The organism is Glaciecola petra (assembly GCF_031846345.1).
Taxonomy (GTDB): Bacteria; Pseudomonadota; Gammaproteobacteria; order Enterobacterales; family Alteromonadaceae; genus Glaciecola; species Glaciecola petra.
The window spans coordinates 1-57,671 of the sequence record NZ_JAVRHX010000004.1 but is presented as its reverse complement, the minus strand read 5'-3'; the positions used below and the strand labels follow the sequence as shown (position 1 = coordinate 57,671).

The window sequence follows — 57,671 nt, the reverse complement described above, 5'->3', positions numbered from 1 at the left end:
TTACAGAAACAGAAAGAAGGTAAAAAACGTATGAAACAAGTAGGCAATGTTGAATTGCCACAAGATGCGTTTTTAGCCATCTTAAAGGTAGATAATTAATGGCCAATTATTTTTCAATATTTTTAGTCGTCATCAGTGCGGTCACGGGTTTAGTTTGGCTTGGATATGCGCTTTTTTTCGCACCCAAAAAACACGCTAGCGGGGCCGATGCTGCTGATAATGTAAGTAAATCAATTACAGTCACTGCAGAAGAAGCTAGATTACAGATGCCGGCTGCAGTCGATTTTTGTAAACAGATGTTCCCTATATTTTTTGGTGTAATGGTGTTCAGATCGTTCATATATGAACCATTCCAAATACCCTCGGGATCAATGTTTCCAACGCTACTGGTAGGAGACTTTCTATTAGTAGAAAAATTTTCATATAGTATAAAGGATCCCGTTGCGCGGAAAGAAATATTCAAAACTGGCGATATTGAACGTGGTGATGTAGTGGTATTTAAATATCCATTCGATACTAACGTTGATTATATTAAGCGTGTTGTGGGTTTGCCCGGCGATACGATTACTTATCGTAATAAAACTATTTATATCAAACCTGCTTGTTCCCAATCAGATGAATGTCCGGAAGCATTTATTGCTATACAAGAATTTGTCGGTAGAAGTGACGCTGAAATACATGGCGACGCTGTTAATATGTACACTGAGCAACTGGGTGATGTAGAGCATAAAATATTGAGGAACCCCAATCGAGGTTCTACATCTGGTCAATTCGTAGTGCCGCAAGGTGAATATTTTGTGATGGGTGATAATCGTGATAATTCTCAAGATGGGCGTGCCTGGGGGTATGTTCCTGAAGAAAATATGGTAGGAAAAGCCGTATTCATTTGGATGAGTTTTAAGTTTGAACGTAAAGAGGAAGACTTTTTACCTACCTTTATCCCAACGGGTGTGCGCTTTGACCGTATTGGTGGCATAGAGTAAATATTGAGGTAAACCTGATGGTGAAGCCGTTTTTGCATAAGTCGACCACAAAGCTTATCAAGCATATACAGTACGATTTTAAGAATGCTAGTTTGTTGGAGCAGGCCCTCACACATCGAAGTGCAGCAAAAATGCACAATGAGCGACTAGAATTTTTAGGTGACGCAGTACTCGGATTAGCAATTGCAGAGCGCGTTTATGCAAAATTTCCAGACTTGCCAGAGGGCAAACTAACGCGCATGCGAGCCAATTTGGTAAAAGGCGCGACCTTGGCCGAAATTGCGAGAGAATTGTCTTTAGGGGAGTTGATCAAACTAGGTCCTGGAGAGTTAAAAAGTGGTGGTCAACGACGCGATTCCATACTAGCGGATGCTGTTGAAGCTATTTTAGGTGCCGTTTATTTAGATGCAAACTTAGATGCTGTATATAAGGTTATTGATATCCTGTTTTCTGAACGTTTAAAGGCCCTTGATCCTAATCTACAAATTAAAGACAACAAAACACGTTTGCAAGAATACTTACAATCACGACAAATAGACTTACCTGAATATGAAGTGGTTAATATAAGCGGCAAAGACCATTCACAGACATTTACTGTCGAATGCAGAATAAAGAAACTCGCGCTCTTACAGAAAGGTGTGGGCAGAAGTCGACGCATCGCAGAACAGGAAGCGGCGAAACTAATCTTAGAGAATTTATAATATGAGTGAAAATTATTGCGGCATGGTAGCGATAGTAGGGCGTCCCAATGTCGGCAAATCCACTATTCTCAATCGTATTCTGGGCCAAAAGGTTAGCATTACTTCACGCAAACCACAGACTACACGCCATCGTATTATGGGCATTGATAGTATTGATAATAAACAAGCTATTTATGTTGATACACCGGGCTTACATGGTGATGAACAGCGCGCAATAAATCGTTTGATGAATAGAGCAGCATCAAGTTCTTTTGCTGACGTGTCTTTAGTGTTATTTGTCATTGAAGGTACGCGCTGGACAAGTGACGATGATCTTGTCTTAGCAAAAGTAAAACAGTCAGGCTTGCCTTGTTGGTTGGTGGTCAATAAAATCGATAAAGTACCTGATCAATCAGAACTCTTAGATACACTTAATGAACTAAGTAAGAAGCATGCTTTTGTGCATATTATGCCAATATCCGCAAAACAAGGTAAGCAGGTTGAATACTTAAGGCAGCGTGTTTTTGAACAACTTCCCAAAAGCGAGTTTTATTTTCCAGAAGATTATGTGACCGATCGTTCAAGCCGTTTTATGGCCGCTGAAATTATTCGGGAAAAATTAATGCGTTTTACTGGCGACGAATTGCCTTATTCAGTTACCGTTGAAATTGAACAGTTTACGACTACCGAATCGGGTGTTTTTCATATACATGGTTTGATTCTGGTAGAAAGAGCCAGCCAAAAGCCTATGATAATTGGCAAAAAAGGTGCTCATTTGAAAACAATGGGGGCTGAAGCAAGAAAAGACATGGAAAACCTTTTTGATAACAAAGTCTTTTTGGAGTTGTGGGTAAAAGTGAAATCGGGATGGGCTGACGATGAGAGAGCACTGCGGTCCTTAGGATACGAAGAAGATTATCGCGGGTAAAGCATATGAAACCACTACATGATTTGCGCAAAGAGTATAAAAAAGGCAATTTAAATCGTGAAGCCTTAACAGAAAACCCTTTGGATCTTTTTAAAATATGGATGCAAGAGGCGATAGATTCACAATTACCTGATCCAAATGCAATGACCGTTGCAACCGTTGATAAAAGTGGTCAACCAAGCCAGCGCATAGTGTTACTAAAAGACTTAAAAGATGAGGGGTTTATCTTTTATACCAATTTAGGTAGCCGTAAAGCGGCTGATATAGCTGAGAACCCTCGTATTAGTTTGCATTTCCCATGGTATTTTTTAGAGCGTCAAGTTCGCGTAAGTGGCGTTGCTGAACCGCTTTCCCGAAAAACAGTCGCCGCCTACTTTTTATCCAGACCTAAAGAAAGTCAATTGGGTGCGTGGGCTTCTCAACAAAGTACCCCTATTTCTACTAAACAGTTGTTGCTTACTCAATACCAACAAATGAAAGCCAAATTTTCCAGTGGGGAAATCCCTTTACCAGATTTTTGGGGGGGATATTTAGTAAAACCTCATCAGATAGAATTTTGGCAAGGAGGCGAACACCGTCTTCACGACCGCTTTGAATACAATAAGAATGACAGTAATTGGACGAGCACGCGCTTGATGCCCTAACGATAAACATTTGTATGACTCGGTCATTGTGTCAAGAAGATGTCAAACATGTATTAGGAGGAAGGTTTGATTGATAGTCACTGTCATATCGACTTGCCGGACTTTGATGCAGACCGAGCAGATGTATTACATGCTTGTAAAATCGCTAATATTGAAAAATTGTTAGTGCCAGGGTTATCAATAGAGCAGTTTTCTTTGTTAATTAAGTTATCATCAAACTACCCACAACAAATTGATATTGCTTTAGGTTGTCATCCTTATTTTTTAACAGCATTGAGTCATGAGAATGCTGAAGTCTTAAAAAGTAACTTGTTTGAATTGGGCCTCACATATAAGGATAAGATTGTGGCGGTCGGTGAATGCGGCTTAGACGGAAGTTTGGCGCTATCTATGGCATACCAAGAAAAAATATTGGCATGGCATATTGATCTAGCGTCAAATATTAAAAAGCCACTTGTTTTGCATCATCGCCAATCTCACAATCAATTAATTCGCCTGCTCAAACTAAAGCGTTATACTTTAGGTGGAGTAATACACGCTTTTAGTGGTAGTGAAAATATAGCCAAGACTTATGTAGATATGGGATTTAAACTCGGTGTTGGTGGTACTATCACTTATCCTCGCGCAGAAAAAACCATTGCGACAATTAAAAAGCTCTCTTTAGAACATTTATTAATTGAGACTGATTCACCAGACATGCCTATAAAAGGGTTCCAGGGCCAACGAAACAGCCCCTTGCAGACTATTGCCGTTGCCAAGGCATTGGCTCAGTTAAAAGGCATCAGTGTAGAAGAAGTAGAAAAACAAAGCACAGAAAATTACTATCGCCTTTTTTCAAAAACAACATAGGATTTACCTTAGCTTAAATTATCGCTTCGATTAGCGATCCGGAAGTTCTCGCGAGCTTTATAAAACAAACGAATAATTAAGCCTGACACAATAATGGTTAACACAATAATCAATAGACTTTGCTGTAACTGATTTTGGTTAAATAATTGATGATGTTCAGTGATGGCTTGTTTATCTAAGATCAATTTTATATAGCCAATAATTTCGCCATTGAACACAATGTCTTCGACAAATACTAGCGGTTCTACATCTTTTTGACGAACTAACTCAACAACCGAAAGCGGATCTTGTTGCTGGGCATACTTGATTCCCATTTGATCAAACATAACAGCACCTTTTACAAAATTACCTTGATTGATGAGTTCAATATATTCTGACAAAAGAGCTTGGTTGTTATTAGCAAGAGGTGCGGCAAGCAGCTTAGACGCTTGTACCGTCAGACTTCGTCCTAATTGCTCAGATTCCACTTGGTACCATTGCTGCGCATTGTTTACATGCATAAGGTACAAATTAATCGCGACCACAACAGACAAAACAATAAGGATTAAGGTTGAAATCCTTTTAAATATTGAATAATTGTGTGTCTGCTCCAAAATAATTCCATTTTGTTTAGTTGCTGATGGCTCCATGACATTAGAATAAAAAGCAGTTCTTGCCAAGTCTTAGTTTACAATGATTGATAAATGGAGAGGTTAAAGTATCATATTGATCGATTTTTCAATTGCTTATTTACTTTTTTACCGGAGTTGCTTTGACTATTGCTGCCTTATTCTCTGAACCTTCTGCCAGTGTATCTATTGATACTTGTAATCGAATTTTGACTGACACTGGGGGCATAATTTTTTATGGTCAAAACCTCAAGCAACGAGATACGCTTAATGCCATTCAAGATTTATCCAAAGAGGCAGTATCTGGCACTCAACATCAGCAAAAATTCAATAATCAATTTGTTATTGTTGGCCAAGCCATTAATTTATTTACTATTGAAAAAATAGTAAGTGTTTATTTTAGCTCGGCAACAAAAATTATAGTAAGCCCACACCCTTTGCATCAAAAGTTGGGGCGTCAGGCTTTCATAATTGAGCTCTTTGCAGATGATAAAACAAGTAAGTTACTGTTGAACAAAGATGTACTAGAGACTATCTCGCAGGCTTTCTATATTGATTGTTTTAAAGTCAGTGATGTATCGTTATTAACGCAAGGTCTGCTGGTCATGGATATGGATTCGACCATTATCAATATGGAATGTATTGACGAAATCGCGACTTTGGTTGGGGTAGGTGATAAAGTCGCAGCATTGACCGAACGTGCTATGCAAGGCGAATTAGATTTTAATCAAAGCCTGTTAGCTCGTGTATCCTGTCTTAAAGGCATTAGTGTTGAAGAGTTAGAAAAGCTGAAATCAAGACTGCCAATTAACCCTGGGTTTGCAATGACCATAGCCATTTTACAAGACCATGGCTGGAAGACATGTATTGCGTCAGGAGGCTTTACCTATTTTGCCAATTACCTAAAAAATACCTTTGCGTTGACTGCCGCATATAGCAATGAACTAGGCATTGATAAACAACACTTAAGTGGTGAAGTAGAGGGTGACATTCTAAATGCAGAAACAAAAAGAAATATTTTGTTGACTGAAAAAGACAAAGCACAAATTGCGGATACGCAAACAATCGCTATTGGTGACGGTGCGAATGATTTGGCGATGATGCAGGCTGCTAGCCTAGGCGTTGCATACAAAGCGAAGGCAAAAGTAAAGGAACAAGCTGATGCTAATATTAACTTCTGCGGCTTTGAAGGTTTGCTGTATTGTCTACAACAATGAAAAAGGCCGCCTTGTAAAGGGGTTATCGAGTGCTAATAAATTGCTTTACGTGACATTAAATGTTTTTATCGGTTATATTAAGTAACTTAAGTGTAAACTTGGAGTAATGACATGAAGCTCATTGCATCAGTAAAACAAGAGTTAGACGACATTATTCAAAATGTTGTTCATGCGTGCAATGTTGATGCTGCAGTTATTTATTTGTCAAAGAATGAAGGTTTCCATTTATTCGGTAGTATGGGCTTTGGGGACAGCATTGATCCTAAAAGTAACATTTCTGCCTTGGCTTTTTTTGAAGAGTTTTTTGATAAAGAACAAAGCATTTTTGTTGTAGAGGATGTAAAAAACCATCCTCAACTTTCTCCCTCTCCACTTTTTTTGCAACAACATGACGCAGGCTTTTTTGCAGGTATTTGCCTTCGTGCGGACACTGAAGATATGCTTGGTTTGCTATGTATTTTTAGCAAACAGCCTAAAACGCTTTCGGCTGTTGAACGCACCTTATTCGGTTATTTTGCAAAGAATGCTGAACAGGGACTACGTGTAGATAATTTATATAAAGCCCAAGAACATCTGTTATCTGCGGAATTAGTGTCTAAAAACGAAAGCAGTTTTAGAGTGTTGTGTGAAATGTTACCACTAGGTATTTTTTCTACCGATGGCGATGGTAAATGCACATATACCAATCCAAAATGGCGCGAAATATGCGGATTAACGCTTGAAGAAAGTTTGGGTGATGGTTGGCAAGAAAGCCTTCATCCGGAAGACAAGGAACACATATTTAATACATGGCAACGCCAGACAGACTCAAAGGAAGAGTTTGGCTATGAATTTAAAATGATACATAAAAATGGGATCATTCGAAACGTATATGCGTTTGCGAAACCTGTTGCGAATGAGCATGGCGAGATTATAGGTTACATGGGAACAGTTCAAGACATCACTGCCCAAAAAGCCCGACACCATGACGACAATATTCTATTAGATACGCTCAAAAACGAATTTATAGTATCGATTACTGATACTTCGGGCAACATTCTAGAAGTTAATGATGCTTTTTGCGACATTAGTCAGTATTCATCAGAAGAATTAATAGGCAGCAATCATCGAATTATTAATTCTGGCACCCATTCAAAAGCATTTTTTAAAGACCTATGGCAAACCCTTAAGAATAAAACTACTTGGCATGGTGAAATTTGTAATCGCGCCAAAGATGGCTCGCTTTATTGGGTAGACAGCGTAATTACTCCGCTAGTCGACACTAATGGAGAAATAAACCGATATGTCTCTATAAGAAGCGATATTTCGGAAAAGAAAAAGCAACAACTAGAGCTACGCAAAAGCCAGACCTTACTCGATAGGACAGGAAAATTGGCGGGTGTGGGCGGTTGGGAAGTCGACTTAAAAGATCAAACTGTTTATTGGTCTGATGAAACGAGGAAAATTCACGGTGTTGATGATACGTATCAACCCACACTTGAAGAAGCTATTAATTTCTATGCGCCAGAGGCAAGACCAATAATTGCGAAAGCGGTAGAGAACGCTGTGATAACTGGAGATAACTGGGACTTTGAGCTGCCTTTTATCCAAAAAGATGGCACGCACATATGGGTACGTGCAGCCGGTTCAGTAGTGCATGAAAATGGTGAAGCGATAAAACTAATTGGCGCATTCCAAAATGTTACCGAGCGGGTTTTACAAAATCGAGAAATCGATGTCGCACGCGCGAGATTTGAACTTGCCACTGATAGTGGCAAAATTGGTGTGTGGGAATTTGATATAAGTACAGGATCGCTTAAATGGGACAAGTGGATGTATCGACTATACGGCCTTGAATCAAGGGCGCAAAACGAGTCCTACGAGTTTTGGACGTCTTTTTTACATCCTGATGATAAGCAAAAAACCGAGACGCTAGTCGCAGATGCAATAGAGAATATAGCGCAATATGATACCGAATTTAGAATAGTCTGGAACGATAACAGCATTCATCATATTCGCGCGACGGCAAGAGTTACCCGCGATGAACATGGTAGGCCCTTAAAAATGATTGGGGCAAACTGGGATGTTACGGACTTAACGGAAATTACCCAGAAATTATCATTACAACGAGAATTACTAGAGGTCACGTTAGAGTCAATTGGCGATGCAGTCATAACAACTGACGCACAAGGCAACACAACTTGGCTCAATCCAATTGCCCAGCAGTTAACAGGGTGGTCTAATAAAGACGCAATCGGCAGGGACTTAGGGCATATTTTTCATATCGTCAACGAAGACACACGCTTGCGTACTGAAAATCCAGTAGAAACATGCTTAGAACAAGGACGAATAGTTGGCCTTGCCAATCACACTATCTTGATTTCTCGGGATGGAAAAGAATACGGTATTGAAGACTCAGCAGCCCCTATACGCAGTGCTAGTGGCGAAATATTAGGCGCAGTATTGGTGTTTCATGATGTCACTGAACAAAGACGGCTAAGCAATGAAATAAGTTATCAAGCAACTCATGATTCTTTGACCGGCTTGGTCAATCGCTTAGAATTTGAAACTAGGTTGCGGCGTTTGCTGCAGAAGCCCAAAAGCGATAATACTTCACATGCATTGTTATATATTGATTTAGACCAATTTAAAATAATCAACGATACCTGTGGACATTCAGTAGGCGATAAAGCGCTACAACAGATCAGTGATTTACTCAAACAGATAATTCGTGACCGCGATACGGTAGCGCGTTTAGGCGGAGACGAGTTTGGTGTGATTTTAGAGCATTGCTCTGTAAAACAAGCAATAAGAGTAAGCGAAGCAATATGTCAGCAAATGGATGAATTCAGATTTATTCATGATAATCGTCGGTTTCGTATCGGCACCAGTATAGGTTTGGTGTCAATTGATGAACGTTGGACGACCACTTCATCTATTTTACAAGCTGCAGATAAATCATGCTATGCGGCCAAAGAAGCTGGTCGCAATCGCGTACACATCTGGTCTGAATCAGATTTAGCCATGCGCACTCGTCAAGGGGAGATGCAATGGACCACACGTATTGAAAATGCCTTGGATGAAAACCGTTTTATACTATATGCACAACGTTTGACAAATTTAGACAGTGACTCAGAAGGTATCCATGCCGAAATATTGGTGAGACTACAAGGTGAGGATGGAAGTACAATCCTTCCTGGCGCATTTTTCCCTGCTGCTGAACGCTTTCATCTAGCAAGTAGGATAGACAGATGGGTATTAAAAAATGCGATAAAGTGGCTAGATGAAAGACCCACAGAGTTATTCCAACGTATTGACTTGTTATGCATAAATCTATCTGGACAGTCAGTAGGAGATCGAGCATTTCATAAGTATGCCTATGAAATCTTTAATGGGCTCAGCGCTCAAACATGCACTAAAATTTGTTTGGAGATTACTGAAACGGCAGCAATTACCAACCTCACTGATGCTTCATTATTTGTCGAACAAGTGAGCAATTTAGGGGTGAGAGTAGCCCTTGATGACTTTGGTGCAGGTGCTTCTTCTTTTGACTATTTGAAAAAGCTACCGGTGGATATTCTTAAAATCGATGGTCACTTTATTCAAGATTTAATCGATGACCCCCTAGATGAAGCGGCCGTGCGCTGTTTTGTTGAGGTTGCTAACATAATGAATTTAAAAACGGTGGCCGAATTTGTGGATTCACCGGAGATTTTAAATAGAGTTAAGCAACTGGGTATTGATTACGCGCAAGGGTTTTTATCGCATAAGCCAGAGCCAGTCGACTTGGCAATAAAACTTTGATGGTAAAAATTAGAAGCATCTTCTGATTGCTTGAGTGACCTATAGAATTAGCACATCACACCCGTTAATCAAGCCCAACGCCCAAGCTTACTTTGAGCGTATTTTGCAGCCAATCAAAGCGTAATAAAAGATAAACAAATAGCAAGGTAACATCATCCAATATGCAGACTGGCCGCCAAGCCAGCCAGATAATGCACCATACACTAATGGTAAAATAGCACCCCCGGCAATACCCATAATTAATATTGCCGAGCCTTTTGCAGTTAAATCTCCTAAACCTTTAAGGGCGAGGGGCCAAACCGCAGGCCATACGATTGCATTTGCAAAGCCCAGTAGCGCGATAAATGCAATAGTGTTTGGCACCTTTGCAAAACCAAGCCATCCCCACAATATTTCAGAAATAAAAGTGTTGCTCGTAGATGAATATACAATGGCAATAGACAGAATCATTCCTAAAATGGCTGAACCAAGCAGAGCGTTACGCTCAGTCATAATTCTGGGGATTAGTATGAGCCCAAGCACATAACCCAATACCATAAACGCCATCGTGAATGATGTTAAAGAGGTCGCATTGATTACGCCTAAATTTGAACCAAACAAACCAATAGTATCGCCGGCAATGACTTCTACGCCAACATAGACAAATAATGTAGCGGCACCCAACAACAAGTGCGGATAGTCTTTGATAGATTTACTAGAAGTAGAATTTACCGTATGGTTTTCTTCTAGTTGATAAGCGCTTAGTTCAGGAAGTTTTGACTTAAGCATACCAAGGGCAAGAACGGCTAAAGCAATCGCCATCCATAAATAAGGAAATATTAACCCATCTGCAAGCGCACTCACTTTAACTTCGCGTTCGGCTGTTGATAATAAATCAACAGATTTTGCGTTGACATCAGCAAAATCTCCGAGCACCAGTACAGTGAATATCATGGGGGCAAAAACACCTGCCATCTTGTTTAGTATACCCATAATAGAAATACGGACTGCGGCTGTTTCTTCTGGTCCAATTTTCACGATATAGGGATTAGAAGCGGTTTGTAGAAGAGTTAAACCAGTGCCCAGTACAAATTGAGCAAATAAAAACATAGCAAACGACTGCAATTGTGCGGCGGGAATAAACAATAAACATCCAAGCGATATCATACCAAGCCCTAATGCCATTGCCTTTTTGTAGCCAGTCTTATCAAGTAAACTCGCCATCGGCAAGGCCATTACAACATAAGCAAAATAAAACGTGGAGGCAATTAAAATCGCTTGCATCTCATTGAGGTCGCACACAATTTGTAAAAAGGGAACTAAAGCCCCATTTAACCAAGTAATAAAGCCAAATATAAAAAATAGACCACCAATAATTACCATAGGGAGTAGGCTACTTTGTGGCTTAATAGTGTTTTGCATTTATTGCTCCTCTCCAGCTATCCAAGTGCCTTGGTGGGCTAATTCTGCATTCAGTAACACAAAATCGGCTCTTTTACCGATAGATAGTGAGCCACGGTTTTTTAAGTTCATCAGCTCAGCAGGGTGTAAACTTGCCATATTAAGTATATTGGTTAACGCAGTATTATCTTGATTGTTAAGGCTGTTAAGGCTGTTATGGCCCAAAAATTTCGTCATGTTTTGCACAGAATTTGCCATACTAATGCACGAACCTGCAATACTGCCATCAGCCAAGCTTAAGCGATTATTTTGTTTGCTGATTACATTGTCTACCCAAGATATGCTTGTTATATCACTACCTACATGCGCCATTGCATCAGTGACTAAAATTAAACGTTTATCGCCCAAACATTTGTATGCTAATTGACAATTATATGGGTGAACATGATGGCCATCAGCAATCAATCCCGCATATACGTTAGTGTTGCCGAGCGCTGCCGCAATCATACCCGGTTCGCGAGCTTTTAAGCCACTCATTGCATTGAACAAATGTGTAAAGCATTTTGCCCCAGCTTCTATTGCTGCTAATACAGTATCTATATCAGCAGATGAATGCCCTAAAGAAACAGTAACGCCCTGATTAACAAGCTCTTTTATTACATCAAGTGGCACATTTTCTGGCGCTAGTGTAACTAGAACCTTGCCAATGTCTTTACGTGTAATCGTCGCTAAATCTGCGTCGCTGACCGGTCGAATATGTTTTTCACTATGAATGCCTTTTTTAATGATGCTCAAATGCGGCCCTTCAAAATGGATACCCACAATACCTTCAGCATTGTGTTGAATCGCCTGATAAATAGCCTCTGCAGCAGCGTGCATTTTCTTATGGTTATCGGTAATCAGCGTAGGTAACATTGCAGTAGTACCAAACTGTGCATGTGCTGCCATAATGGTATGCAGGGCTTTTGGAGTTTGTATGTCGTTAAACATAATACCGCCACCACCATTCACTTGAATGTCGATAAAACCACTAGTAACTAGTCCATTTAGCTTAACATCTGCATCTTCTGCTTTTCCTGCTTGTATGTCTACAATAATGCCATTGTCAACGCTCATCAAAACACTTTGTGTTATGTTATTACCATCAAAAAAATGGTCACTGTAGTAAGTTTGCATATTCTAACTTTTTTACCTTTTGTGCGCGTTTTTATCGCTTTTTGCGCGAAGATTATTGTAATTTTTGTATTCGACTACTGATATTGGTACTACCTATTCGTGCACGTATTTCAATGCCATGCGCGTGGTCAACGGGTACAGGCTTATCATAGCGCTGCCAGTCACTGTCTTCCAGCCTATACTCAAGTATTAAGCCTGTAAATGCAGATTGCATAATTAATGTGTTGTTTTGCATATTTGCACCTGGCAAGGGCACTCGCGGTATGACTCCATCGCGAACAAGTTGCGCAAGTGTTTTAGTTGTTAGCAATTGCGTAAACGCCTTCCAGTCAGACGCTATAGCAGTTTTTTGGTCCTTATCTATTTGGTTAGTATTTACCGAATAATCTTTATCGCCTTGGTATTTTTCAGCCCAAGTTGGCGTATGCCATGCGCGTTCTGCAAGTGCTAATAAACGAGGGTAAAGCATGTAATTTGCCTGTGCATCAGTTCGCACAGTTTCACCCCAAAGTTGACCTTGTATACCTGTAATGTCTCGTTTTTTAGTTACCTTAGCATTTGCTGAATACGGCCGTTCAAAATTATCTGACCAGAGCTCTGCATGTGCGGGTAAGTTAAATGGCATAAATTGAAAAACTTGATAAGTATCGGTATATCTTGAACCCCAATAGTATCCGGGCTCAATCGGATCAGCCTCATATGGAAAGTCAAAATACAACACATCAGGGGTAGATAATACTACTTGCCAGCCTCTGTTTAGCTTCTCGTGAGCCTTGGAGTGCCCGCCTGAATAGAGCGTCTCCCAGGCATTTGCCTGTATGTTGCTTGGCAAATTGTGTGGATTGGTCGACGATAAACCATCGCTCCATGCTGCGGGTGTTATGCCTAAATTGGATACTATATTTGTTACCCGTTCAATAAAATAAGGGCCTAATTCAGATACCTCACTCATATTTTTGTGCTTAGCAATAAAGCGAGCGCATGCGGGAGAATTTTGCCATGCTCCAGCGGTCTCATCAGCGCCCAAATGATAACGCTTTAGAGGCACGCCTGCTGTGTGGTGTATGGCGATAAGATTATTAAGTACTTCCTCAATAAATCGATATGTCGAAGGCAAGCATGGATTTAAGGTATTGTCGTTGTAATGTTGAATTGAACGATATCGACTCTGGTCTTCAAATTCAGTGAGCAAAAACTGCGTAGCTTGTTCAGGTTTGTTTTCTTGCATTAAGCGGTAATAACGAGCGCGCATTGAAACAATCGCCGCACGAGAATGCCCTGGCATGTCAAAGGATGGAATGATTTCAACTTGCCTAGCATGCGCATACTTTAAAATTGCTTGATAATCATCAACAGTATAAAACCCACTATTTTGAACGGTATCTTGTGAAACGCCGTCTCCACCAGCTAATTGCGGCAACAAACATTGTGTTTCTCGCTCGTCAAAGCATCTATATCCGCCTATTTCGGTCAGTTCGGGTAAGGACATTATTTGTAAACGCCAACCCTCATCATCCGCTAAATGCAGATGCAGTTTGTTGAGTTTGAAGTAAGACATTTGGTCAATGGTTTGCAAAATAAACGCTTTGCTCCTGAAGTTTCGAGAAACATCAATATGCAAGCCTCTAAATCCCAAGGAAGGACTATCGTTAATAGTACCAATAGGTAAGCTTTGTGAGTCTTTTGAATACAGTTGTGCGAGTGACATAAATGCATAATACAAACCAGCATTATCGGTAAACTTTACAATAATTGAATTGTCGGTAATGGATAAATGATATACCTCGCTTTGCGCATGGTTGATTTGTAAGTTCGCATCTTTCATATCTGGCTCATGTGAGCCTTTAGGTTTGCCAACTAATTGAACTTTTATTCCTTTGTCGTTTAAGGTAATACCATTATTTGATAGCCGCTGAGTGATCGCATGATACAAACTTGCGTTTTGTTTGATTGTGTCAGGCAACGCAATGCCTTCTTTTATATCCAAGCGTATATGCGTCCACGCACTATGTTTTACATTTGGAATAATACGGGGTGAATTGGGTGGTTTATCGTTTAGCGACAATGCGCTTCTGGATGAAAAACGCTCAAGGCGTTCTGTCGCAGTCGCAATAGCTACTGCGTCGTTTGCTCCTCGCTTTAGTTGCTCATTAAGAGTAAACGGTAACACATGCTGATGTTTTGGAATTTGCTGTCCTGGCATTTGTTGGCTTAAGGTGGACGCAATTACCCGAGCGTGAGAATCGTTAGATACTAATAAGTAATTAGGGAATAGAATAGATTCAGAAACAAGCGGGGTAAAGCCAAAAAAGCTTATTTGGTATTCTTTTAGTGGATCATAAGCTTGTTCTGCGGAATTATTTATGGGCCTTATTTCATGCAAATCACCATTAATGTGTCGTATTGTAAAATTCTCACTTTGCACTTTATTAATGGGAGATAGATGGCTAAACAAAATACGCCATTGCTTCGGCATTTGGGTAGCAAGTTTGAGATAGAGGGTGGCTTGATAGCAAGAAGCTGCGCTGTTTGGACAACCAGAGTCCAAATAGTTATGTTGCACGCTTATCTTTATTTGAATATTATTTGCGGCAGCCTCGAGTAATTCAATTCTAGCATCACCTTTCTCAGAATTTGAATATGCCTTTACACATATGCCACCCAAAAGACCGAGGAGTGCCATAGCCTTTATGAAAATAAAGAACAAAAAATAGCAGTGTTGAATACGTCCTTTCATTAACCCTTCCCGCTGATGCTGGGTATTAACATGTTTAATCGTTAATACCGATAGACGATATTTACATAAATAGACGCTTACTTTAAAGCTTAACGTAATTTATAACGGGTGAGTACTTCTTGAGTGATATCGGTTAAAAAGATATTGCCTGCAATATCCCAAAGACGTTCTTCAAAATAGGTCGCTTTGTGCACGGCATGCTGACTTAAGTACAGCAGTTCCTGTTCAATTTTTTCCAGATCGGGTTTAATAGCTTTGTTGATAGTTACGCTAAAAGCTAAAAACTCACCCGCATTTATTGCTTGTTTTATAAAACTTTGACGCGCGCGTTGATGTGGGAACTGATATTGCCATTTTGCTTTTCTTATCCCCATTGCAAACTGGCTTTGCGCGGGAGCGGCAACAAATATTTCAGATTTAATGGGCGTAGGGTCTATTCGCAGTAGCTTAAGCGTTTGATTGACGAAATCATTACCCTCATCAATATCTTGATACAACCACCCTAGATTGACTAAGGCAAGGCTTTTATCATGATGTAAAAATTCCATCCATTTTGTTCTTACCTGCGAAGCACTGGACATGGCCGGCAAGTATCCCTGTACCTTTTTTTCAACATAGGCACAAAATTGAGGACTATTTTTGGAGTGTATATTGCGTAAAGCAATGCTCAGTCCAGACACAGGCTCTTCGTTTTGAATAGCGGTTAATTTGTCTGAATTATGCTCAATTAAATGAGTGAAAAAGTTTTCAGCAACATTATTTTCATCTTCTGCGCTAGCCTGCAAATGCAATACATTTTTATCGATATTAATATGTACCACTTTATATCGCAGATTGTGTAAATCAAAACTATCAGTGATTTTTTGTAGTTTGCTAAAGCTGACATTAACCTTACTGTTTAACCTTTGTGTGATAGCTTCATCTAATTCAATTTTGAGTCCGCTTATTGAGACATCTTCCGTTACCCCTTTCACAAGTTGGTTGTTCGTTTTTATGGTAATGGGTGTGCGCAAAGTATATCGGGTTTGTCGTCTCAATTCTTTTTGCGTATGTCGATATGTTTCTACAAAATGCGGTAGTTTGTTGCGAGCATGGCCAAATTGACTTAATAGTCGTATTTTATGCTTATGTAGCAACTGTGTTTGGTAACAGGCTTGCCCAATGTCATTAGTGATGTCGGTTACACTAACCATGTTAGTAATAAGGTCTATTTTTGATTTCAAACGAGGGCTCAAGGCCTGATTCATGCGGTCAATTCTTTTGTTCACACCATCTGGAATTGAAGTCGGCGAGTAGCCTTGATTTGGCAATACATCACTTACAGTAAGATGATAAACACGCCAACTAACTTTGCGGGCGCCGTAACTTAAAAACGTTGATCTTAATTCACTGCTTTCTGCGAGCTCTTGTTCACTTGCGGAATAAAAATAAACCTTTTCATCTTTGATATGATTAAAGCAATATATCGTCATTTGAGGATAGGCATTGTTATCATTAATCAACCTGTGCAATCGATTTGGATTGAGTAAAAAACCAATCACTTGTTGGCCTTTCTCGTCTTCCCAAAAATCTAATATAGGTTTGTTACAAGTATTCATACTGGCATACTTTGCACAGAATATTTTTTCATCATCCCGGCAAATAAATACGGGTAAAGTAGGCGTGTTGTTGGCAAAACTTTGTTCGTATATTTTGCTGGCCAGGGCCATTTCGACATTATCGAGATTAACTTTATAACGATGTTTATGGACCCTTATTAAGTCTTGCACAAAGTCGTCAAACAAGGGGTTTTTGCTGCCATCTCGATATAAATGAATTTGCGTTTTATGGTGATCGCCACTGACATTCAGGGCTTGATATTCTATCGACTCGCGTGAAAGTCCCAAGTTTTTATCTAAGCCCCGTAAGACAATTTGAAGGGGTTCAAAGGTTTTAAATTTACTTAATTTGTCATTGTCTTTTAGTTTAACGCGTAAGCCATTGACTGAAATATCGAGGGTGCTTGCATGGATACTGCTTTTGTCAGCAAAGAAAATTTCTACCGCAACCACATAATTAAGGCGTTCTTGTTTCCTGACCGGAAAATTTAATAATTCTTGGCAAGGGGTAATATATTTCTCGTCGGGCAAATACATTTCAGTTTTGCTCAAGCCTTTTTTTTGTGATACCAAGTAAGATTGCTTTTCTTTTTCAGCTTCTTTGAGTACGTTTTCGTATACACCAAAGGTATACTCTTCGTATCGTTTGACCAGTTTCTCAAAATGTAAAATTCCGTTAACATTGAGATAATGGTCAATGCCGTGGTGGTGGAATAAGCGGCATTCATCCTTGACTATAGTCCGAAGATCGATTGAGCGGATACAAGGTTTGGCTAAGCGTTTAAGTTCCATTTTGATAAGAAAACGTGTGTCTTGTGGGATCGACTTAGTCCGCTGTTCAAATTCAACGTTGAAATTTGCTTTACTTACCAAAGGTGCTAATGCTTGGATAAGCGCTTCATAGCTTTCTAGTCTATCGGTCATTTGTACTTCTTAGAACAAGAATTAAGACATATGAAATCAAAAACATATTATACTTTCCCATCTTATCGTTATCGGATAAATTAGTCGGTAACTTTAGCGGTTTTGCAGACAAAACACGAACAGGAATTTATTAGCTAAATGGCAAAAACAAAAACAGCTTATGTGTGTAGTGATTGTGGTAGTGAACATCCAAGGTGGCAAGGGCAATGTAACGATTGCAAGGCTTGGAATACTATTTCGGAATTACGCTTGCCAAGCGCTAGTAGTATGCCTTCTGGAAGTCCAGCACGTAGCGGTTTTGCTGGTAACACACAGGCAAAAGTAGAAACGCTTAATGAAATCGATTTAAGTGAATTACCTCGTTTTACTTCGGGGTTTAAAGAACTTGATCGAGTCCTCGGTGGTGGTGTTGTGCCGGGCTCAGCCATTTTAATTGGTGGTTCACCAGGCGCTGGTAAAAGTACCCTTTTATTGCAAGTGATGTGCTATTTAGCGCAACAAAGTACAGCCTTGTACGTCACTGGTGAGGAGTCCTTACAACAGGTCGCTATGCGTGCTAATAGACTTGGTTTACCCAATGATAAACTAAAACTATTATCTGAGACTAACGTAGACACTATTTGCCAACTTGCTTTAACCAACAAACCAACCGTGATGGTAATTGATTCTATTCAGGTTATGCATTTAAGTGATATCCAATCGGCTCCGGGTGGGGTATCACAAGTACGCGAATGCGCTGCTGCGCTTACTCGCTTCGCCAAACAGCATCATATTGCAATGTTCATAGTTGGGCATGTGACTAAAGATGGGAGCTTGGCTGGACCAAAAGTACTTGAGCATTGTATTGATTGTTCGATGATGCTTGAGGGCGAGTCAGATGGGCGGTATCGCACCTTACGCGGCACTAAAAACCGCTTTGGTGCCATCAATGAGCTTGGTGTTTTCGGTATGACCGAAAAAGGCATGAAAGAAGTATCAAACCCTTCTGCAATTTTTTTGAACCGCGCCCAAGACCCTTCTCCTGGGAGCATTGTCATGTCTGTTTGGGAGGGCACAAGACCACTGTTAGTTGAAATACAAGCTTTGGTTGATCATTCACCACTTTCTAATCCTCGTCGCATAGCGGTAGGTTTGGATCACAATAGATTGGCAATGTTGTTGGCTGTTATGCATCGTCATGGCAATATACAGATGAATGATCAAGATGTGTTTGCCAATGTCGTTGGCGGTGTCAAAATAACAGAAACAGGTGCAGATTTAGCCTTGCTTTTAGCGATGCTGTCTAGTTTCAGAAATCTTATTTTACCGCAAGGTTTGTTAGCTTTTGGTGAGGTTGGTTTGTCGGGTGAAATTCGGCCTGTTCCAAATGGAACTGATCGATTAAGCGAAGCCGCTAAACACGGTTTTACACGTGCCATCGTCCCTCGTGCTAACGCGCCTAAGAAGCCTATTGACGGATTGGAGATTGTCCCTGTTGCGAGACTCAATGAGGCATTGGAAGCATTATGAGTATGCAAATAAATGCAGTAGGTATTAGTCATACTGGTAAAGTAAGGCCGAGTAACGAAGATTGTTTTCTTATTAACAAAACAATTGGCTTATGGATTATTGCTGACGGCATGGGGGGGCACGATAATGGCAAAATTGCGAGTAAAATGGCATGTGATATTATTTTGCAACATGTTGAACAAGGACGTGCGATTGAGCAAGCGATTTATGGTGCCCACGCGAGTATTTTGGAATATGCTATTCGCGTCGATACTAAACGGGGTATGGGCACAACGCTTGCGCTAGCAAAATTAGAGGAGACATATTTAGATGTTTGGTGGGTTGGTGATAGCCGAGTATATTTACAAGAAGGAGAAATCCTTAAACAACTCACGCACGATCATTCAAAAATTCAAGAATTGCTTGATCTTAACTTAATTAGCAAAGACCAAGCCATCACCCATCCCCACAGACATATTATAACGCGGTCTTTAGGGATGTCGTCGAGTAAGCCATTTGGCGCTGATCACAAACGTATCGAACTGACTAAACAGTCCAAGGTATTGTTATGCAGTGATGGCTTGAGTAACGAGCTAAATGAGTTAGATATCCAACAAATATTAACTAACCGAAAAAGCCTGCAAGAGCAAGCTGAGCAATTAATACATCTTTCCAATACTAAAGGCGGTAGAGACAATACTTCTGTTATTTTATTGGAACCATCAGGTTAATAACGATAATGCTTCTTTTGACTGAGTATTGTTTGTTCAATATTGTGCTTTCAAATTAATGCAACTAATATCCAAATAGAAGTCACCAAATAGACACCTAAAGTTCCAAACATCCCAATTGGGCGCCCAAAAAACGGGCCGATACCACTTAAGCCGATAAAGTGTAAAATTCTAGCAAGCACGAGTGTGATACCTAAACAGTGCAACAAAATTGCGCTCGCACCCATTAATTCCGCAGTAAGCAATAATATGACGGCCAAAGGCACTGTTTCAATAAAATTAGCATGGCTTCTTATGCGTCTAATCAGGTATTTGTCGGCATTATCGCCAATATCAACCTTATTTTTTATCCGGTACATGCCCACATACATTGTCATTGGCACCAAAATAAGGCCCAATATAGCAATATACATTGGGGTGACGGTTAATAATGTTGTGAAATTCATATCCATTTTTATGACCTTTTATTATTGTAAAATATTATTTCTTTCCTCGAAGCACTGAAAGAACACATGCAACTAAAACAAAACTAAGCGACATCATAAGCGCTAAGGAGATGGTTTGCATTAGCGCCGGGTTTTGTTCTGGTGTAAAGTTGGCGTCGCCAATATAGTATTGCATCATTAGATTCACTAAACTCATACCGACTAAATTACCAATTGTTCTAGACAAATTCATGGAAGCCGAGGCTGCGCCTACCTCATGTTTGTCTACTGCCCCCATAATGGCACTATTATTGGGTGTTGAAAACAAACCAAAGCCTATACCTATTAACAACAAAGCACCACCAATATAAAACGCGCTAGTCGACATATTTATTTGATTGAGTGCGATAAAACCAATTGCCACTATTGCGCAGCCGATGGTGGCAACAATGCGTGGTTCGTAACGGTCAGAGAGTCGACCTGCAAAAGGGGCAATAATAGCCATAGCCAAAGCTTGCATAAGCAAGACTTGTCCAGCCTGGGCAGGATTTAGTTCTCTAATATACTGCAAATAAAGGCTCAATAAGAATAAAATGGCGAAGTTACTACCATACATTAGAAACGACGTAGAAAGCGATAAACTAAAAACACGGCTTTCTTTGAATAGTTGTACCCGAATTAAAGGGTGCTGATGTCGACTTTGATGAAACACAAAGGCTGCTAAGCTGCTAAATGCCAGTAGCAAAAAAACAATACCGCTTGCGTCGGGTAATACACTCACACCATACACAAACGCCGTTGCAAAAGTGGCAAATAATAAAGAACCATTCCAATCAAAATTTGAATGGGCATCGTTTTTCCATTCACCTTTGAGTTGCCATTTGATGAAAAGAATCAAAAACACACCAAAAGGGATTTGGAAATAAAACACTGAGCGCCAACCAAAATATTGAGTTAGGATACCGCCAAGCGCTGGTGCTAGTGTTAAACCAATATATACGCAACTGGCAACAATACCCAAAGCGGCGCCTCTTTTTTTCGGGGTCGTTACAGAGGTAATAATGGCGATTCCTGTGCCAAAAATCATTGCTCCCGCCACTCCTTGGAAAAACCGCCAAAATAAAATCCAATCAATATTGCTTGCAATGCTGCTCATAAACGCTGCCACTATATTGACCGCGAGACCAATACTATATATTCGTTTTCGCCCAAAATTATCGGCAAGTTTAGTGCAAGGCAGCATAAACGCTACGCTGCTTAAGATATAAAGTGTCGGCAGCCAAGCAACTTTTATTGCGCTGGCATTAAGATCGGCAGCCAATGCCGGAATAGCAACATTAACTGATGCCATTCCCATTGGGGCGATAAGGTAACCGGCGCAAACAGCAATCAGTGCCGCAGTGATGGGAGGGATTTTAGGCAAAAACTAACTCTGCTCAATTTTAGATTTTTGTTCTAACAACGCTTTTACTCGTAATTCCCATTTTCGTTTTGACCACTGTAAACACCCGATAATCAGCGTCAAACTGACAACAGTTGGCTCTATTCGATATAGTTCAGGCGTAATGTACCATTGTGTTGCCGAATAACCTAAATAAGCGGCAATACCTATTTCAACGCCACTAATGAGGGCTACGTAGGCCATTAAATGAGTTCGACATAATGAGGGGAAAAAAGTAGTAATAAATGAGACAACAAATAAACACCCAGGTCCAAACACCATTAACACAACAAGAAACTCTGGATTTTCGCCTGCTATGAGATGCATAAATTGAAAATGGCAAAATAACACTATGATCAAACCTAACGCGAACAAAGGTATGCTCGTTGCGGGTAAATCCCGAAAAGGGACGCCCATTAATTTAGCCATTTTATTCTCACTTTTGATGTCTAAGGCCTTTACTCTATAAAAGGCCTTATGAGTTGATATGCGTATTAGACCCTAACTTATCTTTTTATATTTCAATCGATGAGGCTCAACGACATCTTGTCCATAGGTTGCTTTTAACCATGCAGCATAATCTGAGTAATTGCCTTCAAAGAAGTTGATTTTACCTTCATCTCGATAGTCCAGAATATGTGTTGCAACTCTATCTAAAAACCATCGGTCGTGAGAAATCACCATTACACAACCAGGAAATTCCAATATCGCATTTTCTAATGCTCTGAGTGTTTCGACATCCAGATCATTTGTCGGCTCATCTAGCAACAGCGTATTTCCGCCTGATTTAAGTAATTTTGCTAAGTGCACGCGATTCCGTTCGCCGCCAGATAGGTCTTTGATAAACTTTTGTTGGTCATTTCCCTTGAAATTAAACCGACTACAATACGCTCGACTATTTATTTCAAAGTTACCAATTTTAAGGATATCCTGGCCATCTGAAATCTCTTTAAAAACAGTGTTGTTTTCATTCATATGGTCGCGAAATTGATCAACACTAGCAAGTTGCACCGTTTCGCCAACCACTATAGCACCTGAGTCGGCTTCTTCAGCACCCGTCAACATCTTGAATAGCGTTGATTTACCAGCCCCGTTTGGACCTATGATGCCAACTATACCTCCTTTGGGAACATTGAAAGATAGCCCATCAATTAACAAACGGTCACCATATGATTTTGTTAAATCACTAATTTCAATGACCTTATCTCCTAATCGCTCACCAGGTGGGATGAATAACTCGTTGGTCTCGTTGCGTTTCTGATAATCGCCAGTATTGAGTTCTTCAAATCTAGCCATTCTTGCTTTACTTTTAGCTTGGCGGCCCTTGGGATTAGAACGTACCCATTCTAACTCTTGTTTAATGGATTTTTGTCGAGCATTTTCGCTGCGCTCTTCTTGTTGTAATCGAGCGTCTTTTTGTTCAAGCCACGAGGAGTAATTGCCTTCCCAAGGAATACCTTCACCACGGTCAAGTTCTAATATCCAACCGGCAACATTATCAAGAAAGTACCTATCATGGGTAATAGCAACAACAGTGCCCTCATAATCATGTAAAAACCGCTCTAACCAAGCCACTGATTCTGCATCAAGATGGTTAGTCGGTTCGTCGAGTAACAACATTTCGGGCTTTTCGAGCAACAGTTTGCAAAGCGCAACTCGGCGTTGCTCACCACCAGAAAGCTTAGTAACATCTGCGTCCCAAGGTGGCAAGCGTAATGCATTGGCTGCTCTTTCTAAGGCATTTTCTATGTTATGACCGTCTTTTGCTTGAATGATAGCTTCTAATTCCCCCTGCTCTTTTGCTAATGCATCAAAATCTGCATCAGGTGACGCATATTCAGCATAGACTTGGTCCAGTCTTGCTAGGGCATCTATTACATCCGATACCGCCAACTCGATGTTACCTCGTACATCTTTGCTTTCATCAAGTTTTGGTTCTTGAGGAAGATAACCAATTTTTAAACCTGGTTGAGGGCGTGCTTCTCCTTCAATCTCATTATCGATGCCGGCCATAATGCGAAGCAAGGTTGATTTACCTGCACCATTTAAACCGAGTACGCCAATTTTGGCACCGGGAAAAAAGCTTAAACTAATATTTTTTAAAATGTGTCGATTAGGAGGAACTATCTTGCCTACGCGATGCATGCTGTAAACGTATTGAGCCATGGGGGCTGATATCCTTAATTAATAATTAATTTTATTTGCTAGGGTCTGTTAACCTTTATATATTCTACACAATATTCCTGCTTTCTTCCGGTTTTTTGTGTGTTAACATTCTGTTTATTATCGTGATAATTCTTTTAGGAAGTTGCTAATGCCACCAGTAACAATTGCACAAATAGCCGAACATATTGGCGGTACAGTGCAGGGCAATGCCCAGCATTGCGTCACAGAAATGGGTAACCTAACCACAGCCCAATCTCATCAGTTATCTTTTTTGTCTAATCCTAAATATGCTAAGGACCTTAGTGACACAAAAGCAGGCGCTGTCATTATAAATGAACAAACGACTGAGGCATACTCTGGCAATGCAATAATTGTAAAAGATCCGTATGTCGGTTTCGCCAAAGCGGCACAATTTTTAGATACTACGCCAAAACAAGCAAATGGTATTTCTGCTCGCGCCAATATCGATCCTAGCGCAGTCATCGGCAACAATGTCGCTATAGGCTCCGGGGCAGTTATCGCTGCAGGTGCGATAGTGGGTGCAGACACTATCATTGGTCCAAATACCTATATTGGTGAAAGGGCAAAGTTAGGAGAAGGAGTGAACCTGCGTGCGAATGTGACTATTTATCATGAAGTGGTTTTGGGTGATAGAGTATCGGTTCATTCTGGATCTGTCATTGGATGTGATGGTTTTGGTTATGCAAACGACAAGGGTATTTGGGTTAAAATCCCACAAATGGGAACTGTTGTTGTCGGTCACGACACTGAAATTGGTGCCGGATGCACCATAGACAGAGGCGCAATTGACAACACGATTATTGGCAAGCATGTCATTATTGATAATCAAGTCCATATGGCACATAACGTTCAAGTAGGGGATTTTTCTTGTTTGTGTGGCGCTATTGGTATTGCTGGTAGCGCGATAATTGGAAAATATGTAGTTATTGCTGGGCAATGTGCCATTAATGGGCATATTAGTATTGCTGATAAAGTGCAAATTACCGGTAATTCAATGGTAACCAAATCTATTAAAGAAGCGGGAGTGTACTCTTCAGGCATGCCCGTATTACCAAATAGAGAATGGCAAAAAAATACCGTGCAACAACGTCAAATAGGAAAGTTATTTGATCGCGTCAAACAACTTGAATTAAGTTTAAAAAACCAAGATAAATAAAAGTACAATAAACGACTGAATTTATTACAAAAATGATCACAATATTTTGTGTGTTTGGGCGAAGGTAGCAATGCAGCTATTCTCTTGTCAAGATATCGTGCATTAGTGCTATTAGATATTCGATTTCATCTATATACAAAGCTGTCAAAAACGCTACAATATGCACGATTTTTTTGATGAGCTTCATACTTTGCTTATCAAACCTTCCCCAATTTTTGTGAACGAGGAGCCCGCATGCTGTCACGCAATACGTCCATCGCTGAATTTGATCCAGAATTATCTGCTGCGATGGAAGCAGAAAAACAACGCCAAGAACACCATATTGAACTAATTGCTTCTGAAAACTATTGTAGTCCTAGAGTGCTTGAAGCACAGGGTTCACAACTCACAAATAAATATGCTGAGGGCTATCCGGGGAAGCGATATTATGGTGGCTGTGAGCATGTGGATGTGGCAGAAGAGTTAGCCATTGAAAGAGCAAAGCAGTTATTTGATGCCGATTATGCCAACGTACAGCCGCATTCAGGTTCACAAGCGAATACTGCTGTTTTTATGGCCTTAATTAACGCAAATGACACCGTACTTGGCATGAGTTTGGCAGATGGCGGCCACTTAACCCATGGCTCTCATGTTAATTTTTCAGGTAAGACTTATAATGCGGTGCAATATGGTTTGCATCCAGAAACCGGCATTATTGATTATGACAATGTTGAGGCGCTTGCCCTTGAACATAAACCAAAACTTATAATCGGTGGTTTTTCAGCTTACTCAGGTATTGTAGATTGGGCGCGTTTTAGACAAATAGCAGATAAAGTAGGTGCTTATTTATTAGTCGATATGGCTCATGTTGCGGGTTTAGTGGCTGCTGGCATTTACCCCAGCCCAATTCCACACGCACATGTTGTAACTACCACCACGCATAAGACGCTCGCTGGTCCAAGAGGCGGATTAATACTATCGGCTTGTGGCGATGAAACGCTATACAAAAAATTCAACAGCTCAGTATTCCCTGGCAATCAAGGTGGGCCATTGTGCCATGTTATTGCGGCTAAAGCAGTAGCCTTTAAAGAAGCCTTGTCTGACGATTTCAAAACGTATCAACAACAAGTATTAATTAATGCAAAAGCGATGTGTTCGGTGTTGCAAAGCCGTGGCTATAAAGTTGTATCAAATGGCACTGAAAACCACCTGTTTTTATTAGACCTGATTGACAAAGACATCACTGGTAAAGATGCCGATGCAGCATTAGGTAATGCAAATATTACCGTAAATAAAAACTCGGTTCCTAACGACCCTCGGTCACCATTTGTGACAAGTGGTTTGCGTATTGGTACTCCTGCCATTACACGTCGCGGATTTAGCGAAACCGAAGCCAAACAAGTGGCGAATTGGATTTGTGATGTGCTTGATAATATCGATAACCAGGAGGTTATTGATAGTGTTAAGAGTCAAGTTGTTAGTTTGTGTGAAAAATTCCCTGTTTACAGCTAATATTATTGTTAGGTAAATAGTGTAAATCTATAGGTCCACTAAGCCGGTTTATGCCGGCTTCGTTGTTAAATAAAGGTATGTTTAATGTTTTGTCCTTTTTGTAGTGCACAAGAAACAAAAGTTATCGATTCTCGTTTAGTTGCTGGTGGAGAGCAGATTCGGCGCAGACGTCAGTGCTTAGAATGCACTGAACGTTATACTACATTCGAAATAGCAGAACTTGTCATGCCCAAAGTGATTAAGCGCGATGAAACCCGTGAACCTTTTGACGAAGATAAACTGGTTGCTGGTTTGACCCGAGCACTTGAAAAACGGCCTGTTAGCACAGAATCCATCCATCAGACCATTGCTAAAATCAAGTCGTCTTTACGAGCTGTAGGCGAGCGAGAAGTGAAATCTGAGTTTATAGGTGAACTAATCATGTCTGCATTAAAAGAGTTAGACAAAGTCGCCTACGTGCGATTCGCTTCAGTTTATCGTTCGTTTGAAGATGTGAAAGAATTTGGGGAAGAAATTGCCAAGCTATCAGATGATGTATAAATTTTCGCAAACCGAATTGACACTGCTGATAAAACAAAAGCCATTATGTCGAATTTAAAACCAAATTCTAAATTTAGCACTTTTGATGCCAATATGATGGCAAGAGCCTTAGCGCTAGCCACAGAAGGGCGGTTCTCAACGACACCAAACCCACACGTGGGCTGCGTAATAGTATCAGAACCACATGCAACAAAAGACCAATTTGACGAAGCACCAGTCATTATAGGCGAAGGCTACCATGAAAGAGCAGGTCTAGCCCATGCAGAAATTAATGCAATGGAACAAGCAGTAGCAAATGGGCATAGCTTAAAGGGTGCGAGTGTTTATGTGAGTTTAGAGCCCTGTGCTCATGTTGGCCGAACAGGTAGCTGCGCGCAAGCTCTGGTAGCGGCAAGAGTAAAAAAGGTTGTTGTTGCTTGCCTAGACCCTAATCCAATGGTGGCAGGGAAAGGTATTAACATCCTGAAAAATGCTGGTATTGATGTATCGATAGGATTAATGCAAAGTGAAGCACAAGAACTCAATAAAACCTTCTTTTTTAGAATTGAACATGGACGTCCATTTGTCAGTGTTAAATTGGCGTCGAGTTTAGACGCTAAAACGGCTTTAGCATCTGGTGAAAGCAAATGGATTACTACTGAGCAAGCGCGAGCCGACGTGCAAATAGAGCGAGCTAAGGCATGTGCAATTTTGACTGGATCTGGCACGGTACTGCACGACAACCCCCAACTGAACGTGCGAACTCATCAATTGCCAAGCGATATTGCTGTTCGTTTTTCTCGGCGGCAAAAACAACCTTTAAGGGTTATTATAGACAGCCAGAATCAATTGAGCAGTCAACAACATAACATCCTTAGTGATGGCGCTCCTACGCTGGTTTATAATATAAAACACAATTCTGCTATCGAACATGAAAATGTTGAACAAAGGCAGCTAAATAGTCGAGGTAACGGTCAGTCTAATATAGGACAAAAAATCGACCTGTTGGCAATGCTTAAAGATTTAGCCTGCCAAGAGATTAACCATGTATGGGTGGAAGCGGGCGCAAACCTATGTGGAGCTTTGTTTGAAAAGGGTTTGGTTGACGAATTGGTGGTATATCAAGCACCGATGATTTTAGGTAACAACGCGAAAGATTTACTGAAAGTTAACGCGCCCGAATTTTTAAAAGACGCAACTCGCTTCTCAATTAGCGAGCTCAAATTGGTAGGCGGCGACATCAAAATTAGAGCAAACTTATGAATTTCTTCCATTCACATATCATTACAACTAACACAATAGGAATATCATGTTTACAGGCATAATAGAATCTGTTGGCAACATTAGACGCTTAGATGACCTTGGCGATAATTTTCGTTTAGAAGTACATGTAGGTAAACTTGATATGCACGATGTGCATTTAGGTGACAGCATTGCAACAAGCGGTGTGTGTTTAACAGTGGTTGACAAAGGCGATGATTATTATGCCGCGGATGTGTCAGCTGAAACTATTAAATATACAGGCTTTGCTAATTATAAAATAGGCGATAAGGTCAACTTAGAAAAAGCGATGCGCGCAGATAGTCGATTTGGCGGGCATATTGTGAGTGGCCATGTTGATGGCGTTGGCAGCGTTAAGGCGATTAACAAGCACAGCAATTATGTCGAAGTTTGGGTAGAAGCGCCCACAGACATCGCTAAATATATTGCGCACAAAGGTTCAATTACAGTAGACGGTGTAAGTTTAACCGTTAACGAAGTGAATGGTGCTTCTTTTATGCTGTGGTTAATTCCACATACATTGCAAGAAACTGTATTTGGGGATTATGTCTTAGGCACTAAAGTTAATTTAGAAGTGGATGTGGTTGCGCGTTATCTAGAAAGACTACTGCAAGGCGATAAAGCGGCACATGCAAATAAAAAAGACATTAGCTTACGTTTTTTAGCTGAAAACGGTTATATAAAAAAATAAAGAGAACAATATGGCATTAAATAGCACGGCAGAAATTATAGCTGACATCAAAAAAGGTAAAATGGTTATTTTGATGGATGATGAAGATCGCGAAAACGAAGGCGATTTGATAATGGCAGCTGAACATATCACACCCGAGGCGATTAATTTTATGGTCAGTCATGCCAAGGGCTTAGTTTGTTTGCCTATGACCCAAACTCGCTGTGAGAAACTAAAACTGCCACTTATGGTTGATAATAATGGCGCGCAGTTTTCAACAAACTTCACGGTTTCTATAGAAGCAGCAAAAGGTGTAACCACAGGCATTTCGGCTGCTGATCGAGCTAAAACAGTTTTGGCAGCGGTTGCTACTGATGCTACCAGTGAAGATATCGTTCAACCCGGTCATATATTTCCATTAATTGCTAAAGAAGGTGGTGTGCTAAATAGAGCTGGACATACTGAAGCTGGGGTAGATTTAGCGCGTTTAGCGGGTTGCGAGCCTGCGTCGGTTATCGTAGAAATTCTTAATCCAGATGGCAGTATGGCAAGACGCCCTGAATTAGAAAAATTTGCGCAGGAACATGATTTAAAAATTGGCACCATAGCCGATTTAATCGAATATCGAAACCTCAATGAAACAACAATTGAAAAAGTTGCCAGTTGCAAATTACCAACTACTTACGGTGATTTTGATTTAATTACCTATAAGGATGTCATTGACGAACAAATTCATTTTGTTCTTCAAAAAGGCTCTATTGTTGCTGATAAACCAACATTAGTTAGAGTCCATTTGCATAATACATTGAGCGATTTATTAGGCTCAACTCGCGCCATAAATAGATCTATGCCACTAAATAAGGCAATGCAGCGAATAGCTGAGGAAGGCGGTGTGATTGTGGTTTTGGGCAAACAAGAAGACTTAATAGCCCAAGTTAAGCTATTTGAAGCCGAAGATAATAAGCAAATCGCTAAAAGTAAACCTTGGCAAGGCTCTTCTCGCACAGTGGGCGTAGGAAGTCAGATTTTAGCAAGTTTAGGTATACAAAAAATGCGTTTGTTAAGTAAACCCGTAAAATATTCAGCACTTTCAGGGTTTGGCCTGGAAGTAGTTGAGTACATTCATGATGAAGATTGATAGAAAAAGCCAGTTAAATATAGCGACTATTTTTCTAGCTTTATGCTATTATCACGCCCGTTTTTTATGAGGAGCAGCGATTTATGCAAGTAGTTGAAGGTAATATAAGAGCAACAGGCAAAAAATTTGCAGTGTTGGTTTCGCGTTTCAATAGTTTTGTTGTAGAGAGCTTATTAGAGGGAGCCTTAGATACCCTTGAGCGTCATGGCGAAGTTAACCCTGACGATATCACGTTAATTCGGGTCCCTGGCGCATACGAATTGCCGATTGTTGCCAAAAAAGCAGCAGCGAGCAATAAGTTTGATGGCATTATTGCGCTAGGTGCAGTGATACGTGGTGGTACGCCGCATTTTGATTTTGTTGCGGGTGAGTGTAATAAAGGTCTTGCACAGGTTTCTCTAGATGCAACAATTCCGCTAGCATTTGGTGTTATTACAACCGACAGCATTGAACAAGCAATTGAGCGTTCAGGCACAAAAGCAGGTAACAAAGGTGCTGAAGCTGCACTTAGTGCGCTAGAAATGGTGAATGTTATGGCAGCGTTAGATGAGGCACTTTAGTGAAACCAGCTCACCGCAAACAAGCTAGAGTGCTTGCTTTACAAGCACTTTATGGCTGGCTAATGAGTGGAAACGACATTAAACAAATCGAATTGTCGATGGTCACCACCAATGATATGAAGAAAGTCGATATGGAGTATTTTCAGGCTATTTTAGCTGGCGTCTCTAACGACGTTGTTAGCCTCGATAAAAAGTACAAGCCTTATTTAGGACGCCTTCCTGAAGAGCTAGACCCTATTGAAAAATCTATTATGCGTTTGGCCACTTACGAATTGCTAGAACGTTTTGATACGCCATTTAAAGTGATAATCAATGAGGCGATAGAATTAGCAAAATCTTTTGGTGCCGAAGAAAGTCATAAATTTATCAATGGTGCTTTGGATAAAGCGGTAAAAACCTTACGCAAAGACGAAAGAACCTAAATTTTGAATGAATTCAATTTGATACAACAATATTTTTCGGGAAAAAGTTTTCCCCGAAAGGATGTAATACTCGGTATTGGTGATGACGCAGCCATAACACAAGTACCTGAAAACCAATGTTTAGTCACTACTACAGATACGTTAATAGAGGACGTACATTTTCTGAAAGGGACCTCTGCAGCTGATATAGCGTATAAAACTATTGCCGTTAATTTAAGTGATTTAGCTGCAATGGGAGCAGAGCCAGCATGGTTGAATTTATCGTTGTCCATGCCAAGTGTGGATAAATTGTGGTTGACTGAGTTTAGCGACATGGTAGCTGAGCTTTGTGAATATTATTCAGTGCAACTGATAGGTGGAGATACTGTAAAAGGGCAACTATCTTTAACACTTACTGCACAAGGATTCGTGCCACAAGAGAGTATCTTAAAACGCAGCGGCGCCCAAAATGGTGATTGGATATATGTGACAGGCACCCTGGGAGACGCTGGCGCTGGTTTAGATATACTCAAGGGCAAATTGACAATAAACGACAAAGAAGCCCGAGAATATTTAGTAAATAGGCATTTAAGACCTGCACCGCGAGTTTTGGCAGGAACTTGTTTAAGACGAATTGCTAGTGCATGTATCGATTTATCTGATGGTCTATTACAAGATGTTGCACATATTTCAAATACCTCCGATACAGGTATATTGCTGCAACTAGATAAGTTACCTATTTCTCCGGCCCTCGGGAAAAACGTCGACAGTTTAGAAAAAGCCTTAGAGTACGCTACTACTTCCGGTGATGACTATGAGCTTTTGTTTACAGTGCCTGAAGAACAAAAAACAAGCATGCAAACAACCTTAGATAGTTACTCAATTCAATATACCTGTATCGGCCAGGTAACGGGTGCTGCAGGTAAGCTTGATTTACTCTTGAACAACCAAGCATATGATTTGTCTAGCGAGACACGTCACGGTTATCAGCACTTTTAGATAAATTATGGATAAACAATTACTTGGCAAAGTAAATATTATACATCCAGCACACTTTTTAGGATTTGGCTTCGGGTCAGGTTTAATCCCCTTTATGCCGGGTACTATGGGTTCACTTGCCGCTTTACCTCTGGTATATGGCGCTAGTTTTTTACCAATTATTTGGCAGATCGTCTTAGTTTCTTTTTCTTTGGCTATTGGGATTCTTATTTGTGACAAGGTGAGCAAAGACTTAGGTGTCCATGATCATGGCTCAATTGTATGGGATGAGATAGCGGGCATGCTGATTGTTTTTGTTGCGGTCCCTATTTCTTGGCAAACATTAGTACTTGGTTTTATTTTGTTTCGTGTGTTTGATATTTGGAAACCATGGCCCATCAGCTTTTTAGATAAGCATGTACATGGCGGCTTTGGTATTATGATAGATGACGTGATAGCGGCATTATTCGCCGCAGTTGGCTTACACTCTAGTCTATTTTTGATGCCAGCAGTTTTTAACTAGCTAAAAACTGCTCAATTTGTTGCTCTATACCCTGTGCATCAATCTTTAATTCTGCATACATTTCTTGTTGTGTGCCTTGCATAATGAACTCATCGGGGAGTCCTAAACATAATACGTGTACCAATACTTTTTCTGCTTGCAAGCATTCTATAACCGCACTACCTGCACCACCTTTTATAGCGCCATCTTCTAATGTAACGATTAAATCATACTGTTTTGCTGCTGAAATTACCGCATCATGATCAAGCGGTTTAACAAAACGCATATCAATCAGCGCAGCATCAATTGCGTCTGCGGCTTTGATCGCTTCAGGTAAAAGCGTACCAAAATTCAATATACACGTTTTTTTGCCTTCCTTAATCACTCTGCTTTGACCAAGGGGTATTGCTTGCATTTCTTGACTAATTTCTATCCCCATGCCTGCACCACGAGGATAACGAACTGCTGCTGGAGATTGCGCAAGATGCCCGGTATATAACATATTTCGACATTCAGCTTCGTCTGCTGGTGTCATAATAATCATGTTTGGTATACATCTTAAGAAGCTAATATCAAAAGCACCTTGATGGGTAGGGCCGTCAGCACCTACAAGACCGGCACGATCTATTGCAAAAAGGACGGGTAAGTTTTGTAAGGCAACATCATGTATAAGTTGATCGTATGCACGTTGTAAAAAAGTAGAATAAATTGCCACAACAGGGTGTTTTTTGGCGTATGCTAGTCCGGCTGCTAGGGTCACTGAATGCTGCTCTGCAATCGCAACATCAAAGTATTGTTCAGGAAATTTTTGGGAAAATTTCACCATCCCAGAACCCTCTCGCATTGCAGGGGTAATCGCAACCAATTCTGGGTCTTTTTCTGCCATGTCGCATAGCCATTCACCGAAAATCGCTGAGAAGGTCGGTTTACTTGGCTTACTTGCCGGGAATTGCTCAGTAGTGTGATCAAACCTTGGCACTGCATGCCATTTAATAGGATCTTCTTCAGCCTGTTGATAACCTTTGCCTTTTTTGGTTACCACATGCAATATTTTTGGACCAGGCATTTTTCGCATATTTGTTAAGGTATCCACCATACCATCTATATCGTGCCCATCAATTGGTCCAATATATTTAAAACCTAATTCTTCAAAAATAGTACCGGGGACTACCATGCCTTTGATATGTTCCTCAGCTTTACTCGCAAACTCTTTTATTGGTGGCATTGTTGACAGTATTTTTTTACCACCATCACGGATTGAATTGAAAAAATTACCCGTTAATAAGCGTGCTAAATGACTATTTAAGGCACCTACATTTTCTGAAATAGACATTTCGTTATCATTAAGGACCACGAGCATATCTTTATTAATATCACCACCATGGTTTAATGCTTCGAAAGCCATGCCTGCAGTTAGCGCACCATCTCCAATAACAGCAACCACTTTACGCCCTGCATTTTCTTTTTCGGCAGCAATCGCCATGCCCAAGGCAGCGCTAATTGATGTTGAAGAATGACCTACTGCAAAAGTATCAAATTCACTCTCGGGTGGCCAAGGAAAGGGATGCAAGCCTCCTTTTTGGCGAATAGTAGTCATTCTATCTCGGCGTCCTGTTAGGATTTTGTGCGGATATGCCTGATGACCAACGTCCCAAACTAGCTTGTCAAATGGTGTATTGTAAACATAATGCAAAGCAACTGTCAGTTCGACAGTACCCAAGCCTGAAGCAAAATGACCACTACTTGCGCTAACACTATTAAGCAAAAATTGTCGGAGTTCATTTGCTATGTTCCCTAAACTTGACTTAGGCTGACGTCTCAGATTTTCTGGCAGGTCAGCTTTTGCCAAATGGGGGTAGTCATTTAAATCAAGGCTCATACTTGTATTTTTCTTCTCAGTTGTTGGTGTTGCATAGGTCAGTAGAGTCTAATATGCTCGGGTAACCATAAAATCAGTAAACGATAACAGCTCATCAGTATTATACGGTAAATTGGCAAGGGCGTTTACTGCTTTTGAATGTTGTTTATCAAGTTCTTTTTTTGCGCCGTCCAAGCCTAATAGTGACACGAAGGTTGATTTGTTCGCTAGTTCGTCTGACCCTTGTGGTTTTCCTAGAGTATCAGTGTCGGCTGTAACATCCAAGATGTCATCTTGAATTTGAAACGCCAAACCAATATGCCGCGCAAATTGTCTGAACAACTCTGCATGTTCTATACTTATGTGCTCACTAATTGCACAAGGAAGGGCGCCGCAGACCTCAAGTAAAGCCCCCGTTTTGAGACGGTGTAACTCAGTTAACTGTTCGATGTTAATCTGTTTGTTTGTAGATACTAAATCAATGCTCTGTCCTGCAACCATGCCACATCCACCAGCGGCCTTACTCAGCAGAGCAATAAGTTCTACTCTTTGTTTGTCAGCAAAAATAGAAAAATGAGCAGAGGCTAAGACTTCAAAAGCCATACACTGTAAAGCATCACCGGCCAATATTGCAGTCGCCTCGTCATATACAATGTGACAAGTTGGCTTTCCTCTCCGTAAATCATCATCATCCATTGCTGGTAAATCGTCATGAACCAAGGAATAACAATGTATACACTCAACAGCAAGACCAATTGGAGTAAGATCTGTTTGACTTAATCCTAAAGATTTACCTATCAAATTGATTAACAATGGGCGGATGCGTTTACCGCCAGACAGCAGCGCATATTCGATAGCATTGGCGAGCTTTGGTTCTGGAATATTTTGTTGCGCAATAAAGTCAGCAAAACTCTCATGGATTTGTTGTTTAGTAGTTGCCAGTGTGGCATCAAGGGAAATAGAAAACGACATTATAAAATAAAGATTCTATTCTTCAGAAAAAGATTCTAATTTGTCTTCGCCATTATTCTGGGTCAGAATGTTAACCTTCTGCTCAGCTTCATGCAGGAGTTTTTGCGTGTGCCTTGCTAAAGTGACTCCTTTCTCAAAGTGCTTAAGAGAAGTCTCTAATGCGATTTCACCCCTTTCCATTTCAAGCACTATTGCGTCAAGTTCTGTCATTGCTTGCTCAAAAGACATTTCTTCAATATTCATTTGTACTACTTTCTTTTTTACTTTCTATTCTAATTGCTCAGCACATTAACTGAGAGCATAAATAAATTCAACTTATAGAGGATGTTTACTTGTCTTTTTTACGTAAAGGTTGCTTCAAATATGCCGTTAACCATATTTGAGAATTGGGCATAACGCAACTTATAAAGGTTTTAGAGGAGTTATACGTGGATTTAGCAACCATTATTGGTTTTATTGGCGCTTTAGGATTTGTCATCATGGCAATGGTCCTAGGTGGTGATATCAGTATATTCTTCAATGTACCCTCTGTACTTATTGTGTTTGGTGGCTCAACCTTTGTAGTGCTTATGCAATATCCTCTCGCGCAATTTCTGGGGGCAGGAAAAGTTGCCGCGAAAGCGTTTGCGTTTAAGCTTCAATCACCTGAAGAGTTAATCGAAAAAGTAGTAGAGATGGCGGATGCTGCCCGCAAAGGAGGCTTTTTAGCGTTAGAAGAAGCTGAAATAGAAAACACCTTTATGCAAAAAGGTGTAGATATGTTGGTTGATGGTCACGATGTTGAAGTAGTGCGGTCAACTATGGGTAAGGATATTTCTAATACTTCTGAAAGACATGAAGCGGGTTCAATAATATTTAAGTCGCTTGGCGATGTAGCGCCTGCGATGGGAATGATAGGAACACTCATTGGACTGGTGGCCATGCTGTCTGCTATGGATGATCCTAAGGCTATCGGCCCTGCAATGGCGGTTGCACTTCTAACGACCCTATACGGCGCAATGCTAGCCAATTTAGTCTGTCTGCCTATCGCATTTAAATTACAAGTGCGTGCTGGCGAAGAAAAACTTAATCAAGCCCTCATTCTAGACGGCATATTAGGCATTGCTGATGGACAAAATCCTCGCGTAATAGAAGGCGTGCTTAAGGGTTATATCGCTGAAAGTAAGCGAGAAACCAAAGAGGAAGCTGAATAGTGGAAGACGAATGCCCTAAATGCCCCCCCGAAGGTCTGCCTGCCTGGATGGGAACATTTGCTGACTTGATGTCGCTACTGATGTGCTTCTTTGTTTTGCTGCTGTCATTTTCTGAGATGGATGTAAAAAAGTTTAAACAAATTGCCGGCTCTATGAAATTTGCATTTGGTGTGCAAAACAAAATTGAATTAAAAGATATTCCCAAAGGAACCAGTGTTGTTGCGTTAGAGTTTCGACCGGGCAAACCTGATCCTACACCTATTGAAACAGTCCAACAGGTGACACAAGATATTACTAAGCCCATGTTGAATTTCCAAGAAGGCGAAGATGACTCTGCCGGTGGACGTCAAAAACAACAAGGTTCATTTAGGGGAGGTCAGTCACCGCAAACAGCCAATCAAACAGCAGCAGCGGCCGCAGCAGCAGCTAATCAAGAACAAATAGAAGAAAATAAGAAAAAAATTGAAGAGTTATTACAAAAAGAAATTAAAGACGGTGCTGTTGATGTCGAAAATTTAGGACAGCAAATTATTATAAGGGTGAGAGAAAACGGTTCATTTTCTGCTGGCTCTGCATTTTTACAACCTCAATTTGTTCCGCTTATACGTAAATTGGGCGAAATATTGAACGACATGCCAGGCAAAGTCGAAATTACCGGGCACAGTGATAATGTTCAAGTGTCGAACGAACTTTACCGATCAAACTGGGACTTATCCGCTCAACGCGCAGTCGCTGTAGCGGAAGAGCTACGCCGCGCCAGAGGATTTGACGAGACGCGGATGAGAGTCATAGGCAAGGCCGCTACTCAACCTATGACAGAAGAGGATACAGCCGCCGCGAGGGCAAAAAATCGCAGAGTGGAAATTGCTATCCTACAGGGTGAGGCCAAATTTTCTGATCCTATTTCTGTGTTAGAGCCATAAGCTTCAATTGGTATGGCTCAATTATCCCCGAGATAGGTCAGCTAAGTACCCCGGTTTGCGCATGACAAGTTGCACAGTACTAATCACTCGCTCTAAAAATCCACCTTCACAATAGTTAAGATAATATTGCCACATCCGCATAAAACGTTCATCATAACCATCTTTGGCTAAAGGCTGTTTTTGGGTCATAAAAGCTTCAAACCAATCTCTTAAGGTTTGCGCGTAATCCAACCCGATATCTTGTACATCAGCAATCGACATGTCAGAATATTTTTTCAAATGTTCGTTTATCACTAATTGCGATGGTAAAAAACCACCGGGGAAAATATATTTTTGAATAAAATCAACACTATTTGCATAACTTTCATAACGACGGTCATCTATGGTAATGGACTGCAGAAGCATTAAACCATCGGGTTTTAATAAACTGTTACATTTTTTGAAAAACTCCGATAGATAGCGTTTACCCACTGCTTCAATCATCTCAATAGACACAAGCTTGTCGTAGGTGCCCTCGAGTAATCGGTAGTCTCTTTTGAGTAAAGTGATTTTGTTTTCCAAGCCTTCTTTTTTAATCCATTCGCTAGCATAGGCGTGTTGTTCTTCAGATATTGTTGTTGTTGTCACTTTGCATCCATAGTGCTTCGCAGCATGCACCGCCAAACCGCCCCAACCGGTGCCAATTTCTACTAAATGATCAGATTCGTTTAGTTTAAGTTTTTCACAAATAGTGTGTAATTTATGTTGCTGTGCTTCAGCCAAACTAGCATTTGAATCAGGATAAATTGCTGCTGAGTACATCATTGAGCGGTCAAGAAATTTACTATAGAGTTTGTTTCCAAGGTCATAGTGGGCTGATATGTTTCGTTTTGCTTGTTCAGTAGAATTTCGATTAGCAAAGTGATTCAGCTTTAGTGCTGGCATAGTGACCCAATTAAACCTTTTTTCCCAATTGTCCAATAAAGGCAAATTTCGCGCGAAAATACGAATCACATTGGTTAGATTGGGCGATTCCCATAAATTGTCAGTGAAAGTTTCACCTGATGCAATGCTTCCACCAAACATGAGTTTAGGATAAACCGCCGGACTAAGAAAATTCACCTCGGCGTGCAAGTCGTGGTTAGTATCTCCAAATCGCCCAACCAAGTGTCCTTGTTCCTTCACCACAATATGGCCATGAGGCACATGCTTTAATATCCCAAGAAAAATGGACCGACAGGTTTTCTCCCAAAAAGAAAGACTGTTGTTATTCAGAAATGTTTGTTCAGCAGAAGACATAGATTAATTCCTATCATCATGAGTGTGTGTAAATCGGTACACGTTTGAAAAATAATTTTATTGCTTGCCAATAAATTCCAAATACGGTTTTAAGCGTCATACTTGGAATGGAAAATAAAGCCGACCTTAAACTTGCACTGGTTAAAGGTAAACGTTGCATATTAATGGCCGCCTCAAAGTGTTTTGTTTGCTTGTAACAACTTAAGTGTAGCTTAAGATTTTCAGTCGGTTGTGCAATTTGCCATTTGTATTGCATATCCATTGGATTAAATGGAGAAACGTGAAAGGCTTTTTGGCTATTACCTTGGGTTTTTAAGTCAACAAGATAGTGGTGTCTTTGGTTCCACGGAGTATTGCTTACTTCCGCTAACATATGACTAAATACCCCTTCGTCATTGCGCAAATAATAAAAGTTTACTGGGCTGAAATAGAGCCCAAAGGTGCGCACCTGACCAAGCAAAAAAACATCCCCTATTAGTTTTGCATCGGAATCTTCGTTCAGCTCATTCATGCGCGCCAACGCAGCATTTTGCAAAGATATATTTGGATCACCTAAGTAATCTTCCCGCTTAAAGTTTACCGCTGAGAACGTTTTCGAATTACAGCCGAAACCTTTAACGTTCGCCTCAATATCAGGCAGTTCTGATAGTTTTAACCAATATAAGAAAATTCGATAATCAAACTGATGAACTTTTGGCAGCGATCTTTTGTGATATACGATACCGTTATAAATACCGCTTTCTATTGTTTGATGATTAGCATTCATAATCACAATTCTGCACCAAATCGTGCAACCACATCTAAAGCACTTCTGACCCCATCTTCATGAAAGCCGTTGTACCAATATGCCCCACAAAAATGAATACCGTTTTTTCCGCATATGACATTTCGTTGGGACTGTGCTTCCACCATAGCAGGGCTAAATTGAGGGTGTGCATATTGGTATTTGCCCAGTATTTTACTAGGGTCAATATCTGCAGTGTTATTTAAGGTCACACAAAAAGTGGTATCGCTTTTGATGCGCTGTAATATATTCATGTTGTAGGTGACACTGGCTGGAGATGCGTGTTCGTTTGTGACACCTTTAATTAAATAATTCCAACTCGCCCAAGCAAGCGGTCTTTTGGGTAAAAGGCTGGTGTCAGTATGCAAAACCACCTCATTATTTGAATAAGGAATTGCTGCAAGAATGCGGGCATAGTCTTCTTTAGACTGTTCGTCAAAACTTTGTAAATTCAGCATTTTCAAGGCTTGATCACTATGACATGCAAAGATTATTTGATCAAATGAGTATGTGTCGTTATTGCTTACAACTTGATAACTATCTTCGTCGTTATGGTTAACTTTAGTAACACTCTCTACAGGGCTATTTAGTTTAATGTTATTTGCATAACTTTTAGTGAGAGGCGCAATGTATTCAGCGGAGCCACCAATTAAAGTGTGCCATTGAGGTCTATTCGTTATATTTAATAAACCATGATTGTTAAAAAATTTTAGGAAAAAAGACAATGGAAAATTAGCGGATGCTTCTAGACTTGTTGACCAAATTGCTGCGCACATTGGCAAGATATAGTTTTCGGTAAATGCATCGCTCAAACGATGTTGTTTAATAAATGCGATAAGCGTTAAGTTCTCTGTACTTTTATTCTCTGCCAAATGTGCTTTGCATAGTTTATTAAATTTCACTATGTCGAGTGCTAAACGATAAAAAGAAGGAGAAAACAAATTGCGACGTTGAGCGAATAAACTGTTTAAGGTATTGCCGTTATATTCCAACCCAGACATTTTATTTTTTACACTAAAGCTCATTTCAGTAGCTTGAGTAGCCACACCTAATTTACTCATTAACTTAATGAAATTAGGATATGTCCAATCGTTGTATACAATAAAACCTGTATCGATTGCATATTGTTTGCCGTCAACGCTGACATTTTTTGTTGCAGTATGACCCCCAATGTAGTCATTACTTTCAAAAACGGTAATATCAGCCTTATCATTTAATAAATAAGCAGTGGTCATTCCTCCAATGCCGGTGCCTATAATAGCGACTTTAGGTTTCATGCACCGCCTCTTGCTGAATCTGACTTGGGTTTTGTAGAACGACTTAACGACCCACGCATATTGATACAGATTTTACGCTGTACAAATTCTGGTAAAAAATTCAAGAAACGAATCATTGCGCCAAAGCGGCGTGGGAAGTAGACGCTCGAGGCTGAACTCAAAACACCTTTAAGCATATAAACTGCTGCTTGCTCTGCCGTAATCGACATAGGCATTGGAAAATCATTTTTATCGGTTAAAGGCGTTTTTACAAAGCCTGGCGACATGCTTTGCACCTTAATGCCTTTATTTGCAAAATCCACTTCAAAACTTTTACACGCATAATGCAGAGCAGCTTTGCTGGCTCCATACGCCTGGCTGCGCGTAAAAGGAAGTAGACGTGCCATGCTATCTACAAATACTAATTTATTGCCAGCAACCAAATTACCCTGTAGTGCAGCGACGACGTTCATAGCACCAAAGAGGTTAATATCGAACACCCGTTTAAACATATCAGGCTCGATTTCCCTAACGTCAACATATTCGCACGTGCCTGCATTGATCACGGCTATATCACAGCTAATATCCTTTAACGCTTCGCGCGTAGCTTTTTCATTAGTTGCATCAAAGCTTATGGTCAGCACATTATCTTTTTGTGCTAGCTCTTCTAGTTTGGCTAGGTTACGGCCACAAGCTATTACCTTATGCCCATTTTTACTTGCTTCGTAAGTTAAAGCTTCACCCAGACCTGACGTTGCCCCTGTTATAAGTATTGTCGCCATTACGCTAAACCTCTTTTTATTTTCTTAACGATTCGCCCTAAAATAGGAACATTTTCGTATATCATTTGGCCTAAATCATAGTAGTCTCGATGAAAAGTGATCTTGTTATCTGCTACTTGCAAATGTGAGAGGCCATCTACTCTTATCGGGTTGCCATTTTTCATTCTGCTTGATGTAAACTCCATAGTCCACGTGACAATAAATTTATCATCCTCAGTGTTTTCTTTGGTATGAATGTCAAATCGGCAATGTTTCGCATTGTGTAATAGCTTATCAAAATACTTCTCTACAGCGTTTATTCCGCGGTGTTCTGCAATCGGATCGATAAATAAAACATCATCGCTATATATGTGACTCAATTCCGATATTTGCATGCTCGCTAAGTCGGTATAAAACGAAGAAAATCGATTGATAACAGTCATGGTGTTGTTAATTCTATATTAGGTGTCATATGAGCATTTACGCTCTGATCTTCTCTCAGATCATATAAAACCACTACATTACGTTTATTTAATTTCTTTTACTTTTGCATTTATCTCAATGATTATAAGGATCTGTTTTAAGAAAAATCGAGTAAATAACTACATCAATAACAAAGCCTAGTCTATTCAAATGAAAGCGCCACTTTTTCCTTTATCGTCTCACATCTTACCCGGAGGTAGGATGGCACTTAGAATTTTTGAGCCAAGATATGTACGAATGATCAAACAGTCTTGCAGCGAAAATAAGCCTTTTGCCATCTGTATGCTAAATAGTGCCGGCGACAGTGCGAACAACAGTCATATTTTCGGTGTTGGCACCTTGTGTAATGTGATTGATTTTGACGTACTTGATGACGGGTTGTTGGGCGTCACGGTCGAAGGAATCGAGTGTGTAGAGGTTTCAAACATAGAAAGTGAAAAAGATGGTTTGCGCATAGGCGAGCTTAGTATTATTAAAAAGTGGGATTGTGATTTATCTGAATACGAACTCAATCCCATAGACGACAGGTTAAGAGAGATTTTTGATATGTATCCTGAAGTCAGCGCGTTATATGACAAAACCCATTTTGACGACCCTATCTGGATAATAAACCGTTGGTTAGAACTGTTGCCAGTGGGAGCTGAACAAAAACAGCATTTTTTACTGCAAGGCGATTGTAAAAAAGTATTAAATTACTTGAGTCAACTAATCGAATAGACTAAAAACCACATTAACCGAAGCTTATTAACTGAAGCGCATTGGGAAGGACGGTTTCCCCTAAGTATCCAAAACAGGATACGAGTTTACATAACAAAGCAAGGCTAGACGATGCATCTCACATCGAATAAATATTGAGGTATACATATATTCTTCGAGAAAACCTTACCTAATATTAATTTTATTTAACTATCTACTTCATAAACTTTCGTTATACTGATTTGCATACTACTATTAAATACAACAAAGGTAACAGCGTTATGCTAATCGGAATTCCATTGGATAAACAAAGAAACGATACATGCAAGCCAAAAGAGTGTGCAGCAGAAATGTCCGCTTATCTCAACACCGTGGCAGTCAAACGTTGTAAGTTATCTTTTTCGAAAGTATTTAGTTATTTTGCGCCACGTTTGCGTTCGTACGCCTTGAAACAAATGGGTAACGAAGCTTTAGCAATGGAGTTAGTGCAAGACACTATGTCAAATGTGTGGCAAAAAGCACATTTGTTTAATGCTGAAAAAGGTTCGCCGTCTACGTGGATATTTACTATTGCGCGGAACATCAGATTTGATATGTTAAGAAAGTTGCAAAACCGCAAAGAGGATGTGTGCAGCGACGATCTGTGGCCTATTCTTTGCGAGCAAACGGCAGATACCAAAACAGCACCTTTAGATGAGCAAATCACCCTAGAGCAGGTTGGACATTATTTTGAAGAGCTACCGTTGAAGCAAAAAAAGGTGATTGAAGCTATCTATATTGACGGAAAGTCACAGCAAGAAGTGGCAGATGAACTTGAGATACCGCTGGGTACAGTCAAGTCCCGTACAAGGTTAGCGCTGCAACGTTTGAAAGATATGTTAAGAGAACATGATTAGAACACATGATTAAGTTTCACCCTACTGACACGGATTTAGTTGGTTTTGTAGAAGGGAGTTTAGTGCCAGCAAAGTCATTGCTTATTTCCGCGCATCTCGATTTGTGTGATGAGTGTGCGGAAAAAGCAACTGCGTTTACTGAAAACCTAGCGTTGCAGGCGATTAAGCCATCGAGTCGAAAAAACTACCTTGATTCTTCATTAGTGAATATGTGTGAAAGCATCATGGAGCTTCCAGCTGCCACTCAACATATAAATGCTGATGGGTTTGTAAAACAGACCTTATCTGTAGATGGCAGAGACTTTATTTTACCTGAAGCATTATCCCGATTTTCTAATAGAATCGGTGAATGGTCTCATTTACTCGGAAAACTATGGCAGGCACCGGTTGAAATCGGTGGTGGTCATCTTGCTCAGTTTATCTATATGGAAAAGGATGGTGGCGTTCCAGAACACACTCACAAAGGCAGCGAATTAACCCTCGTCATAGATGGTAAGTTTGCAGATGGAAATGAAGAGTATGACAGTGGAGATTTTATATCGCTAGATTCTACGCATACTCATACACCCGTTGCAGTCGGAGATGAAGGATGTTTGGTGTTTAGTATTATAGACCAACCCCTATATTTTACGACAGGATGGGCCAGACTAATAAATCCCCTAAGTCATCTCTACTTTAGAGCAAATTCCTAGACACATAGCGTAAGCACGTTCATGCAATAAAAGGTCTTGCCTACTGGATAAATTCACTAGCAGGATAATTAAGTTTGAGTGTTTTTAAAGCATTAGACTTTAACGAATCTAAACCTAATTGATCATAACTAGAGACCATTATTTCAAGTGCTGGTTGAACCTGTTCAGTATCACCAAAATATTCTAATACATAACGGCCGCGGTTAGCTGCTGCTACCCACGCTTCTCTACGCATATAAAAACGTGCAACTTCAATTTCGTATCTCGCTAATCGATCTTTGATATACAACATACGTTGTTTTGCGTCCGCTGCATATTTTGAATCTGGGTGAGACTCAATTAATCTTCTAAAGTCTTCAAATGCTTCTCTCGACAAAGATGGGTCGCGATCAGAGCGGTCTACATTAAATAAAGACTGAAACAAGTTACTGTCTCGCTCCATATTTGTAATACCACGCATATACAATGCATATTCAACATCCGCATGATTTGGATTTAACCGAATAAACCTATCGATAGTCGCTAAAGTCTGTTCTGGGTTGGCTGTTTTATAAAAGGAATATATTAGGTCAAGTTGAACCTGATGCGACAAAGGACCGAATGGAAATTTAGAATCAATACTGCTTAGTATTTGCGCTGCAGCGGTGAAATTACCTATATTCATATTTCGTTTGGCTTCGTTATAGAGCGCTTGTGCTCCCTGATTGGCTAGCAACTCTAGTTGCTCATCATCAGAAGAAGAACAACCGCTTAGCGTTATTACAGCAAAAACCACAAACATTACCGAAACAAAATTCTTACGCTTTATCATTTTTTATTTATTCTCTTACTAATATCGTCTATTGATTAAATTTATTATTATTAAAGTCTTTAAGGCGTTCGCACGAAAGCCTTGATATACTCGCACCATCTATTGTCCAATGATCACGTTTATGAGCCAACAAGTCAACGAAATATCGCTAAATGCCAAAGCATCTGATGATCTTTATGATACCAGACTAGACCAATCAATTGCGCGTTTGTTCCCAGAATATTCTCGTTCTAAGTTGAAAGAGTGGATTTTGGCCGGAAAGGTGAAGCTAAACAATGAAATCGTAACGACTCCACGACTTAAGCTAAAGGGTGGCGAAGAGATTGAAATAAGCGCAATGCAAGAAGTACAGGTCACTAATCAAGCGCAAGATATTAAGCTTGATATTGTGCACGAAGACGACGATATTATTATTATTAACAAACCTGCTGACTTGGTTGTGCATCCTGGTGCTGGAAATACTTCAGGGACTATTTTGAATGCCTTATTAAACCACTACCCAGATATTGAAAATGTGCCAAGAGCAGGCATTGTGCATCGTTTAGACAAAGATACAACAGGGCTGATGGTTGTGGCAAAGACCTTGAGTGCCCAAACGCAATTAGTCAAGCAATTACAAGCAAGGGAAATGGGCCGAGAATATGAAGCCTTGGTCTTAGGTAATATGATTGCTGGGGGTATAGTCGACGAAAATATAGACCGACATGCAACTAAAAGAACATTAATGGCAGTGCGCCAAACAGGTAAAGAAGCAGTAACCCATTACCGAGTAAAAAAGAAGTATAGAGCACATACTCATATACGCTTAAAACTCGAGACAGGTAGGACCCATCAAATTAGGGTGCATATGGCCCACATCAAACATCCAATTGTGGGGGATATTCAATATGGTGGGAGACCACGCTTACCAAAAAATGCGAGCAGTGATTTTGTGAGACACTTACAAAGCTTTAAACGACAGGCACTACATGCTATTCAATTAAGCCTAACTCACCCAACAAGCGAAGAAAACTTATCTTGGTCAGTGGCTATTCCTAACGATATGCAAAAGTTGCTAGTCGAAATGGGAAAAGACCTAGAAATAAATGATATGCCAAGTCAATGGTAAAACATTTTTGAGTCATAATATCCTTTCAGCTTCAAAAACATTTTCGCCACAAACACCTCTTGCTGATGATGTTTTGTGTTTTACAACAAGCACAATTGGCGGTGTTAGTGAGGGCTGTTATGAATCATTAAATGTTGGCTTACATGTACAAGACGATAGTCAATCAGTACGACAAAATCGCCAACGATTGAACGATTATTTGGTAGAGCAAAGTGTCAAAGGTGGAAAGCGACCTGCTGATATTCCTTGGTTAAACCAACAGCATAGCAATCGTGTTGTTACCGTAAACGATTTAAATTCGTCACCAGCAATGATAGCTGATGGATGTACTGCCAATGATCGCTTACAACCGTTAGCTGTAATGACTGCAGATTGTTTACCCATTGTAATGGCTTCTACTCAGACGAATACGATTACTGTTGTGCATGCAGGGTGGCGTGGGTTATTGTCGAATATTATCTATAATGGTGTTGCTTGTTTTTCGCCTAAAGAATCGATAAACGCATGGATTGGTCCATCGATTTCAGCACAGCACTTCGAAATTGGGCAAGAAGTGCTTGCAAATTTCAAAGATTATTCTCACTCAATCAAAGAAGCTGAGAACAATAAATATTTTGTTGATTTGCGCGCAATAGCGGTACAGCAATTAACAGATTTGAATGTTAACAATGTAGAAGTTTCACCCGTTTGTAGTTATGCAACCCTTTCCTGTTTTTCGCACCGGCGGTCGCAACATCTAGGGAACAATCAAACCGGCCGTATGGCAACAGTAATAATTAGGTTGTAATAGTCCTTAATCTACCTGCTAAATTTTCATCACTTGAAATACAAATACCAAATACCCATATTCTAATTATGACATGTATTTTTCTGAAGAATTTGAAAGGCCTTCAGATCATAAAGGAAAAGCAATGCGTTTAGATAAATTTACTAATAAGTTTCAAGTGGCTATTTCTGACGCTCAATCGTTAGCACTTGGACGAGACAATCAATATATTGAGCCTGTGCATCTAATGTCTGCAATGTTGAACCAGCAAGGTACAAGTATTCGGCCATTGTTTGAACATACTGGCGTCAATATAAATAGCCTACGGTCTATGGTTAATGAAAGCATAGACAAGTTACCTAAAATTCAGGGCCCAGAAGCTGATGTTCAATTGGGACGCGAGTTAGTTAAATCGCTAAACTTGTGCGATAAAATAGCTCAAAAAAGAAAAGATGATTATATTACGTCAGAAATATTCGTGTTAGCGTCTAGCGAAGACCAAGGTGTGCTTGGCAAAATTTTCGATAAACTAGGTTTACAAAAAGAGAAGATTGAAAAAGCAATCGAACATATCAGAAAAGGCCAGAAAGTTACCGATCAAAACGCAGAAGATGTTCGACAGGCACTAGAAAAGTACACAAGCGATCTAACAGAAAGAGCGGAGCAAGGAAAACTTGACCCTGTGATAGGTCGAGATGACGAAATAAGAAGAACGGTTCAAGTATTACAACGTAGAACCAAAAATAACCCTGTTTTGATTGGTGAGCCCGGGGTAGGTAAAACTGCCATTGCAGAAGGCTTAGCGCAGCGAATAATAAATTCTGAAGTACCTGAGGGGCTAAAAAACAAGCGTGTATTGTCGTTAGACATGGGTGCTCTGTTAGCTGGTGCTAAATATCGAGGTGAGTTTGAAGAGCGCTTAAAAGCTGTACTGAATGAACTAGCTAAAGAGGAAGGGCGGGTCATCCTTTTCATCGATGAATTACATACTATGGTAGGTGCAGGTAAGGGCGAAGGTGCAATGGATGCAGGCAACATGCTAAAGCCCGCACTAGCTAGAGGAGAGTTACATTGTGTTGGCGCAACTACGCTTGACGAATATCGACAATATATCGAAAAGGACGCGGCGCTTGAAAGACGCTTCCAAAAGGTATTGGTCGACCAACCCAGTGTTGAAGACACAATTGCTATTTTGAGAGGTTTAAAAGAACGTTATGAGTTACACCATAGCGTTGATATTACTGACCCTGCGATCGTTGCAGCAGCAAGTTTGTCAAATAGGTATATTAGCGACCGCCAACTGCCTGACAAAGCAATCGATCTAATTGATGAAGCAGCCTCAAGTATTCGTTTACAAATTGATTCTAAACCTGAAGAAATGGATAAACTTGAAAGACGAATTATTCAACTCAAACTAGAAGAGCAAGCATTGTCAAAAGAAACAGACACAGCTAGTCATAAGCGATTAGAGATAATAGAGTTAGAACGCGAGCAAGCTGAATCTAAATTTTCTGAGTTAGAAACCGTTTGGAATACAGAAAAAGACGCTATGCAGGGTACTCAAGGCATAAAAGCAGAATTAGAACAGGCAAAACTCGATCTTGAAATTGCAAGAAGAGCCAGTGATTTGAGTAGAATGTCTGAATTGCAATATGGCCGTATTCCTGAACTTGAATCTAAGCTAGAAAGTGTTTCGGAAACAGAAAAAAGTAACAATACCTTGCTAAAAAATAAAGTAACTGAAGCTGAAATTGCCGATGTTCTGTCGCGTTGGACGGGTATTCCTGTTAGTAAAATGTTAGAAGGTGAAAAAGAAAAACTGGTACAAATGGAAGCTAGCATAGGGAAACGAGTTGTTGGCCAAGAAGAAGCGGTAAAGGCAGTTTCAAACGCCATTAGACGTTCAAGAGCCGGTTTAGCCGATCCCGACAAACCAATGGGGTCATTTTTATTCTTAGGGCCTACTGGCGTGGGGAAAACTGAACTCTGTAAGGCGCTAGCAAATTTTATGTTTGACTCGAACGATGCCATGATCCGAATTGATATGTCTGAGTTTATGGAAAAACATTCAGTTGCAAGACTTGTTGGTGCTCCTCCGGGTTATGTAGGCTATGAAGAAGGTGGCTATTTAACCGAAGCAGTCAGACGAAAGCCCTATTCAGTTATTCTGTTAGATGAGGTTGAAAAAGCGCATCCCGATGTATTCAATATTTTGCTTCAGGTTTTAGATGATGGCAGGCTTACTGATGGTCAAGGACGAACGGTTAATTTTAAAAATACTGTCATCATTATGACCTCTAATTTGGGTTCAGATATCATTCAAACACAGGACCAACAAGTTGACTACGAAAGTATGAAAGGCGATGTAATGCAAGTGGTTGCGGGCCATTTCAGACCAGAGTTTATCAATAGAGTGGATGATATTGTTGTTTTCCATTCGCTTTCTAAAGAGCAAATAAAGCAGATTGCCAAAATACAATTAGCATCTTTACGAGGGCGTCTACATGAACTTGGATACAAATTAGAAATTTCTGCCGGTGCCTTAGACAAACTAGCCGACGCCGGTTTTGATCCAGTATATGGTGCCAGACCGCTAAAACGTGCTATTCAAATTGAAATTGAAAACCCATTGGCACAAGCTTTACTTGAAGATAAACTCAAGGGAAGGGATATTGTGAGAATTAGCTTGAATGATGAAGGTTGTTTCTCGCTCGCATAACGAGAAACAACCAAAACCGCTAGTTCAAAGATTGTTGCAGTTTGAGGGCTTGTTCACGTTTGGCAAATTGTTCAAAGTCTGAGAGAAGAATTTTCAGTTCTCGTTTACTTTCCGCATTTCTTTTTAGTTTATGTAAAGTATAGGCAATGTGATAACGAAGGTTGGGATCTTGCGCGTTCATAGAATACGCTTGTCTCAGCATATTTAAACCCTGCTGATAGCGCCCTTGCATACTATGAATCCAACCAACAGTGTCCAAGATATACGGATTATTTGGGTTAACTTCGAGTGCTTGTTGTGCAAAATTAAAAGCAGCGTCAAATTTTTCTTCGCTAACATAAATATTGGATAAATTGTTAAGCACCATAGGTAAGGCGCTATAATCAGTTTCGGCTGATATGGCAATATAATGAACTTTCGCCTTTTCTAACGCCTTATTATTATAATAAAAATCAGCTAACAAATGTGTCGCGAAGGTATTTTGCTGAGGTGATGTTGCTAAGCCCTCGAATAAGGTTACAAATTCTCTAGCTTTGACATTTTTGATTGCTAATTGATAACTACCAATAAGAGCAGGTGCGAAACTGTTTGATGCCCTTACAGCATTGTGGAAGTTTTCAGCGGCTTTAGGCATATCTTGATTTATGAAAGCGATATTTGCGCTGAGTAATAAAACATCAGGATTAGTTGGTGCTTGTTTAGCTAGCCAAGATAAATGTTTTTGTGCAAGGTCAACTTGATCAAGTTGCAATGCAAATCTTGCTATATCTCTGTTTACAAAAAAATCAGTAGGGTTTAACTTAAACGCACTTTGCAAACTCCGTAAAGCTCCTTCAATATCACCAAATTCGCCTTGAGTCACTGAGAGTTCATAAAGTTGGTTTGCGCTTTTAGAAACCAATCCAAATAAAACACGAAGGTCTTGTTTAGCACCATCTGTCCGGCCAAGTTCGTTCAAAATACCAGCCCGCATACGAATTAATCGGGTGTTTGCTAAATCGTTCTTTAAGAGCTTATTAGTTCGTGTTAAGGCATTTTCATATTCGCCAGTGACTAAATACAAGTCGATAATCGCTTCACTTGCATCGGTGTCATTTCTGCGCAGCGTCTCGGCGCTACTAAGTAATTCTAATGCCAATTCAGTGTCATTGTTTAGAGTGAGTATTCTACCCCTAAGGATCAAAAGATCGACATCTGTTGGCCGTGCTTCCATTAGTGCATCAGTGAGTCTTTTTGCTTCTGCTAATCGATTGGTTGAATATAAAATAGTCGATAAATTAAATTTAGCAGCGTAATGCCCATTATTTATGGACAAAATTTCTCGATAAACTTCTTCTGCTTGGCTAAGTTGATCTTTCTGTTTAAATAGAGAAGCTTGTAAGTTTAAAAAATCCAAATTTTTAGGATATTGCTCTAGCAAAGTTGAGATGAACCTTTCTGCTTTATCAAACTCTTTTGCTCTTATTGCAATAACAGCTTTTTGAGCATTTGCTGCGATACTCTCTTGTGGTAATTGCTCTAGATTTTCTAGGGCTAAATTTAGCTTACCGCGGGCAGTTAATAATTTAGATTCAGTTTGAATGAATATTTCGTCGTCCGCAAATTCATTGCGCGCGGTGTTTAGAAGTGAATCACATTTGTGGTTTAGATTAGCGCTAATATAAATGTCGCATAAATTTTGAATTTCATTCACGTCTTTTGTAATGTCTTGCAGAAAGTTCTCCAAAAGGTTCGCCGCTGCAATAAGGCTCTCTTCTCTTAAATAAATATCCGCAAGTAATTTAGCCGCATCAAAATTTTGGGGTTGGCGATTTAAATATTGTTCCAATTGACCTCTAGCAATTTCCAAATTATTTGCTGCCAAGTTAGCCAAAGCACTAACAAAGAGAATATCGACTTGTTCGTTTAAAGCTTCTGAGTCAATTAAGCTAAGCGCATTTACTAGCTCTGTTAATGTTTGTTGAGCTAATTCATTGTCATTTAGGCGAGCAGCAACCCAACTTAATAATAGTCTACCCATTGGATCATTAGGTGAATCGGCTAAGGTTTTTTGTAGCATTAATTTTGCATTTTCGAAATCACCTAACCCCGTGTATGCGGTGACAATATCTCTAAGAAGACCCGGATGGTCAGAAGATACCTCTAATCCTTTTATGAGAAATTGAATTTGTTGATTAACATTATTTTGTTCAAGTTTAATTTTACTTTTTAAATGGTAGGTTTCGGCGATTGTGTTATCTTCAGCCAATGAGCGATCAACAATTTCTTCAGCCTCTAAAATTGAATCGTTTTTGATAAAAAAGTTAGCGGCCGTATTTAACACTACTGGGCTATTCGGCGCAGTTTTCATCGCCTTTTCATGAAATTCTAAAGCTTTCTCAGGTTCATCTAACAAAGAATAAGCAATACCTTTGCCGCTTTGCAAAAATCCCAATTTGTTTGGTGTGAGTTGTTGTTCACTAATATCGACAACTTTTGCATAGTTTTTTAATAGCATTAGTACTCTCACGTACGATTCAACTATTAAGTTTGGGTCTGCCCCAGCAAATAAAGCTTCTTCAAACTCGATTTCAGCGTCACTAAAAAAGCCTGACAAAGCCAATACTTGGCCCATTAGGATTTTTGAAGGCAAATGCTCAGGTTGTTGCTGAAAGCTCCGCTTTAAAAATACGTAGCTTTCATCTATGTCACCTTTTTCATAAGCGAGGTAGGCGTCTTCATAATCTTTATTTTCTTGAGCATAAACATCTATGCTCGACATTGTGAATAAGAATAAAATAATACAGCAAACGAACACAACTTGTTTCATGATTACCTCAAGTAAATCCACCAAATTTTAAGCAAAAAAAAAGCTGATGTTATCAGCTTTTCTTATTTATTAATATACTGTTAGGCTTTGCGACGGTAACCCATCAACAATAAAAACATACCCATAAGTGCAAGCACAGCCGGGGTGTTGGAATTAACCGGACCAGTTGTATCTTCGTGCGATACGGTTGCTAAGCCTTTCAGTTTGAATGCATCGTTACTATTTGACCAATTTGTGCCACCAAACACATCATTGTAGGCGCCTACCAACCAATATCTAGAAAAGAGCGTACCGTTTGATACGTTTAAAGTGCTGTAGTCGTCTACGTCACCAGATTCTTGAACTAAATCCCAACCGCCGTTTGTACCGTTACCCACAATATCAGCCCAACGAGTATTACCATTAAAAAAATCTGGATTCTGGTTACTGCCATTATATGCCAAAATTGATAAGTCGCTGTCGCTATGAGTCCAACCAATATTAAATCCACTAACGTTTACCGCTTCACTGAACGTTAGCAAAATCATCTCATAATCTAAATCGTTACTGTTGCCGCCATTTTTAATGTTGTCTATCGCGTGTTGAGGAGCATTTGTATAACCATTATAGGTTTCATCGCGATTTTCGATACCGATTCCATAACTATTGAAGTTGTTTATTTTAGCATCTCTGATACATGGGTCTGGATCACCAGAACCTGTGCCATTGCCATATTGGCCGTTGTTATTGCAGCCATTATCTGTAGATGCCCAAGCAGATACTTCCAAAGTCACACCACCGCTTGATAAGTCCAAGGTGTTACCAGCATTGTTACCTGACAAATGCCCATCGTTGAAATTCCAAGTTTGTTGTCCAGCAAGAACGCTTGTTGTCGACAAAGCCATCAATGAAACTAATGCTAACTTCCTAATCATAAACTACTCACTAATTGTTTAATTGTTGTATTACCGATTTGAATCGGATTCTTCCTATTAACCTTAACTCGAAGCAAAAATTACGCCAGTTAATTTTACTTATTTAAAAACAATGGCTTATGGCAAGCTAATGTTTCCTATTTAACTACTTTGTAAAGAATCCTGACACTATACATTTTATTAATTCAAAAATCACGGCAAGACATCAAATTTGATAGATTTTTGATATACTCTACCTATCGTAAGGAGTAAGAATGAAAAAAGTAAAACGTAATGGGATTTATTTACTGCCCAATTTATTGACAACTGCGGGATTGTTTTCAGGCTTTTACGCTGTAGTGATGTCAATGAATGGGCATTTCGAACAAGCCGCAATCGCTATTTTTGTAGCGATGGTATTTGATGGTTTAGATGGCCGGGTTGCCAGAATTACCAATACACAATCTGCTTTTGGAGCAGAATATGATTCCATGGCCGACATGCTATCTTTTGGTGTGGCTCCAGCGCTTGTTGCTTACAATTTTGGTTTAAGTGAAATGGGTAAGTTCGGTTGGTTAGCAGCATTTATTTATGTAGCTTGCGCAGCGCTTCGTTTGGCGCGTTTTAATACACAAATCGAAACTGCAGATAAACGCTTTTTCCAAGGTTTAGCTAGTCCAGCTGCAGCAGCAGTAGTAGCCGGTATGGTATGGGTTAGCATAGACTACGATATTAATGGTAAAGATTACGGCTTAGTGGTGGCTATTGTAACTGGGTTGACCGGTTTATTGATGGTGAGCAATTTTAAATATAATAGTTTCAAAGAAGTAGATTGGCACGGCAAAGTCCCTTTTGTGTTTATTCTTTTTCTAATACTCGTGTTTATTATTGTCGCAACGGCGCCATCACTAGTGTTATTTATCGTATTTGTTTTATACACCGTAGCTGGTCCAATAAATACATTTAGAATGGTAGATAAAGTGACATTGGAAGACGTTGTTGGCGAAACCGACGAAGATTCGGATTTTGATGACGTCATTGATGACCAATCAGTAGCGTCGGATGAGGTCGAAGAAACTGACGTCACACCCAACACATCGTCGACCAAAACTCAGACAAAAAAATCTCAGTCAAAGTAAACCTCAGCTGAATTAACAAATGCTCGATTGTTTGAATAACTAATTACTGGAGCTACTTTTTGAGTAGTTCCATGTCCCAAGTATTCCCGGTTCGATTAAAATATCGGGTTGACCAGTAATAGTTTTCTTCTATCAATCGAAATTCTAATAACTGATAGTTTTTCTCAATATCAATAACTTGAATAGTAGTAAAGTCGCCACTACTTTTGTTAAAAGCTATCTGTTTCAATTGTTCTAGGTTTTCAATTAATTTTCCGTCAACAGAAAATACACAATATGACCCTTGCCCCATCGCCGCATATATAGGAGCGCCGAAATATCGTATGCCAATCCTCACGCAATTACTTGAAATGCCTAAGGGTGTTTGAACATTTAAAGTTTCGTCTTGAATAATCGCTCCCGCCCATAATAGCACGCTATCAAGCTCTAAAAATGAAGTGAATTTTGGAGAAAGATCAAGAGATTGTGTTTTCCCATTTCTCAATATAAGGAAATCTGTTTTATTTTCGGCAACCGCATTAAATATTTGATTTAAGTGTTCTACTTTTTCATTGTTGATTTTCAGGATGATATCACCTGACTTTAAACCACTATTCTCTAGCTCAGAGGCTTCACTAATAGCTATTTTCCTTGAAACAGATTCAGCCCATTCTCCAGATAAACCTGACTCTATCGCTTTTCTGTAACTAATATATTCAAGTTTATCTTTTACTTCGAATAGTCCTTTTTCATTTTTTGTGATTTTTTCGATAAAAGGTTGAATTAAAGCTAAAGGTATTGCGCTGTAGTCATCCCGTTTTTCATTGTATGCCGGTGCTATTGCCAACAGGTTATTTTTATCGTCAACAAATATAGAAAAATTATCAGGGATTTGAGAAAAATACCGACTATCAAAAGACATTTCTCCGCCAGATAGTTCAGTACGTCCAACGTCAACAGGCTGTCGAAAGTCCTGAAAAGCTGAGTTGCTCACGAGTGTTGCGGTTTTGATATTCTTAAAATCAAAAGGAATTAACGTCACAATGCTGTCATTAGTAAAATTGAAGTTACTTAAATCTGCTCTTATTATGACCATATTTAAATAAGGATGTTTCGCGACTACTTCTGAGGGTATTGTAATGCCATTATTTAGTGTAATCATGGCTCTGCTAAGACTGCTATCTATTAACGATTTGTCAGTAATAATTAACCCTTCGTCGATATCAACAATTACCCCATGTCCTAGTAGTTTTACATCATTACTAAGGTTGACTGATATTGGTCTAAAAACTTCTACTTCAACAATCGGTGAGCTCACACTTATTTGTTTGTTAAAACTTATTTTTGTCAAAATATCTGGCGACATATTGTTGTTAGGGATATCTTCACAATGCCAAAGTAACTTGCCAAGATTATCTTGGCAGTGACGATTAGTAAAAAACGATGAATAGTTAGTAATTGTTTTAAAGCGTTGTGTATTCTTGTCGTAGGCATACCTATATCGTAAAGAAAATTTCTCAAGCGTAGTAAATTTTGACAATAAAGATTTAAACTGAGTAAGAGACGTTATTTTTGTATTATTGATTTCGTCAATTATGGCAAAACGATTTATGTTTTGGCTACCAAATAGTTTACCAGGAGATGTCACCATTACGCCTTCTACTGGCACATTAAAGGTTCGTGCAATACTAATACTAACCGGCATGATATAGGCGTTAGCATATGTGATGTATTCATTTGGCACGAGTTTGAATAGATCTGATACAATTAGTTTGGTGTTAATAACCTTACCATCACGTTCTATCGCGATAGGGAGTTCTTTTCCAACAGATGCGTCTAAAAGTGTTTTTAAACTAAGAAAATCACCAATAATTTGCTTATTAATTTTTAATAATATATCGCCTATTTTTAATGTCGAACTAGCGGGACTTTGTTGAACTATATGTTTGACTTCTAGCCGTCCATTACCGTCTGGTGTCGCATTTAACGCTTGTTGTATACGGGCATTATCCCAACCCTTTTTCCGTAATTGATTAAATGTTTCAAAGCCAAAAACCGTTTGTAAACTTCCACGTTTTATTGATTCACCATTCCTTAATCTTGAAATGGTTGGAATAATCATATCCATGGGTAAAAAAAACGACGTTGCAGTATCTCGTCTAGCGCCGGCGTTTAGAGCAATTGCTTGGTTTTTTGAATTTAAGATAGGTGATCCAGAAGACCCTCCACTTGTTCCCAGCGCGGCTTGCATATAAAAAGTATTATAATCGGTGGAGGGGGAATTATAGTTTGGTGCCCCTCTATCGAGACGAGATAAGACCCCGTTAATTATAGAAAGAGATTCACCACCGTCGTTTCCATATAATGTTACCGCTTCGCCAATGCTCGCTTCGTTAACTAATTCAATAGCTTCAATTGCTAGATCATCTACTTGTGTTACGTCATATTGAAAAACCCCAAAATCATGAATAGGGTCTCTATAAATTGGTACTAAAGGTACTAATTTTTTATTTGAAAATTCTGCGTATGCAACAATGGGTGCAACATTTACTATATGTTTGTTGGTTAATATTAGACCTTTTTCAGCATCGATAACAAAACCAGTCCCCACACCAGACTTGTTGTAACCGTCGTCCCATGGCACTACTTTATTAAATTCAATATTGACAATAGCATTAATAGTTTGTGACGAATTAGAGTAAAAACTGCACGAGAAAAGCATTAACAGAAGTGAAAATGCAAATTTATTTGAAATATGGAAATTAAGGGTCATGTCTTGTGAATGTCTACCGATAAACTGCAACAAATCAAAAGAGTACCACAGTGATCTTTTTTATTCGTATTTTTTTAGAAAAAATTATTGACCTAAGTATCCTGTTGTGTAGAATGCGCCTCGCTGAAACAAAGGCAGCTGGTTATATATTGAACAGGCAGTCTAGTGCGGCTCTTAAGGGTTTTTATAAACATATTATTTGCGTGTTTTACAGATAAATATCCTTGACAAAATTTGCGATTGCAGTAGTATTCGCATCCCGCTTGAGACAGGGTCTTTTATCCTCCTCCAGCGCAGTGCAACGACGCGATGTTGGTTTTACTCTTTAGAGTAATTGTTGCACGATGTTCTTTAACAATTAGTAGCAAGACAATCTGTGTGGGCACTCATTAAGAGTGTCTACGACA

General features: G+C 39.8%; 50 protein-coding genes (1 of these 50 running past the window's edge). 29 read left to right on the top strand and 21 right to left on the bottom strand.

The features are described 5' to 3' along the window. From lepA to RM552_RS13170, 6 genes are all read left to right on the top strand, one after another. Window positions 1-99 carry the end of a translation elongation factor 4 gene (gene lepA, locus RM552_RS13195; protein WP_311369335.1) on the top strand. The gene continues 1,698 nt to the left of window position 1, outside the view, so the window shows 99 of its 1,797 coding nt (coding positions 1,699-1,797); its start codon lies off the left edge, out of view; the stop codon is at window positions 97-99. Further along, window positions 99-983: a signal peptidase I gene (lepB, locus tag RM552_RS13190; RefSeq protein WP_311369334.1), complete on the top strand. Its 885-nt coding sequence runs from the start codon at window positions 99-101 to the stop codon at window positions 981-983. Before lepA ends, lepB begins: the two co-directional genes overlap by 1 nt. A gap of 17 nt (window positions 984-1,000) precedes the next feature. Further along, window positions 1,001-1,684 carry a ribonuclease III gene (gene rnc / locus RM552_RS13185; protein ID WP_311369333.1) on the top strand — a complete coding sequence of 228 codons (684 nt, stop codon included), beginning with the start codon at window positions 1,001-1,003 and terminating at the stop codon, window positions 1,682-1,684. A gap of 1 nt (window position 1,685) precedes the next feature. Continuing rightward, on the top strand, window positions 1,686-2,591 hold the full coding sequence (gene era, locus RM552_RS13180; RefSeq protein WP_311369332.1) for a GTPase Era: 906 nt from the start codon (window positions 1,686-1,688) through the stop codon (window positions 2,589-2,591). A gap of 5 nt (window positions 2,592-2,596) precedes the next feature. Beyond that, window positions 2,597-3,235 carry a pyridoxamine 5'-phosphate oxidase gene (gene pdxH / locus RM552_RS13175; protein WP_311369331.1) on the top strand — a complete coding sequence of 213 codons (639 nt, stop codon included), beginning with the start codon at window positions 2,597-2,599 and terminating at the stop codon, window positions 3,233-3,235. Between the two features lie 66 nt (window positions 3,236-3,301). Continuing rightward, window positions 3,302-4,084: a TatD family hydrolase gene (locus RM552_RS13170; RefSeq protein WP_311369330.1), complete on the top strand. Its 783-nt coding sequence runs from the start codon at window positions 3,302-3,304 to the stop codon at window positions 4,082-4,084. An 8-nt stretch (window positions 4,085-4,092) separates the two neighbouring features. Here RM552_RS13170 and RM552_RS13165 read toward each other — a convergent pair whose 3' ends face one another. Further along, window positions 4,093-4,677 carry an AhpA/YtjB family protein gene (locus tag RM552_RS13165; protein ID WP_311369329.1) on the bottom strand — a complete coding sequence of 195 codons (585 nt, stop codon included), beginning with the start codon at window positions 4,675-4,677 and terminating at the stop codon, window positions 4,093-4,095. Window positions 4,678-4,835: 158 nt separating this feature from the next. On the opposite strand from RM552_RS13165, the gene serB reads away from it, so the two are divergent. Beyond that, window positions 4,836-5,909, top strand: coding sequence for a phosphoserine phosphatase SerB (serB, locus tag RM552_RS13160; protein WP_311369328.1), 1,074 nt, complete (start codon window positions 4,836-4,838; stop codon window positions 5,907-5,909). Window positions 5,910-6,020: 111 nt separating this feature from the next. After that, a complete protein-coding gene (locus RM552_RS13155; RefSeq protein WP_311369327.1) occupies window positions 6,021-9,692 on the top strand; it encodes a PAS domain-containing protein in 3,672 nt (1,223 codons plus the stop codon). Between the two features lie 87 nt (window positions 9,693-9,779). Here RM552_RS13155 and RM552_RS13150 read toward each other — a convergent pair whose 3' ends face one another. From RM552_RS13150 to RM552_RS13135, 4 genes are all read right to left on the bottom strand, one after another. Then, entirely contained in the window at window positions 9,780-11,093 is a 1,314-nt protein-coding gene (locus tag RM552_RS13150) for a sugar MFS transporter (RefSeq protein WP_311369326.1), read from the bottom strand. Further along, on the bottom strand, window positions 11,094-12,248 hold the full coding sequence (gene nagA / locus RM552_RS13145; protein WP_311369325.1) for an N-acetylglucosamine-6-phosphate deacetylase: 1,155 nt from the start codon (window positions 12,246-12,248) through the stop codon (window positions 11,094-11,096). A 52-nt stretch (window positions 12,249-12,300) separates the two neighbouring features. Next, window positions 12,301-14,985, bottom strand: coding sequence for a family 20 glycosylhydrolase (locus RM552_RS13140; protein WP_311369324.1), 2,685 nt, complete (start codon window positions 14,983-14,985; stop codon window positions 12,301-12,303). Window positions 14,986-15,074: 89 nt separating this feature from the next. Further along, window positions 15,075-17,507, bottom strand: coding sequence for a PilZ domain-containing protein (locus RM552_RS13135; RefSeq protein ID WP_311369323.1), 2,433 nt, complete (start codon window positions 17,505-17,507; stop codon window positions 15,075-15,077). A 138-nt stretch (window positions 17,508-17,645) separates the two neighbouring features. Here RM552_RS13135 and radA point away from each other — a divergent pair, with 138 nt between their 5' ends. Together radA and RM552_RS13125 are read left to right on the top strand one after the other, a co-directional pair. Beyond that, on the top strand, window positions 17,646-19,016 hold the full coding sequence (gene radA / locus RM552_RS13130; protein WP_311369322.1) for a DNA repair protein RadA: 1,371 nt from the start codon (window positions 17,646-17,648) through the stop codon (window positions 19,014-19,016). After that, window positions 19,013-19,726, top strand: coding sequence for a PP2C family protein-serine/threonine phosphatase (locus tag RM552_RS13125; protein ID WP_311369321.1), 714 nt, complete (start codon window positions 19,013-19,015; stop codon window positions 19,724-19,726). Before radA ends, RM552_RS13125 begins: the two co-directional genes overlap by 4 nt. A gap of 50 nt (window positions 19,727-19,776) precedes the next feature. Here the strand turns inward: RM552_RS13125 and RM552_RS13120 are convergent, their stop codons facing one another. From RM552_RS13120 to ettA, 4 genes are all read right to left on the bottom strand, one after another. Further along, window positions 19,777-20,178: an MAPEG family protein gene (locus RM552_RS13120; RefSeq protein WP_311369320.1), complete on the bottom strand. Its 402-nt coding sequence runs from the start codon at window positions 20,176-20,178 to the stop codon at window positions 19,777-19,779. Between the two features lie 28 nt (window positions 20,179-20,206). Next, a complete protein-coding gene (locus RM552_RS13115) occupies window positions 20,207-21,574 on the bottom strand; it encodes an MFS transporter (RefSeq protein ID WP_311369319.1) in 1,368 nt (455 codons plus the stop codon). Window positions 21,575-21,577: 3 nt separating this feature from the next. After that, window positions 21,578-22,021, bottom strand: a complete 444-nt coding sequence (locus tag RM552_RS13110) for a hypothetical protein (RefSeq protein WP_311369318.1) — start codon at window positions 22,019-22,021, stop codon at window positions 21,578-21,580. A 72-nt stretch (window positions 22,022-22,093) separates the two neighbouring features. Then, the gene (gene ettA, locus RM552_RS13105; protein ID WP_311369317.1) at window positions 22,094-23,758 is read right to left on the bottom strand and encodes an energy-dependent translational throttle protein EttA; all 1,665 of its coding nucleotides are present in this window, start codon (window positions 23,756-23,758) and stop codon (window positions 22,094-22,096) included. 148 nt (window positions 23,759-23,906) lie between these two features. Here ettA and lpxD point away from each other — a divergent pair, with 148 nt between their 5' ends. The 10 genes from lpxD (at window position 23,907) to RM552_RS13055 (ending at window position 32,496) form a co-directional block, all read left to right on the top strand. Continuing rightward, window positions 23,907-24,935 carry a UDP-3-O-(3-hydroxymyristoyl)glucosamine N-acyltransferase gene (gene lpxD / locus RM552_RS13100; RefSeq protein WP_311369316.1) on the top strand — a complete coding sequence of 343 codons (1,029 nt, stop codon included), beginning with the start codon at window positions 23,907-23,909 and terminating at the stop codon, window positions 24,933-24,935. Between the two features lie 234 nt (window positions 24,936-25,169). After that, window positions 25,170-26,426, top strand: a complete 1,257-nt coding sequence (gene glyA, locus RM552_RS13095; protein WP_311369315.1) for a serine hydroxymethyltransferase — start codon at window positions 25,170-25,172, stop codon at window positions 26,424-26,426. A gap of 84 nt (window positions 26,427-26,510) precedes the next feature. Continuing rightward, window positions 26,511-26,966 carry a transcriptional regulator NrdR gene (gene nrdR / locus RM552_RS13090; RefSeq protein WP_311369314.1) on the top strand — a complete coding sequence of 152 codons (456 nt, stop codon included), beginning with the start codon at window positions 26,511-26,513 and terminating at the stop codon, window positions 26,964-26,966. A 45-nt stretch (window positions 26,967-27,011) separates the two neighbouring features. Continuing rightward, window positions 27,012-28,208, top strand: coding sequence for a bifunctional diaminohydroxyphosphoribosylaminopyrimidine deaminase/5-amino-6-(5-phosphoribosylamino)uracil reductase RibD (gene ribD / locus RM552_RS13085; RefSeq protein WP_311369313.1), 1,197 nt, complete (start codon window positions 27,012-27,014; stop codon window positions 28,206-28,208). A gap of 46 nt (window positions 28,209-28,254) precedes the next feature. Continuing rightward, entirely contained in the window at window positions 28,255-28,917 is a 663-nt protein-coding gene (locus tag RM552_RS13080; protein ID WP_311369312.1) for a riboflavin synthase, read from the top strand. A 10-nt stretch (window positions 28,918-28,927) separates the two neighbouring features. Then, a complete protein-coding gene (gene ribBA / locus RM552_RS13075) occupies window positions 28,928-30,034 on the top strand; it encodes a bifunctional 3,4-dihydroxy-2-butanone-4-phosphate synthase/GTP cyclohydrolase II (RefSeq protein WP_311369311.1) in 1,107 nt (368 codons plus the stop codon). An 83-nt stretch (window positions 30,035-30,117) separates the two neighbouring features. Then, window positions 30,118-30,594, top strand: coding sequence for a 6,7-dimethyl-8-ribityllumazine synthase (gene ribH, locus RM552_RS13070; protein WP_311369310.1), 477 nt, complete (start codon window positions 30,118-30,120; stop codon window positions 30,592-30,594). After that, window positions 30,594-31,016, top strand: a complete 423-nt coding sequence (nusB, locus tag RM552_RS13065; RefSeq protein ID WP_311369309.1) for a transcription antitermination factor NusB — start codon at window positions 30,594-30,596, stop codon at window positions 31,014-31,016. The genes ribH and nusB overlap by 1 nt, the downstream gene beginning before the upstream one ends. A 3-nt stretch (window positions 31,017-31,019) precedes the next feature. Next, on the top strand, window positions 31,020-31,994 hold the full coding sequence (gene thiL / locus RM552_RS13060; protein WP_311369308.1) for a thiamine-phosphate kinase: 975 nt from the start codon (window positions 31,020-31,022) through the stop codon (window positions 31,992-31,994). Between the two features lie 7 nt (window positions 31,995-32,001). Beyond that, window positions 32,002-32,496 (top strand): phosphatidylglycerophosphatase A family protein, encoded by a 495-nt coding sequence (locus tag RM552_RS13055; RefSeq protein WP_311369307.1) that lies wholly within the window; start codon window positions 32,002-32,004, stop codon window positions 32,494-32,496. On the opposite strand, the gene dxs is transcribed toward RM552_RS13055, so the two are convergent. From dxs to RM552_RS13040, 3 genes are read right to left on the bottom strand one after another with little or no spacing between them, the layout of a single operon-like run. Then, window positions 32,489-34,354 carry a 1-deoxy-D-xylulose-5-phosphate synthase gene (dxs, locus tag RM552_RS13050; RefSeq protein ID WP_311369306.1) on the bottom strand — a complete coding sequence of 622 codons (1,866 nt, stop codon included), beginning with the start codon at window positions 34,352-34,354 and terminating at the stop codon, window positions 32,489-32,491. The genes RM552_RS13055 and dxs overlap by 8 nt on opposite strands. A gap of 48 nt (window positions 34,355-34,402) precedes the next feature. Beyond that, complete coding sequence (locus RM552_RS13045) at window positions 34,403-35,305, bottom strand: polyprenyl synthetase family protein (RefSeq protein ID WP_311369305.1); 903 nt, start codon at window positions 35,303-35,305, stop codon at window positions 34,403-34,405. Window positions 35,306-35,320: 15 nt separating this feature from the next. Beyond that, window positions 35,321-35,548 carry an exodeoxyribonuclease VII small subunit gene (locus RM552_RS13040; protein ID WP_311369304.1) on the bottom strand — a complete coding sequence of 76 codons (228 nt, stop codon included), beginning with the start codon at window positions 35,546-35,548 and terminating at the stop codon, window positions 35,321-35,323. A gap of 185 nt (window positions 35,549-35,733) precedes the next feature. Between RM552_RS13040 and pomA the strand changes: the two genes are divergently transcribed. Both pomA and RM552_RS13030 read left to right on the top strand, forming a co-directional pair. Continuing rightward, a complete protein-coding gene (gene pomA / locus RM552_RS13035) occupies window positions 35,734-36,498 on the top strand; it encodes a flagellar motor protein PomA (protein ID WP_311369303.1) in 765 nt (254 codons plus the stop codon). Beyond that, entirely contained in the window at window positions 36,498-37,421 is a 924-nt protein-coding gene (locus RM552_RS13030; RefSeq protein ID WP_311369302.1) for a flagellar motor protein MotB, read from the top strand. Before pomA ends, RM552_RS13030 begins: the two co-directional genes overlap by 1 nt. A 21-nt stretch (window positions 37,422-37,442) precedes the next feature. Here RM552_RS13030 and RM552_RS13025 read toward each other — a convergent pair whose 3' ends face one another. From RM552_RS13025 to RM552_RS13005, 5 genes are read right to left on the bottom strand one after another with little or no spacing between them, the layout of a single operon-like run. Continuing rightward, entirely contained in the window at window positions 37,443-38,699 is a 1,257-nt protein-coding gene (locus RM552_RS13025) for a class I SAM-dependent methyltransferase (protein ID WP_311369301.1), read from the bottom strand. Window positions 38,700-38,715: 16 nt separating this feature from the next. After that, entirely contained in the window at window positions 38,716-39,465 is a 750-nt protein-coding gene (locus RM552_RS13020; protein ID WP_311369547.1) for a DUF1365 domain-containing protein, read from the bottom strand. Window positions 39,466-39,467: 2 nt separating this feature from the next. Further along, window positions 39,468-40,760, bottom strand: coding sequence for an NAD(P)/FAD-dependent oxidoreductase (locus RM552_RS13015; RefSeq protein ID WP_311369300.1), 1,293 nt, complete (start codon window positions 40,758-40,760; stop codon window positions 39,468-39,470). Further along, on the bottom strand, window positions 40,757-41,521 hold the full coding sequence (locus RM552_RS13010) for an SDR family NAD(P)-dependent oxidoreductase (RefSeq protein ID WP_311369299.1): 765 nt from the start codon (window positions 41,519-41,521) through the stop codon (window positions 40,757-40,759). Before RM552_RS13010 ends, RM552_RS13015 begins: the two co-directional genes overlap by 4 nt. Continuing rightward, window positions 41,521-41,943 carry a nuclear transport factor 2 family protein gene (locus tag RM552_RS13005; protein WP_311369298.1) on the bottom strand — a complete coding sequence of 141 codons (423 nt, stop codon included), beginning with the start codon at window positions 41,941-41,943 and terminating at the stop codon, window positions 41,521-41,523. Before RM552_RS13005 ends, RM552_RS13010 begins: the two co-directional genes overlap by 1 nt. Before the next feature lie 190 nt (window positions 41,944-42,133). Between RM552_RS13005 and RM552_RS13000 the strand changes: the two genes are divergently transcribed. The 3 genes from RM552_RS13000 (at window position 42,134) to RM552_RS12990 (ending at window position 44,267) form a co-directional block, all read left to right on the top strand. Then, complete coding sequence (locus RM552_RS13000) at window positions 42,134-42,700, top strand: LON peptidase substrate-binding domain-containing protein (RefSeq protein WP_311369297.1); 567 nt, start codon at window positions 42,134-42,136, stop codon at window positions 42,698-42,700. A 260-nt stretch (window positions 42,701-42,960) separates the two neighbouring features. Then, window positions 42,961-43,575 (top strand): sigma-70 family RNA polymerase sigma factor, encoded by a 615-nt coding sequence (locus RM552_RS12995; RefSeq protein ID WP_311369296.1) that lies wholly within the window; start codon window positions 42,961-42,963, stop codon window positions 43,573-43,575. 5 nt (window positions 43,576-43,580) lie between these two features. Beyond that, on the top strand, window positions 43,581-44,267 hold the full coding sequence (locus tag RM552_RS12990) for a ChrR family anti-sigma-E factor (protein ID WP_311369295.1): 687 nt from the start codon (window positions 43,581-43,583) through the stop codon (window positions 44,265-44,267). Window positions 44,268-44,307: 40 nt separating this feature from the next. Here the strand turns inward: RM552_RS12990 and RM552_RS12985 are convergent, their stop codons facing one another. Then, the gene (locus tag RM552_RS12985; RefSeq protein WP_311369294.1) at window positions 44,308-45,078 is read right to left on the bottom strand and encodes an outer membrane protein assembly factor BamD; all 771 of its coding nucleotides are present in this window, start codon (window positions 45,076-45,078) and stop codon (window positions 44,308-44,310) included. Window positions 45,079-45,199: 121 nt separating this feature from the next. Here RM552_RS12985 and rluD point away from each other — a divergent pair, with 121 nt between their 5' ends. From rluD to clpB, 3 genes are all read left to right on the top strand, one after another. Further along, window positions 45,200-46,186, top strand: a complete 987-nt coding sequence (rluD, locus tag RM552_RS12980) for a 23S rRNA pseudouridine(1911/1915/1917) synthase RluD (RefSeq protein ID WP_311369293.1) — start codon at window positions 45,200-45,202, stop codon at window positions 46,184-46,186. Window positions 46,187-46,193: 7 nt separating this feature from the next. Beyond that, window positions 46,194-46,973: a peptidoglycan editing factor PgeF gene (pgeF, locus tag RM552_RS12975; RefSeq protein ID WP_311369292.1), complete on the top strand. Its 780-nt coding sequence runs from the start codon at window positions 46,194-46,196 to the stop codon at window positions 46,971-46,973. Window positions 46,974-47,097: 124 nt separating this feature from the next. After that, complete coding sequence (clpB, locus tag RM552_RS12970) at window positions 47,098-49,671, top strand: ATP-dependent chaperone ClpB (protein ID WP_311369291.1); 2,574 nt, start codon at window positions 47,098-47,100, stop codon at window positions 49,669-49,671. A gap of 19 nt (window positions 49,672-49,690) precedes the next feature. Here the strand turns inward: clpB and prsT are convergent, their stop codons facing one another. Beyond that, a complete protein-coding gene (gene prsT, locus RM552_RS12965) occupies window positions 49,691-52,480 on the bottom strand; it encodes an XrtA/PEP-CTERM system TPR-repeat protein PrsT (RefSeq protein ID WP_311369290.1) in 2,790 nt (929 codons plus the stop codon). 80 nt (window positions 52,481-52,560) lie between these two features. Further along, window positions 52,561-53,394 carry an exosortase-dependent surface protein XDP1 gene (gene xdp1 / locus RM552_RS12960; RefSeq protein ID WP_311369289.1) on the bottom strand — a complete coding sequence of 278 codons (834 nt, stop codon included), beginning with the start codon at window positions 53,392-53,394 and terminating at the stop codon, window positions 52,561-52,563. Between the two features lie 254 nt (window positions 53,395-53,648). On the opposite strand from xdp1, the gene pssA reads away from it, so the two are divergent. Next, complete coding sequence (gene pssA / locus RM552_RS12955; protein WP_311369288.1) at window positions 53,649-54,512, top strand: CDP-diacylglycerol--serine O-phosphatidyltransferase; 864 nt, start codon at window positions 53,649-53,651, stop codon at window positions 54,510-54,512. A gap of 52 nt (window positions 54,513-54,564) precedes the next feature. On the opposite strand, the gene RM552_RS12950 is transcribed toward pssA, so the two are convergent. After that, entirely contained in the window at window positions 54,565-57,264 is a 2,700-nt protein-coding gene (locus RM552_RS12950) for a trypsin-like peptidase domain-containing protein (protein ID WP_311369287.1), read from the bottom strand. Window positions 57,265-57,671 lie beyond the last annotated feature (407 nt).

Excerpts from the sequence above, each read along its gene's own strand:
- lepB (WP_311369334.1), top strand. The coding sequence starts at position 99 with ATGGCCAATTATTTTTCAATATTTTTAGTCGTCATCAGTGCGGTCACG.
- rnc (WP_311369333.1), top strand. The coding sequence starts at position 1,001 with ATGGTGAAGCCGTTTTTGCATAAGTCGACCACAAAGCTTATCAAGCAT.
- era (WP_311369332.1), top strand. The coding sequence starts at position 1,686 with ATGAGTGAAAATTATTGCGGCATGGTAGCGATAGTAGGGCGTCCCAAT.
- pdxH (WP_311369331.1), top strand. The coding sequence starts at position 2,597 with ATGAAACCACTACATGATTTGCGCAAAGAGTATAAAAAAGGCAATTTA.
- RM552_RS13155 (WP_311369327.1), top strand. The coding sequence starts at position 6,021 with ATGAAGCTCATTGCATCAGTAAAACAAGAGTTAGACGACATTATTCAA.
- RM552_RS13150 (WP_311369326.1), bottom strand. The coding sequence starts at position 11,093 with ATGCAAAACACTATTAAGCCACAAAGTAGCCTACTCCCTATGGTAATT.
- nagA (WP_311369325.1), bottom strand. The coding sequence starts at position 12,248 with ATGCAAACTTACTACAGTGACCATTTTTTTGATGGTAATAACATAACA.
- RM552_RS13140 (WP_311369324.1), bottom strand. The coding sequence starts at position 14,985 with ATGAAAGGACGTATTCAACACTGCTATTTTTTGTTCTTTATTTTCATA.
- RM552_RS13135 (WP_311369323.1), bottom strand. The coding sequence starts at position 17,507 with ATGACCGATAGACTAGAAAGCTATGAAGCGCTTATCCAAGCATTAGCA.
- radA (WP_311369322.1), top strand. The coding sequence starts at position 17,646 with ATGGCAAAAACAAAAACAGCTTATGTGTGTAGTGATTGTGGTAGTGAA.
- RM552_RS13125 (WP_311369321.1), top strand. The coding sequence starts at position 19,013 with ATGAGTATGCAAATAAATGCAGTAGGTATTAGTCATACTGGTAAAGTA.
- RM552_RS13120 (WP_311369320.1), bottom strand. The coding sequence starts at position 20,178 with ATGGATATGAATTTCACAACATTATTAACCGTCACCCCAATGTATATT.
- RM552_RS13110 (WP_311369318.1), bottom strand. The coding sequence starts at position 22,021 with ATGGCTAAATTAATGGGCGTCCCTTTTCGGGATTTACCCGCAACGAGC.
- ettA (WP_311369317.1), bottom strand. The coding sequence starts at position 23,758 with ATGGCTCAATACGTTTACAGCATGCATCGCGTAGGCAAGATAGTTCCT.
- lpxD (WP_311369316.1), top strand. The coding sequence starts at position 23,907 with ATGCCACCAGTAACAATTGCACAAATAGCCGAACATATTGGCGGTACA.
- glyA (WP_311369315.1), top strand. The coding sequence starts at position 25,170 with ATGCTGTCACGCAATACGTCCATCGCTGAATTTGATCCAGAATTATCT.
- nrdR (WP_311369314.1), top strand. The coding sequence starts at position 26,511 with ATGTTTTGTCCTTTTTGTAGTGCACAAGAAACAAAAGTTATCGATTCT.
- ribD (WP_311369313.1), top strand. The coding sequence starts at position 27,012 with ATGTCGAATTTAAAACCAAATTCTAAATTTAGCACTTTTGATGCCAAT.
- RM552_RS13080 (WP_311369312.1), top strand. The coding sequence starts at position 28,255 with ATGTTTACAGGCATAATAGAATCTGTTGGCAACATTAGACGCTTAGAT.
- ribBA (WP_311369311.1), top strand. The coding sequence starts at position 28,928 with ATGGCATTAAATAGCACGGCAGAAATTATAGCTGACATCAAAAAAGGT.
- ribH (WP_311369310.1), top strand. The coding sequence starts at position 30,118 with ATGCAAGTAGTTGAAGGTAATATAAGAGCAACAGGCAAAAAATTTGCA.
- RM552_RS13055 (WP_311369307.1), top strand. The coding sequence starts at position 32,002 with ATGGATAAACAATTACTTGGCAAAGTAAATATTATACATCCAGCACAC.
- dxs (WP_311369306.1), bottom strand. The coding sequence starts at position 34,354 with ATGAGCCTTGATTTAAATGACTACCCCCATTTGGCAAAAGCTGACCTG.
- RM552_RS13045 (WP_311369305.1), bottom strand. The coding sequence starts at position 35,305 with ATGTCGTTTTCTATTTCCCTTGATGCCACACTGGCAACTACTAAACAA.
- RM552_RS13040 (WP_311369304.1), bottom strand. The coding sequence starts at position 35,548 with ATGAATATTGAAGAAATGTCTTTTGAGCAAGCAATGACAGAACTTGAC.
- RM552_RS13025 (WP_311369301.1), bottom strand. The coding sequence starts at position 38,699 with ATGTCTTCTGCTGAACAAACATTTCTGAATAACAACAGTCTTTCTTTT.
- RM552_RS13020 (WP_311369547.1), bottom strand. The coding sequence starts at position 39,465 with ATGAATGCTAATCATCAAACAATAGAAAGCGGTATTTATAACGGTATC.
- RM552_RS13015 (WP_311369300.1), bottom strand. The coding sequence starts at position 40,760 with ATGAAACCTAAAGTCGCTATTATAGGCACCGGCATTGGAGGAATGACC.
- RM552_RS13010 (WP_311369299.1), bottom strand. The coding sequence starts at position 41,521 with ATGGCGACAATACTTATAACAGGGGCAACGTCAGGTCTGGGTGAAGCT.
- RM552_RS13005 (WP_311369298.1), bottom strand. The coding sequence starts at position 41,943 with ATGACTGTTATCAATCGATTTTCTTCGTTTTATACCGACTTAGCGAGC.
- RM552_RS13000 (WP_311369297.1), top strand. The coding sequence starts at position 42,134 with ATGAAAGCGCCACTTTTTCCTTTATCGTCTCACATCTTACCCGGAGGT.
- RM552_RS12995 (WP_311369296.1), top strand. The coding sequence starts at position 42,961 with ATGCTAATCGGAATTCCATTGGATAAACAAAGAAACGATACATGCAAG.
- RM552_RS12990 (WP_311369295.1), top strand. The coding sequence starts at position 43,581 with ATGATTAAGTTTCACCCTACTGACACGGATTTAGTTGGTTTTGTAGAA.
- RM552_RS12985 (WP_311369294.1), bottom strand. The coding sequence starts at position 45,078 with ATGATAAAGCGTAAGAATTTTGTTTCGGTAATGTTTGTGGTTTTTGCT.
- rluD (WP_311369293.1), top strand. The coding sequence starts at position 45,200 with ATGAGCCAACAAGTCAACGAAATATCGCTAAATGCCAAAGCATCTGAT.
- clpB (WP_311369291.1), top strand. The coding sequence starts at position 47,098 with ATGCGTTTAGATAAATTTACTAATAAGTTTCAAGTGGCTATTTCTGAC.
- prsT (WP_311369290.1), bottom strand. The coding sequence starts at position 52,480 with ATGAAACAAGTTGTGTTCGTTTGCTGTATTATTTTATTCTTATTCACA.
- xdp1 (WP_311369289.1), bottom strand. The coding sequence starts at position 53,394 with ATGATTAGGAAGTTAGCATTAGTTTCATTGATGGCTTTGTCGACAACA.
- pssA (WP_311369288.1), top strand. The coding sequence starts at position 53,649 with ATGAAAAAAGTAAAACGTAATGGGATTTATTTACTGCCCAATTTATTG.
- RM552_RS12950 (WP_311369287.1), bottom strand. The coding sequence starts at position 57,264 with ATGACCCTTAATTTCCATATTTCAAATAAATTTGCATTTTCACTTCTG.